48 protein-coding genes (2 of these 48 only partly in view) are annotated in these 56,524 nt (G+C 65.8%); 23 read left to right on the forward strand and 25 right to left on the reverse strand.

Going from position 1 to position 56,524, the window contains the following annotated elements; genetic code table 11:
• From tssC to tssA, 3 genes are all read right to left on the reverse strand, one after another.
• A protein-coding gene (tssC, locus tag PHA8399_RS02745) for a type VI secretion system contractile sheath large subunit (RefSeq protein WP_058284680.1) crosses the window boundary here: on the reverse strand, positions 1 to 1,427 show its 5' portion. 70 nt of this gene lie to the left of the window's left edge; the window shows 1,427 of its 1,497 coding nt (coding positions 1–1,427); it begins with the start codon at positions 1,425 to 1,427; the stop codon falls past the left edge of the window.
• Between the two features lie 15 nt (positions 1,428 to 1,442).
• A complete protein-coding gene (gene tssB / locus PHA8399_RS02750; RefSeq protein ID WP_058284681.1) occupies positions 1,443 to 1,958 on the reverse strand; it encodes a type VI secretion system contractile sheath small subunit in 516 nt (171 codons plus the stop codon).
• A 71-nt stretch (positions 1,959 to 2,029) separates the two neighbouring features.
• Positions 2,030 to 3,088: a type VI secretion system protein TssA gene (gene tssA, locus PHA8399_RS02755; protein WP_058284682.1), complete on the reverse strand. Its 1,059-nt coding sequence runs from the start codon at positions 3,086 to 3,088 to the stop codon at positions 2,030 to 2,032.
• A gap of 185 nt (positions 3,089 to 3,273) precedes the next feature.
• Between tssA and PHA8399_RS02760 the strand changes: the two genes are divergently transcribed.
• The 6 genes from PHA8399_RS02760 (at position 3,274) to PHA8399_RS02785 (ending at position 7,735) form a co-directional block, all read left to right on the forward strand.
• Positions 3,274 to 4,119 (forward strand): hypothetical protein, encoded by an 846-nt coding sequence (locus PHA8399_RS02760; protein ID WP_058284683.1) that lies wholly within the window; start codon positions 3,274 to 3,276, stop codon positions 4,117 to 4,119.
• Between the two features lie 65 nt (positions 4,120 to 4,184).
• Positions 4,185 to 4,604: a hypothetical protein gene (locus tag PHA8399_RS02765; RefSeq protein WP_058284684.1), complete on the forward strand. Its 420-nt coding sequence runs from the start codon at positions 4,185 to 4,187 to the stop codon at positions 4,602 to 4,604.
• A gap of 3 nt (positions 4,605 to 4,607) precedes the next feature.
• On the forward strand, positions 4,608 to 5,225 hold the full coding sequence (locus tag PHA8399_RS02770) for a MotA/TolQ/ExbB proton channel family protein (protein WP_058284685.1): 618 nt from the start codon (positions 4,608 to 4,610) through the stop codon (positions 5,223 to 5,225).
• Between the two features lie 145 nt (positions 5,226 to 5,370).
• Entirely contained in the window at positions 5,371 to 5,781 is a 411-nt protein-coding gene (locus PHA8399_RS02775; RefSeq protein WP_058284686.1) for an ExbD/TolR family protein, read from the forward strand.
• A complete protein-coding gene (locus PHA8399_RS02780) occupies positions 5,778 to 6,185 on the forward strand; it encodes an ExbD/TolR family protein (RefSeq protein ID WP_058284687.1) in 408 nt (135 codons plus the stop codon). Before PHA8399_RS02775 ends, PHA8399_RS02780 begins: the two co-directional genes overlap by 4 nt.
• Positions 6,185 to 7,735 (forward strand): DUF4384 domain-containing protein, encoded by a 1,551-nt coding sequence (locus PHA8399_RS02785; RefSeq protein WP_058284688.1) that lies wholly within the window; start codon positions 6,185 to 6,187, stop codon positions 7,733 to 7,735. The genes PHA8399_RS02780 and PHA8399_RS02785 overlap by 1 nt, the downstream gene beginning before the upstream one ends.
• Before the next feature lie 324 nt (positions 7,736 to 8,059).
• Here PHA8399_RS02785 and PHA8399_RS02790 read toward each other — a convergent pair whose 3' ends face one another.
• A complete protein-coding gene (locus tag PHA8399_RS02790; RefSeq protein ID WP_342027511.1) occupies positions 8,060 to 9,586 on the reverse strand; it encodes a caspase family protein in 1,527 nt (508 codons plus the stop codon).
• 188 nt (positions 9,587 to 9,774) lie between these two features.
• Here PHA8399_RS02790 and PHA8399_RS02795 point away from each other — a divergent pair, with 188 nt between their 5' ends.
• On the forward strand, positions 9,775 to 10,815 hold the full coding sequence (locus tag PHA8399_RS02795) for an OmpA family protein (RefSeq protein WP_058284690.1): 1,041 nt from the start codon (positions 9,775 to 9,777) through the stop codon (positions 10,813 to 10,815).
• A 593-nt stretch (positions 10,816 to 11,408) separates the two neighbouring features.
• Here the strand turns inward: PHA8399_RS02795 and PHA8399_RS02800 are convergent.
• On the reverse strand, positions 11,409 to 12,536 hold the full coding sequence (locus tag PHA8399_RS02800; protein WP_058284691.1) for a ParB/RepB/Spo0J family partition protein: 1,128 nt from the start codon (positions 12,534 to 12,536) through the stop codon (positions 11,409 to 11,411).
• A complete protein-coding gene (locus tag PHA8399_RS02805; RefSeq protein ID WP_058284692.1) occupies positions 12,533 to 13,837 on the reverse strand; it encodes an AAA family ATPase in 1,305 nt (434 codons plus the stop codon). The genes PHA8399_RS02800 and PHA8399_RS02805 overlap by 4 nt, the downstream gene beginning before the upstream one ends.
• 552 nt (positions 13,838 to 14,389) lie before the next feature.
• On the opposite strand from PHA8399_RS02805, the gene PHA8399_RS02810 reads away from it, so the two are divergent.
• The 3 genes from PHA8399_RS02810 (at position 14,390) to PHA8399_RS02820 (ending at position 16,955) form a co-directional block, all read left to right on the forward strand.
• Positions 14,390 to 15,073, forward strand: coding sequence for a DnaA N-terminal domain-containing protein (locus PHA8399_RS02810; protein ID WP_058284693.1), 684 nt, complete (start codon positions 14,390 to 14,392; stop codon positions 15,071 to 15,073).
• Between the two features lie 105 nt (positions 15,074 to 15,178).
• Positions 15,179 to 16,453 carry a nucleotide sugar dehydrogenase gene (locus PHA8399_RS02815; protein ID WP_058284694.1) on the forward strand — a complete coding sequence of 425 codons (1,275 nt, stop codon included), beginning with the start codon at positions 15,179 to 15,181 and terminating at the stop codon, positions 16,451 to 16,453.
• Between the two features lie 67 nt (positions 16,454 to 16,520).
• Positions 16,521 to 16,955 (forward strand): GFA family protein, encoded by a 435-nt coding sequence (locus PHA8399_RS02820; RefSeq protein WP_208856261.1) that lies wholly within the window; start codon positions 16,521 to 16,523, stop codon positions 16,953 to 16,955.
• A gap of 9 nt (positions 16,956 to 16,964) precedes the next feature.
• On the opposite strand, the gene PHA8399_RS02825 is transcribed toward PHA8399_RS02820, so the two are convergent.
• The 4 genes from PHA8399_RS02825 to PHA8399_RS02840 form a co-directional block, all read right to left on the reverse strand.
• Positions 16,965 to 17,876 carry a MurR/RpiR family transcriptional regulator gene (locus PHA8399_RS02825; protein ID WP_058284696.1) on the reverse strand — a complete coding sequence of 304 codons (912 nt, stop codon included), beginning with the start codon at positions 17,874 to 17,876 and terminating at the stop codon, positions 16,965 to 16,967.
• A 49-nt stretch (positions 17,877 to 17,925) separates the two neighbouring features.
• Positions 17,926 to 18,228, reverse strand: coding sequence for a type II toxin-antitoxin system RelE/ParE family toxin (locus tag PHA8399_RS02830; RefSeq protein WP_058284697.1), 303 nt, complete (start codon positions 18,226 to 18,228; stop codon positions 17,926 to 17,928).
• On the reverse strand, positions 18,221 to 18,457 hold the full coding sequence (locus PHA8399_RS02835) for a type II toxin-antitoxin system ParD family antitoxin (protein ID WP_058284698.1): 237 nt from the start codon (positions 18,455 to 18,457) through the stop codon (positions 18,221 to 18,223). The genes PHA8399_RS02830 and PHA8399_RS02835 overlap by 8 nt, the downstream gene beginning before the upstream one ends.
• 158 nt (positions 18,458 to 18,615) lie before the next feature.
• Positions 18,616 to 22,683 (reverse strand): PEP/pyruvate-binding domain-containing protein, encoded by a 4,068-nt coding sequence (locus PHA8399_RS02840; protein ID WP_439330515.1) that lies wholly within the window; start codon positions 22,681 to 22,683, stop codon positions 18,616 to 18,618.
• A gap of 200 nt (positions 22,684 to 22,883) precedes the next feature.
• Here PHA8399_RS02840 and PHA8399_RS02845 point away from each other — a divergent pair, with 200 nt between their 5' ends.
• Both PHA8399_RS02845 and PHA8399_RS02850 read left to right on the forward strand, forming a co-directional pair.
• On the forward strand, positions 22,884 to 23,780 hold the full coding sequence (locus tag PHA8399_RS02845) for a PhnD/SsuA/transferrin family substrate-binding protein (RefSeq protein ID WP_058284700.1): 897 nt from the start codon (positions 22,884 to 22,886) through the stop codon (positions 23,778 to 23,780).
• Between the two features lie 18 nt (positions 23,781 to 23,798).
• Positions 23,799 to 26,084, forward strand: coding sequence for a response regulator (locus tag PHA8399_RS02850; protein WP_058284701.1), 2,286 nt, complete (start codon positions 23,799 to 23,801; stop codon positions 26,082 to 26,084).
• Positions 26,085 to 26,136: 52 nt separating this feature from the next.
• Here the strand turns inward: PHA8399_RS02850 and PHA8399_RS02855 are convergent, their stop codons facing one another.
• The 3 genes from PHA8399_RS02855 to PHA8399_RS02865 are packed head-to-tail and all read right to left on the reverse strand — an operon-like array spanning position 26,137 to position 28,180.
• On the reverse strand, positions 26,137 to 26,943 hold the full coding sequence (locus PHA8399_RS02855; protein WP_058284702.1) for a metal ABC transporter permease: 807 nt from the start codon (positions 26,941 to 26,943) through the stop codon (positions 26,137 to 26,139).
• Complete coding sequence (locus PHA8399_RS02860) at positions 26,940 to 27,701, reverse strand: ATP-binding cassette domain-containing protein (RefSeq protein ID WP_058284703.1); 762 nt, start codon at positions 27,699 to 27,701, stop codon at positions 26,940 to 26,942. The genes PHA8399_RS02855 and PHA8399_RS02860 overlap by 4 nt, the downstream gene beginning before the upstream one ends.
• The gene (locus tag PHA8399_RS02865) at positions 27,698 to 28,180 is read right to left on the reverse strand and encodes a Fur family transcriptional regulator (protein WP_008558390.1); all 483 of its coding nucleotides are present in this window, start codon (positions 28,178 to 28,180) and stop codon (positions 27,698 to 27,700) included. Before PHA8399_RS02865 ends, PHA8399_RS02860 begins: the two co-directional genes overlap by 4 nt.
• A gap of 98 nt (positions 28,181 to 28,278) precedes the next feature.
• Between PHA8399_RS02865 and PHA8399_RS02870 the strand changes: the two genes are divergently transcribed.
• Positions 28,279 to 29,295, forward strand: coding sequence for a zinc ABC transporter substrate-binding protein (locus PHA8399_RS02870; protein ID WP_058284723.1), 1,017 nt, complete (start codon positions 28,279 to 28,281; stop codon positions 29,293 to 29,295).
• Positions 29,296 to 29,326: 31 nt separating this feature from the next.
• Here the strand turns inward: PHA8399_RS02870 and PHA8399_RS02875 are convergent, their stop codons facing one another.
• Together PHA8399_RS02875 and amaB are read right to left on the reverse strand one after the other, a co-directional pair.
• Positions 29,327 to 30,598, reverse strand: a complete 1,272-nt coding sequence (locus tag PHA8399_RS02875) for an NAD(P)/FAD-dependent oxidoreductase (protein ID WP_058284704.1) — start codon at positions 30,596 to 30,598, stop codon at positions 29,327 to 29,329.
• Positions 30,588 to 32,090 carry an L-piperidine-6-carboxylate dehydrogenase gene (amaB, locus tag PHA8399_RS02880; RefSeq protein WP_058284705.1) on the reverse strand — a complete coding sequence of 501 codons (1,503 nt, stop codon included), beginning with the start codon at positions 32,088 to 32,090 and terminating at the stop codon, positions 30,588 to 30,590. Before amaB ends, PHA8399_RS02875 begins: the two co-directional genes overlap by 11 nt.
• 153 nt (positions 32,091 to 32,243) lie before the next feature.
• On the opposite strand from amaB, the gene PHA8399_RS02885 reads away from it, so the two are divergent.
• The 3 genes from PHA8399_RS02885 to PHA8399_RS02895 all read left to right on the forward strand — a co-directional run bounded on the left by PHA8399_RS02885 (position 32,244) and on the right by PHA8399_RS02895 (position 35,464).
• The gene (locus tag PHA8399_RS02885) at positions 32,244 to 33,134 is read left to right on the forward strand and encodes a LysR substrate-binding domain-containing protein (RefSeq protein ID WP_058284706.1); all 891 of its coding nucleotides are present in this window, start codon (positions 32,244 to 32,246) and stop codon (positions 33,132 to 33,134) included.
• Position 33,135: 1 nt separating this feature from the next.
• Entirely contained in the window at positions 33,136 to 34,023 is an 888-nt protein-coding gene (locus PHA8399_RS02890) for a LysR substrate-binding domain-containing protein (RefSeq protein ID WP_058284707.1), read from the forward strand.
• Positions 34,024 to 34,255: 232 nt separating this feature from the next.
• Positions 34,256 to 35,464 (forward strand): pyridoxal phosphate-dependent aminotransferase, encoded by a 1,209-nt coding sequence (locus PHA8399_RS02895; RefSeq protein WP_058284708.1) that lies wholly within the window; start codon positions 34,256 to 34,258, stop codon positions 35,462 to 35,464.
• Here PHA8399_RS02895 and PHA8399_RS02900 read toward each other — a convergent pair.
• Together PHA8399_RS02900 and PHA8399_RS02905 are read right to left on the reverse strand one after the other, a co-directional pair.
• Entirely contained in the window at positions 35,461 to 38,001 is a 2,541-nt protein-coding gene (locus PHA8399_RS02900) for an AMP-binding protein (protein WP_058284709.1), read from the reverse strand. The two genes, PHA8399_RS02895 and PHA8399_RS02900, sit on opposite strands and share 4 nt — an antisense overlap.
• A gap of 235 nt (positions 38,002 to 38,236) precedes the next feature.
• Positions 38,237 to 39,352 (reverse strand): Do family serine endopeptidase, encoded by a 1,116-nt coding sequence (locus PHA8399_RS02905; RefSeq protein WP_058284710.1) that lies wholly within the window; start codon positions 39,350 to 39,352, stop codon positions 38,237 to 38,239.
• Positions 39,353 to 39,497: 145 nt separating this feature from the next.
• Here PHA8399_RS02905 and PHA8399_RS02910 point away from each other — a divergent pair, with 145 nt between their 5' ends.
• Together PHA8399_RS02910 and PHA8399_RS02915 are read left to right on the forward strand one after the other, a co-directional pair.
• Positions 39,498 to 40,169 carry a winged helix-turn-helix domain-containing protein gene (locus PHA8399_RS02910; protein ID WP_058284724.1) on the forward strand — a complete coding sequence of 224 codons (672 nt, stop codon included), beginning with the start codon at positions 39,498 to 39,500 and terminating at the stop codon, positions 40,167 to 40,169.
• A complete protein-coding gene (locus PHA8399_RS02915; RefSeq protein WP_208856263.1) occupies positions 40,159 to 41,523 on the forward strand; it encodes a sensor histidine kinase in 1,365 nt (454 codons plus the stop codon). The genes PHA8399_RS02910 and PHA8399_RS02915 overlap by 11 nt, the downstream gene beginning before the upstream one ends.
• Positions 41,524 to 41,666: 143 nt before the next feature.
• Here PHA8399_RS02915 and guaD read toward each other — a convergent pair whose 3' ends face one another.
• The 5 genes from guaD to xdhA all read right to left on the reverse strand — a co-directional run bounded on the left by guaD (position 41,667) and on the right by xdhA (position 49,481).
• Positions 41,667 to 42,971: a guanine deaminase gene (guaD, locus tag PHA8399_RS02920; protein ID WP_058284711.1), complete on the reverse strand. Its 1,305-nt coding sequence runs from the start codon at positions 42,969 to 42,971 to the stop codon at positions 41,667 to 41,669.
• 76 nt (positions 42,972 to 43,047) lie between these two features.
• Entirely contained in the window at positions 43,048 to 44,643 is a 1,596-nt protein-coding gene (locus tag PHA8399_RS02925; RefSeq protein WP_058284712.1) for a hypothetical protein, read from the reverse strand.
• A gap of 31 nt (positions 44,644 to 44,674) precedes the next feature.
• Positions 44,675 to 45,682: a xanthine dehydrogenase accessory protein XdhC gene (gene xdhC, locus PHA8399_RS02930; RefSeq protein WP_058284713.1), complete on the reverse strand. Its 1,008-nt coding sequence runs from the start codon at positions 45,680 to 45,682 to the stop codon at positions 44,675 to 44,677.
• Between the two features lie 3 nt (positions 45,683 to 45,685).
• Positions 45,686 to 48,004 (reverse strand): xanthine dehydrogenase molybdopterin binding subunit, encoded by a 2,319-nt coding sequence (xdhB, locus tag PHA8399_RS02935; RefSeq protein ID WP_058284726.1) that lies wholly within the window; start codon positions 48,002 to 48,004, stop codon positions 45,686 to 45,688.
• 13 nt (positions 48,005 to 48,017) lie between these two features.
• Entirely contained in the window at positions 48,018 to 49,481 is a 1,464-nt protein-coding gene (gene xdhA / locus PHA8399_RS02940) for a xanthine dehydrogenase small subunit (protein WP_058284714.1), read from the reverse strand.
• A gap of 207 nt (positions 49,482 to 49,688) precedes the next feature.
• On the opposite strand from xdhA, the gene PHA8399_RS02945 reads away from it, so the two are divergent.
• Complete coding sequence (locus tag PHA8399_RS02945; RefSeq protein ID WP_058284715.1) at positions 49,689 to 50,606, forward strand: LysR family transcriptional regulator; 918 nt, start codon at positions 49,689 to 49,691, stop codon at positions 50,604 to 50,606.
• A gap of 62 nt (positions 50,607 to 50,668) precedes the next feature.
• On the opposite strand, the gene PHA8399_RS02950 is transcribed toward PHA8399_RS02945, so the two are convergent.
• Positions 50,669 to 50,872, reverse strand: coding sequence for a hypothetical protein (locus PHA8399_RS02950; RefSeq protein WP_058284716.1), 204 nt, complete (start codon positions 50,870 to 50,872; stop codon positions 50,669 to 50,671).
• A gap of 313 nt (positions 50,873 to 51,185) precedes the next feature.
• Positions 51,186 to 52,445, reverse strand: coding sequence for a urate hydroxylase PuuD (locus PHA8399_RS02955; RefSeq protein WP_058284640.1), 1,260 nt, complete (start codon positions 52,443 to 52,445; stop codon positions 51,186 to 51,188).
• Positions 52,446 to 52,549: 104 nt separating this feature from the next.
• On the opposite strand from PHA8399_RS02955, the gene PHA8399_RS02960 reads away from it, so the two are divergent.
• Positions 52,550 to 53,458: a LysR family transcriptional regulator gene (locus tag PHA8399_RS02960; RefSeq protein ID WP_058284641.1), complete on the forward strand. Its 909-nt coding sequence runs from the start codon at positions 52,550 to 52,552 to the stop codon at positions 53,456 to 53,458.
• 79 nt (positions 53,459 to 53,537) lie between these two features.
• On the opposite strand, the gene uraH is transcribed toward PHA8399_RS02960, so the two are convergent.
• On the reverse strand, positions 53,538 to 53,894 hold the full coding sequence (gene uraH, locus PHA8399_RS02965; RefSeq protein ID WP_058284642.1) for a hydroxyisourate hydrolase: 357 nt from the start codon (positions 53,892 to 53,894) through the stop codon (positions 53,538 to 53,540).
• Between the two features lie 149 nt (positions 53,895 to 54,043).
• On the opposite strand from uraH, the gene puuE reads away from it, so the two are divergent.
• The 3 genes from puuE to PHA8399_RS02980 form a co-directional block, all read left to right on the forward strand.
• Entirely contained in the window at positions 54,044 to 55,459 is a 1,416-nt protein-coding gene (gene puuE / locus PHA8399_RS02970; RefSeq protein ID WP_058284643.1) for an allantoinase PuuE, read from the forward strand.
• Entirely contained in the window at positions 55,456 to 55,947 is a 492-nt protein-coding gene (locus tag PHA8399_RS02975) for an ureidoglycolate lyase (RefSeq protein WP_058284644.1), read from the forward strand. Before puuE ends, PHA8399_RS02975 begins: the two co-directional genes overlap by 4 nt.
• 69 nt (positions 55,948 to 56,016) lie before the next feature.
• A protein-coding gene (locus tag PHA8399_RS02980; RefSeq protein ID WP_058284645.1) for a uracil-xanthine permease family protein crosses the window boundary here: on the forward strand, positions 56,017 to 56,524 show its 5' end (the start). The gene runs 929 nt beyond the window's last position; 508 of the gene's 1,437 nt are visible here — the first part of the coding sequence; its start codon is at positions 56,017 to 56,019; its stop codon lies off the right edge, out of view.

Here is a 56,524-nt window from a genome sequence, read left to right on the forward strand (position 1 = left end):
TGCGGGCGCAGGAAGAATTTCGAGGTGTAATACCCCGGGTTGCCCTCTACCTCTTCCACAACCACTTCGGCTGCGGCCAGAGGCTTGCGCGCCTTCTCGTTCTCCGAGGAGATATCCGCGTTGAAATCAACGTAGTTGTTGATCCAGTCCTGCAGCCAGGATTCCATGTCCTGACGGCTTTTGAACGAGCCGACCTTGTCCCGCACCATGCACTTCAGATAGTGGGCGAAGCGGCAGGTGGCGAACAGATACGGCAGCCGCGCGCCCAGGTTGGCGTTGGCGGTCGCGTCCGGATCGTCGTACTCGGCCGGCTTGTGCAGCGACTGCGCGCCCATGAAGGTCGCAACGTCGGTGTTCTTGCGGTGGATCAGCGGCATCATGCCGTTCTTCGCCAGTTCCGCCTCGCGCCGGTCGTCGATGGCAATCTCGGTCGGGCATTTCTGATCGACGCCGCCATCGGTGGTCGGGAAGGTGTGGCTGGGCAGGTTTTCCAGCGTGCCGCCGCTTTCCACCCCGCGAATGCGCGAGCACCAGCCGTACATCTTGAACGACCGGGTGATGTTCACCGCCATGCCGTAGGCCGCATTGACCCAGCCGTATTTCTCGCTGGTTGCGCCTGCGGTGTCTTCCTCAAAGGCAAACTCCTCCACCGGGTCGGTCTTGGAGCCATAGGGCAGACGCCCCAGGAACCGCGGCATCGCCAGGCCGACGTATTTGGCATCCTCGCTGTCGCGCAGGCTGCGCCAGGCGGCATATTCCGGGGTCTGGAAGATCTTGGTCAGGTCGCGCGGGTTCGACAGTTCCGACCAGCTGTCCATCTGGAACAGCGTCGGCTTGGCGCCGGTGATCAGCGGCGCATGCGCGGCCGCAGCGATCTTGGACAGCTCGCCCAGCAGCTCGATGTCCGGCGGCGAATGGTCAAAGTGATAATCCACCACCAAAGAGCCATAGGGCTCGCCGCCTAGCTGGCTGAATTCCTCGGTGTAGATCTTCTTGAACAGCGGCGACTGATCCCAGGCCGTCCCCTTGAACTTCTTCAAGGTCTTGGACATTTCCTTCTTGGTGATCGGCATCACCCGGATCTTCAGCTGCTCGTCCGTCTCGGTGTTGTTGACCAGGTAATGCAGCCCGCGCCAGGCGCTTTCCAGCTGCTGGAAATCCTCATTGTGCAGGATCAGGTTCACCTGCTCGGTCAGCTTCTTGTCGATCTCCGCCACGATGCTCTCGATCGAGCGCAGCGCGTCGTCGGAAATCAGTGCGGAGTTTGCCAGCGCCTGCTCGGCCAGGGTCTTGACCGCGCTCTCCACCGCAGTCTTGGCCTGATCCGACTTGGGGCGGAATTCCTTCTGCAGCAGGTTGGCAAATTCGGCAGAGCCAAAGGCGGCTTCACCGGCAGCGGCTTCCGCCTGGAGTTCTTCTTCAGCCATCTTTGTCCTCCCCTTTTATTCTTCGCTCTCGGCGTCACCGCCGGGTTTCGGCTGCGCGGCCAGGGTTTTCAGCAGGCTCGGATCCTGAATGATCTTGGAGATCAGATCCTCGGCGCCCGTCTTGCCGTCCATGTAGGTCATCAGGTTCGACAGCTGGCTGCGCGCTTCCAGCAGCTCGCGCAGCGGCTCCACCTTGGCGGCGATGGCTGCGGGCTTGAAATCGTCCATGCTCTCAAACGTGATGTCGACCGCCAGGTTGCCCTCGCCGGTCAGCGTGTTGGGCACGGTAAAGGCGGCGCGCGGCGCCATCGACTTCATCCGGTCATCGAAGTTGTCCACGTCGATTTCCAGAAACTTGCGGTCCGCCACCGCGGGCTGCTCCACTTCGGATTTGCCCACCAGGTCGCTCATCACGCCCATCACAAACGGCAGCTGCACCTTCTTTTCGGCGCCATACAGCTCCACGTCATATTCGATCTGGACCCGTGGGGCCCGGTTGCGTGCAATGAATTTCTGTGAACTTCCGGCCATCTAGGTCTCCTTGCTCGTCTTGCTGTCACGGGTACCGCGGCGGGGTCCGCCGCGGCTGTCTGCCGTGTCCGTCAGTCATCGTCGTCTTCGATGCCGCCGATCAGGTGGACGTTATCCACCCCTTGCGGGGCCATGTCTTTCATAATGGTGAGGAAGTCGGCCCCCACCAGCCGCTTGCACCGTTCCAGCAGGATTGGCAGCGGGCTGGAAGGTTCCGCGCGCCGGTAATAGCTGATGATGCGGTCCAGCGTGTTGGACACATCCGCGGGCGAGTTGATCGCGCCCGCCGGCCGGCCCGCTGCAGCCGCAGCCGGGGCGGCTGCCCCGGCCTCCACGGCCTCATCCTCTTCGGCGCCATCCTCGGCAGCCTCATCCGCACCGGCACCGGTATAGCTGCGGATGCGCTTGGCGATCTGCTGCAGCAGCTTGATCAGCGCGCTCAGATCCGGCCCCTGCCCCGGCGTCTGCGCATCAAACACCGCCGAGATCGCCCGGACATTCTTCTCCGCCGTCTCGATGGCCGCCAGCCGCTCCGCGATGAGATCCTCATCGCTGTCCTGAAAGGCGGCGCCGATGGTGGCGGTGTCGGGGATATGCTCCATGTCCGCGGGCGCGGTCATCATGCCTTCGGCAATTTCGATGTCGCGCAGGGAGAACCGGCCGAAGCCGCGGCTTTCGGTCAGCGGCGCCCGCCGCAGCGAGCGGTAAAGCGGCGACGCTCCCGCCATCCCGTCCGGCTGGCCGCACATGTCCTGCACCGCGTTGATCCGCATCGTCGGGTCGCCGTCATCCTCATCCAGCTCCGGATGGCAAGTCTCCCAGAACTCTTCCAGGCAGCCGCGGATATAGGTGGTCACATCAGCAAAGCCGGGCAGACCCTCGGAATGCAGCAGCGCATCGCCCAGGAACACCGCCGCGCGCAGATCATGGCTGCGCTCCAGCACCTCCAGCGCTTTCTTCTGAACTTCGCGGTAATCCGGATCCGTGGCGGCGATCGTCTCATTGCCGACAACGGATTCTTCCCCGGGCTGAGCCGCCAGCTCCATCTCGGTGAAGGCCGGGTCGTATTCGAGGTTGTCGCCGCTGGGCGAATCGTCCCCTTTGGACTGCAGCAATACTGCCGGATCCATCTAATCGCCCCCCCGCTTTTTCTTCCGGTTTTGCGGCCTTGTTAACGTAACGTCAAGCAGCCCCCCACCCTTTTCAGAACTGGCGGTTAAGGATGCCCTAATCTCAAACAAAAACTTGACCCCAAGAGAGCCTTATCGGCATCCTAAAGTCAAATGTTTTCACACCTTTTTGAGGCGGGTGAATAATGAGTATTGAGCGCATTTCCGGCAAGGAAGTCAAAGCGATGGTCCGCGAGGGCGCCAAGAAAAGGATGAGCTTTGCCTTCTGTCTGGACCAGAGCAAAGAACCGCTTCTGATGATCCAGCCGGGCAAGAAACCGGAAACCCTGAAACCCCCGATGAAGAAGGAAGGCGGCGGGCCGCCAATGGCCTGGGGAACCTATGTGGTGCGCTCCGGCGCGATGGAGATGATCTGCGAAACCGCGCCGCAGCGCATGATCACTGAGCTGAAGAAATTCCTCAAGCGCGGCAAGCCCAAGGTCAACGTGCTGTTCTACGACGACGGCGGCAACCTGCTGGACAGTCTCAAGCCGGAGAAGCCCGAGGGCCAGGTGACAGAGGAGACCGCCGCCGGCATTTCCGCTCCCGGCATCGACAAGAAGGCCGTCGCGCCGCTGAAACGCCGCCTCAAGCGCATCCAGCCGCGGATCAGCCTCGCCCCCGGCCCGCTGGAACTGAAGCTCAAGCGCGCCTTGGCGAAATCCGTCAGCCTGATCAACCAGGGCCGCCTGCAGGAGGCTGAGACGATGATCGTGGTGATCGAACGCGCTGTCGCCCGCACCGGCAAGGACCGCGAGGATGAGGGCAAGGCGATGAAACGCGGCCAGCGCGAAATGGACCAGCGCAGCCTGGGCGCGCAGGTCAAGCGCGCCCAGTCGCTGCAGGCCAGCGTCGCCCGCGCCCCGGGCAAGGCCCGCAGCCGGCTGGCCCGCGCCCTGCACGTGGCCGCCCGGCACCTGAAACGCCGCGACCTCGACTCCGCCCGCGATGCCATGGACCGCATCGAAAAGGCGCTGACAGCCCTGGCCTGACCCGAACAACAGCCCGGCCCGCAGCGGTTGCGGGCTGGGCCTCCCACCGCACCCCGGAGACAGTGATGCCCCTGACCCGCCTGCTGACTGCCCTCGCCCTGATCTGCCTGCCGCTCGCCGCCGCGGCGGAAACCGGCCCGCTGCGGGTCGAGCTGAACAAGACCGAGGAGATCGAGGGCGGCGGCTGCCGCGCCTTTTTCCTGTTCCGCAACCAGACCGGCAAAAGCTTCGAAGGCTTCGAGATGTCGCTCGCCATTCTCGACGGCCAGGGGGTGATCGACCGGCTGCTGTCGATTGATGCCGCCCCGCTGCCGGTCCAGCGCACCACCCTGAAACTGTTCGAGATTCCGGAAATCGCCTGCGGCAACATCTCCGAGATCCTGCTGCATGACATCACCTCCTGCCAGCCCCAGAACGAGGAGCAGATCGACTGTTTCCCGATCCTCGACCTCGGCTCCCGCGCCGCCGCGCCGCTGGTGAAATAAGCCATGAGCGGCACCTGGGATATGCTCGGCACCGGCGGCCCGGTGATTGCGCTCCTGGCGCTGATGTCGCTGCTGTCGGTAACCGTGATCGCGGTGAAGCTGATCCAGCTCTGGCCGGTGCGTTCCGGCGCGGCGGCCCGCGAACAGGCCCTGAACCTGTGGCGGGACGGCGACCGCACACGTGCTCAGCAAAGCATCGGGACCGACCCATCCCCCGCCGGCCGGGTGATGGGTTATGCCATGCAGGCACTGCAGGACGGCCTGCGCGGCCCGCTGCTGCAGGATGAGCTGCAACGCCGCGGCAATGAGGAGGTGAGCCGGATGAACTCGCTGATCCGCCTCTTGGAGCTGATCGCCATGGTTGCCCCGCTGCTGGGGCTGCTCGGCACCGTTCTGGGCATGATCCAATCGTTTCAGGAACTGGAGCTGGCGCAAGGCGCCGCCAACGCCTCGGTGCTTGCCGGCGGCATCTGGCAGGCGCTGCTGACCACCGCCGCGGGCCTGCTGGTCGCCATCCCGGCCGCCGTCGCCGCCGGCCTGTTCGCCGCCCGCATCGACGCCGCCGCGCAAGCCATCGAAAGCGCCGCCGGCCGCCTGCTGCTGATCGACGGGTCGCGTTAAAGATGGCCTCTTGCTCTCAGTCAATTCTTCACCGGACCGCTTGCGGCCCGGTTCGCGCCCGGCCCCGCCCCCTAGGGCGGGCGCGAATGCGCCCCCCCTCGGAACCGGGCGCGAACCTCCGTAGGGGAATGGTTTCGAGGGCGGCATGACCCTCAACCGGCCCGCCCGCCCCCGCGCCCTGATCTCGCTGGTTCCGATGATCGACGTAATGCTGATCCTGCTGGTGTTCTTCATGGTGACGTCCACCTACCTGAACCTCGACATGATCCCGGCGGTGAAACCCTCCAAAGGCGCTGCGGGCACTCCCCAATCCCCGGCAGGCACCCTGATGATCCGCCTCGGCGCCGCCGGCGTGCCGGTACTGCGCGGCACCGCGCTGGACGCGGAAACCCTGCAAGCCGCCCTCGCCGCCGCCGTGGCCGGGGAACCGCTGACCCAGGTGGTGATCCTGCCCTCCGGTGCGGCGCAGACCCAGGCGCTGATCACGGTGATGGACAGCGCCGCCCTGGCCGGCGTCACCCGCCTGCGCGTGCTCCGGCTGGAGGCGGCGCCATGAAGCTCAACCGCCCGGCCCGCAACCCGCATTCGGAAACCATCATCGCGCTGATCGACGTGGTGTTCTTCCTGCTGGTCTTCTTCATGCTGATCGGCCGGATGGACGCAACCGCCCCGTTTGACGTCCGCCCCGCCACCGCCGTCACCGGCCGCGATATGCCCTCGGGCGGCGTCACCCTGGCCATCTCCGCCCAAGGCGCCCTGGCGCTCGACGGGGAGGCGATCGCCCGCAGCGCCCTCTCCCCTGCCCTCTCCGCCCTGCTGGCAGACGATCCGGAGCTGCGCCTGCGCATCAACGCCCACCGCGCGGCTGAACTGCGCAAAGTGCTGCCGCTGGTGGCTGAGGGCGAGGCGCTGGGATTCCGCGAGGTGGTGCTGGTCGTCACCCCGGAAACAGACGGGTGATGCGCACCCCGGCCATATGGGTGCTGGGGCTTGCGGCCTCCGCCCTGGTCCACGCTGGCGGCGCCGCCGCGCTGCTGATCTCGCTCTCTCCTGATCCGCTGCCGCAGCAGCCCGCACCGGAAAGCGCCCTCAACCTGCAGGCCCACCGCATCCCGCGGTCCGAGGCCGTGCCGCAGGCGGCGAAAGGCAAGCAAGCCCCTGAATCCCAAGCACAAAGCCAAGGCCTCAGCGCAGGCAGCATCCCGCTGTCCAAAGCGCATTCGAAGGCTCCCGCAGCCAGCCGCCTCGCCTCTGCCGCCCCGCCAGCAACCAGCCTTGCACCCGCTGCCGCTCAGGCCGCTGCGGCATTCCCTGCACAGGCTCTGCCGGACAAGCTCGTCAGCACCTCCGCGCCTGCCGCCAGCCTGCCTGACGTCCGCCCGTCTGTCCTGGCCGCCGTGGCAACTGAACCGCGATCCGCCCAGGCGGCCCCCGCCGCGGTAGCGGTGCAACCGGCCGCTGCCGCCGCCGCGGCCCCCGTCCTGCTGGCCGCCGCACCAGAAACCGCCATCGCGCTGGCTGACACGCCCGCGCCGCGGGCCGCCGCCGCAACGGTCCGGCCAAACGCGGCGGCCCTGCCGCAGGCGCCTCCAGCCAGCCAGCCCAGCCCCGAGGCGCAGCCCGCATCCGCGCCGCTGGCGCAGACTGCGCTGCCCGCCCGGCAAACGCCCGCGGCCCTCCCGGACCCGCCCCGCATCAAGGCCACACTGGCCTTCCAGGGCGGATCCGGCGGTATCGACCCGGTCTCCCTCGCCGCTTTTCAGTCCTTCATGCAGCCCGGCGATGCCGTGGCCGGTGGCGATCCCTTGCGCGACGGCATCTCCGGCATCCTCGCCGCTGTCCCCTGCTCCCGCCTGCAAGCCGCGTTTGTTCCTGAAACCGCCACGCTGGAGCTGCGCGGCCACTTGCCCGAGGACGGGCTGCGCAGCCCCATCCTGGCCGCGCTGCAAGCGCAGATGGGCGCCGATATCACCGTCTCCGACCAGATGCGCCTGCTGCCGCGCCCGCAATGCGGCGCGCTGGCGGGGATCTCCCGCGTCGGCCTGCCGCAAAGCACCGACCAGATCACCAACCCGCTGCTGGTCGGCGCGGACGCTCATGCCCGGGTGCTCGACTATTCCGGCGGCGAGCGGCTGTTCTTCGACCTCACCGCCCCGGACTATCCGGCTTATGTGTATGTCGACTATTTCGACGCCGGCGGCGCGGTGCTGCACCTCAGCCCCAACGATCTGGCGCCGCTGGCAAAAGCCGCCCCTGGAAGCGCCCTGCGCGTGGGCGCCAAGGGTCCGGGAGACGCCGGCCTGCACATCACCGTCGGCCCGCCCTACGGCCAGGAAATCGCCGTCGCCTTCGCCGCCTCGCACCCGCTGTATGAAGGCACCCGCCCGCTCAGCGAACCTGCCGCGCCCTACCTGGATTTCCTGCGCGCCCAGGTGGCAACGGCCCGCGTCCAACACCCTGATTTCAAAGGTGAATGGGTCTATTTCCTGATCACAACCCACGCCCCCTGACACCGTCCGGACGCGGGGACCTCCCGCGCCCGCAGGCCCGCGGCTGACGCCGCCAGGCCTTGGCGGCCTTGGGCCCGGCGCTGCGCTGACGCGCAGCGCGCCACCCCTCAAGGGCGGACGAAGGCGGCATAGACCTTAGCATCTGCCCAAAGCGCCACTCAGCAACGACGCCCTAAAAGCCATTCAGCGAATGCGCTGCCTTTCCGAAGGTTCGCCCCGCGCTGTGCGCAGCACAGCGCCACGCCCAACCGGGACGGTGCATTTTCAAATGCGCCTGCACGGGCGGGAGCCCTACCCTGCCCTGCTGGATCAAAGCCCGCAAACCTACTGGCAGCCGCCCGCCGCCCAGCTTTTCAGCGCCTGTTTCAGCGCGCCGCCAAAGGGGTGCTGCTTGCCAAGCGAGCGCTGCATGTTGAGGCTCAGGTACGTGTTTCCTTGCGTGCACAGCCGCTCCCGCGTCCATTGATGGCAGCTGCTGCAGGACTGGTCCTTCCAATAGCTTTCCGGCAGCCCGTCGACCGGCGGGAAGGACGGCGAGCGGGTCACCGCCTCGGCCAGTGTCAGGCCGGAGATCGCCGCCGCATCAGTATCCAGCGGGCTGGCAAAGGTGATCGGCCCGGTTTCCGCCAGCGCCACCGCTGCAGGCGCGTCCTCAGCCGCTGCTGGCGGGGCCTCCGTGCCTGCCTGCGGGTCCTGGCCTGCCCCGGCGGCCAGCGCCGCAACCTCGGCGGCGGCCATTTCGGCAAACCGGCCCTCAGGGTAGGCCATCAGATAGGCCTCATAGGCCGCCTTGCTGCCATCGCCCTGCGCCGCCTGGAACATCGCCGTCTCGGCATCCGCCGCCGCAGCAGCGGGCGCAGGCGCAGGCTCCGCCGGAGCGGCCGGTGCGGCCGCAACCGCAGCACCTGTGCCGCCGTGCAGCTCCTCTTCCATCAGGCTGGCCAGCAGCGCCCGCGCCTCATCCGCATATTTGCCGCTGCCGTAGCCGCGCAGGAACAGCATGATCTGCATCGCGTCGCGCGACGCCTTGACCGAACGCCAGATCTGCGCCTCCTCGACCTCCACGGCGCTCATCACCGCTTCCGGCTCTGCCGCGGCAAAGGTGAAGTCACTCACCAGCGAGGACGTGTCCCAGGGCGTCTGGCCGCCGCCGCTCTGCTCCAGCACCGCCCGGCGCACCTGTTTGAACACCTGCTCCACCGGCGCCCCGGGCACCAAGATCTCGCGCGCCAGCGCCTCGGTGAACGGGCTGTTCCCGCCCTCGCCGTCCAGCGCCACCTCCCCCGGTGCCGTGGCATAGGCCAAAAATGTCCCGGTCGGCGCCTTCATCTCCGCCAGGCCGCTTTCGTTCAGGTCCGCCACCGCCTTAAACGGGTTGTTGCGGCAGGCATCCAGGATCACGATATTTGTGCGGTTGCGGGCCGAGGCCATCTGCCGCAAGACCGACTGCGCCTCCACCGCCATCAGGTCCAGATCGGCGGCATCCGCCAGCGCCACATCGACAGGCAGCAGGTAGTTGCTGCCAAAGCTCTGCACCCCGTGGCCGGCATAGTAGAACAGGCCCGTCGCATCCTCCCCTGCCCCGCGCAGCTTGCGTCCGAACCGGGCGATGGCGCGCTTCATCTCAAGCTGCGGCGCATCCACCGCCAGGGTGACGTCAAAGCCCAGCCGCTCCAGCGTCTCAGCCATCAGCCGGGCGTCGCGCCCCGGGTTGTCCAGCGGCTGCACCGACCCGTAGGCCGAATTGCCGATCACCAGCGCCAGCCGTTCCTCCGCCCAGGCGGCCCTGGCAAGGCCCAGCACCGCGGCGGCCAGCACAGCCAGCCGGATCCACATCCCGAAAATTCGCACGCACCTGCTCCACTTCCATGCCCCGGCATCCGTCACCGGCAGCAGCTTCCCAATTATTAAGGGTATTTCGTTACCAAACTATCGCGTCCCTTGCACCCGGCAGCAACCCTGCTGTTAGACTGCAAGGACATCTTCCGACCCTGCCCGCGGGCCGGGACTCCACGTCCGCCAACCCGAATGGATCGCGCATGCTCCGCTTAACCCTTTCAATATTAACAGTTTTTCTCCTATTCCTCCGTCCAGCCCTGGCCTCCGGCCCGTTTGAGCACGGCTGGCAGCTCAACGCGGAATCCTCCGCCATCCGCTTCATATCCATTAAAAAAGGCAGTATTGCGGAATCGAGCCGCTTCGCCGCCTTCTCCGGCAGCATCTCCGAACAGGGCGACGCCGAAATCCGCATCGCGCTGGATTCCGTCGACACGTCCATCGACCTGCGCAACGTGCGGATGCGGTTCCTGTTCTTTGAAACCTTCACCTACCCCGAGGCCACCATTACCGCCCGCATCGGCCCGGACCAGATCGCCGACCTTTCTGCAGTGCAGCGGAAACAGATCGACCTGCCGGTCACCCTGTCGCTGCACGGGATCGAGGCGCAGCTGACGGTGCCGGTGGCGGTAACGCTGCTGGGCAATGACCGCGTTGCCGTGGCCACCGTGCAGCCGGTCATCCTCAAGCTGGAAGACTTCGCGCTGAACCCCGGACGCGAAAAGCTGGAGGAAGCCGCGGGCGTCACCATCACCCCCGTGGGCCTGGTCAGCCTGGACCTAATGTTTGACCGCACCGCGCCCGGCACCGCTTCTGTCCCCGCGGGGACAGTGACCGCAGGCGCCGCCGCCGCGCTGGAGGCCAGCGGCGATTTCAGCCGCGTGGCCTGCACCGGACGGTTCGAAATTCTGTCGCAGGGCCGCAGCGTCAACTTCGCCCCTTCTACGGCCCGGCTCGACGCCAGCTCCCGCGACTTCCTCTACAGCCTGTCGGACATCATCCGCCGCTGCCCGGGCATGATTGTCGAGGTCGGCGGCCACACCGACAGCCAGGGCAAAGCAGCCTGGAACATGCAGCTGAGCGAGAAACGCGCGGCGGCCGTCAACAGCTATCTGCTAACCACCGGCATCCCGGCAGAGCGCCTGGTGGCCGTCGGCTATGGCGAGACCACGCCGCTGGTGCCCAATAACACCGCGCAGAACCGGGCCAAGAACCGGCGGATCGAATTCAAGGTGCTGAACTGACCGGGCGCTGACCCGGGCCAGCGCCGCCCTGTCCCCGCGGGGACAGCCTCTGAAAACACCCACGGCCCGGCCCTCCTGCCGGGCCTTTTCTTTTGCCGCCCCGGTTCCGGCGGAAAAATCTGTGCCTGTTCCTGCGGGGACAGCTCCGGGTTCGGGCGTTACACAGCGGTCACCTGACCCGCCCGGAGGGTCCGCGCCAAAGCGCTGGAGGGGCTGTTCCGTCCGCTGCCGCCGCAAGCCGCGCCGCCTGTCCCCGCGGGGACAGGCGCACATTTTGGTGACGCGGCGCCTGGTTTCATCTTGCTGTCCCCGCGGGGACAGGTGGCGCCCGCGGCCCTGAAACGCATGAAAATCAGCGGGCCTTGGCGCCTGCGCGCCGGTTTGTCCCCGCGGGGACAGGGACGCAAAAGACGATCGTAATCCCCTGATCAGCCCCTGCTCTGCGGGCTGCGGCGGGCCGTGCCGCCGGCGCTGTCCCCGCGGGGACAGCGCGCGGAAACCTCCCGCAACTGCGCACGCGGATATAAAAAGGGCCCGGCATTTCTGCCGGGCCCCTGTTGTTTTCGGCACCTGTCCCCGCGGGGACAAACCGGTCAGGACGGGTCTTCCAGCGCCGCAAAGAAGGCTGCAATGGCATCTTCCAGCTTGTGCCGGTCGATTTCCGAGAAGTCGCGCTCCATTGCCATTTCGATCTTGCCGTCGCGCGCCTGACAGCGGACTGTCCCCGCGGGGACAGTGCAGCGCAGGGTGGTCTTGGCGACGCCGGCGCGCGGCGCAGCGGGGGTGCGGGGGGCGTTCTTGCGCTTGCCCTCGGCAAAGCTGCGCAGCACCTCCAGCTCTGCCTCTTCGTTCTGCGGCTTCACCCGCGCCAGCGCGTCGCGCAGCACCTGGGCGTTCATCGCATCGGCCTCCAGGCGTTTCTTCAGGTCCAGCCCCAGCGCCCGCGGGATGGCCTCCGGGTGTTTCAGTGCATCCCCCACGGCCTTCAGCACCTGGGCAAAATGGCGGATGTAGATCCGCTTCTGCCGGCCCGCAGAGGCGTAAAGGTCGTTCACCGCATCCTCGATGGTCTCCGCGCCGGTGCCGGTGTCCTCGGCATAGCGCAGCGCCAGCTGTGCCATTTCGGCAAAGGAGATGTCGCGGCGCACCAGGTTCTCATCCACCATCCGCCGGTAAAGGCTCTGCAGACTGTCGCCCTTGGCCACCAAACCCGCGGGGATATGGCTGTAGATGTCGTCGCCCGTTTCACTGAGCAGTTCCAGATAGGCCCGCATCCGGCGGTAGCCCTGGATCAGCTCATAGGTGCCGTCTTCGTTTTCCTCGACCCGGATCGGGTTCGACAGGCCAATGGATTTGATGGAGGCCTTCAGCTCATCCAGCTCCGGATCGCGCCCTTCCTTGCGGTCGCGGACCAGCTTCTGCATGCCGATCCGGCCAATCGGAATCCGGTCGACCACCAGGCCCAGCTTCTTCAGCCGCACGAACTCATGCGCCAGCCGGTCGTTCTCAGCGCGGATCTTCATTTCCGCCTCGGCACGGGTGCGCAACGCATCGGCGTTCTCGGAGATCGCGGTGGCCATCGGCCCGCGGCGCGATTCAGACGGTTTGCGCATCCGCTGGTCCGGCTTCTGGACGGCGGTCTCCGCGGGGACGGATTTTGGTTCAGAGGGGGTGTTCGGTTCAGTCGGGAAGTCGATGTCGAAGACTCTGCGTTTGCTCATGCCTCATCCTCCAGATTTTCCCAGGCTTCCAGCGCGTAGGCCTTGAATTCATCGTAGGCCTGATCAAACGACGCCCGCGCACGGCGCCAGGTTTCGCGTGTCATTTCCCGGTAATCGATTTCGTAGATGGAACTCAGGAAGCGGCCCGATTGCTCGACTGCGCGGGTCATCTCGATCGGGTGCTCGGTCATTCTGCCCTCGAACACCTTCATAAATGCCGAACGCATCGCACGGTGCAAATCGTTACCGCTTTCGTAACGGGTGAGGAGGAAGCGGACGTCCTGGAAAACCTTCGGCAGGGCAAATGTCCCCGCGGGGACAACGCCGTTAAACGCCGACAGATCCTCCAGCGCCTCGGACAGCTGGCCGATGAAGGAGGTGGTTGAGTCATACTCCCAGTAGCCGGGGCCGGAGGGGATATAGAGCATGTCGGCAGCAAAGACCGCGTTCATCGACTGGTAGCCGATGGCAGGCGGGCAGTCGAAGATCATCAGGTCGTAGTCTTCCGCGGGCAGCTGGTCGAGGTAGCGGGAGACCGCGGCGAAGAACGACCATTCCGGGTTCAGGTGGCGGTACTGGGCGGAGGCGAATTCCACAAAGGCCGCATTGGCGCAGGAGGGGATGATGTCGATGGTCGGCCAGCTGGTCGGCTTGACGAAATCGCTGACCCGCAGGTCCTGCAGCCCCATGCCGGTGATCGCGTCGGGCAGCTGGCGCTGGGGCAGGGCGGTGCCGGACTCGGCGCCCTGCGACACCGCGTTCATCCGTTCCGTCTCGCGCACCAGGTCGCGGGCCATGATGCCCCAGACGGTGTAATCCTCAGTGACGTCGCTGAGGCCCATGGAGTGCGACAGGGTGGCCTGCGGGTCGAAGTCGACGCACAGCACCCGGTAGCCGTCCAGCGCTGCGGCATGGGCGAAGTGCAGGGCGACGGTGGATTTGCCGGCGCCGCCCTTGAAGTTGGAGATCGCCACCCGCAGCGCCCGTTTGCCCGCGGGGCGCTTGGGCAGCAGGGATTTGCGGTTGATCTTGATGCGGCGGCGCAGCTCATTGATCTCCTCCAGCGAATACCAGCGCTGGCGGCCGTCCTCCTCGACATGGCCCTGGGGCAGCGAGGGGTCGGTGGCGAGCCGTCCCCGCAGGGTCGACTGGTTGACGCGGAAGATCAGCTCCGCCACCTCCCAGGAGGAGAACCGGCGCAGGGTCTTTTCCATTTCGGGGGAGAAGGTCTGCTGGCGGATCCAGCTTTGCATCTTGAGAGATTGGGCCTGCATCTTGGACAGGTCTTCGTGCGTAAACATCGCTGCTCCTTAGCCTCACACGGTGTTGTTTTTTACAGCGCCCATTTTTTGCGGACGCTAATTCAGCCTCAATATCCATTTACGCCGAATTTGCAAAAAACGCAAAAGCTAATATGGTTGCGAAGAGCGTCCTGTCCCCGCGGGGACACATTTGCAAAAGGCCCAGCAGCACAAGGGCCTGGGCGATTCGGAAGGCCCCGGCCAAACGATTCGTTTCATTGGGTTTTTCTGGGGTTCTGACGCCAGATTTAGGGGGACACCCCAGGCCGGAACACTGCAGATTGGGGGACATTTCTGCCAGAATAGGGGACACTCAAGATGTCCCCCCATACCATTGATACCAATTTTTCTTTCGAAAAAGGGATTGGGTCTGAATTCAATTCCCGCCGGCGCTTGACAGAATCGGAATTCCGGACGCAAATCGGGTACAACAAACGAATAGCGTTGAGTTCGGAGCCAAACCGGCCAGCGTAATTCCCGGCAAACCATCCGGGAGCACTTGAGGCAGCACATCCCGGCCCAGGAGGGCAGGGGGGAGAAACGGGGGCAGCAATGCTTGCCAAACGGCCTGCGGGGCGCAACGCCTCTGCGCTGAAATATGACATCCTCACGGCGATGGGGGCTTATGCGCTTGGCCAGGGCAAGGGGGCGCAGAAGCTGGTTCTGCGTTTCATGACACTGATGACCGCGCGCTACAACTGGCAGCGCGATGAGCTGGCCGTCGGGCAGCGGGAGATTGCCCGGCTGTGGGATGTCGATGAGCGCACGGTGAAGCGCGAGATGGCCAAGCTGCGGGGCTGGGGCTGGCTGGTGGTGAAACGCCAGGGCGCGCGCGGGCGGGTGACGGAATACGGGATTGATCTGGAGCGGCTGCTGGCCGACACCGAAGAGCGCTGGGGGGCGGTCGGACCGGACTTTGAGCACCGGATGCAAGGGGCGGACGAGCCGGCGCCGAATGTGGTGCCGCTGCGCCCCGGCGCGGTGCCGCCTGCGCCGGATGTGTCGGACGGCAGCGAATGGAGCCTGGCCAAGGCAGTGCTGCATGCGGAGGATCCGGCGAATTATGCCTCCTGGGTGCAGGGACTGGAGCGCGCGGGCCGGGCAGGCGGCAGGCTGGTGCTGAAGGCGCCGAGCCGGTTCCATGCGAATTACGTGATGTCGCATCTGATGCCGCGCTTGCTGGCCGCCTGCCGCGATGTGGATGGCGAAGTCTCCGCCATTGTTGTGGAGGCGTGAGGCCGAAACTTGGCCCATATGGTTGAACCCCTTGGGGGCAGGGGCTTATGTGGGCGGGCAGGGGGCCTGGCACGAACGGCCCCGCGGAACAAGGAGCAGCCCGGAATGAACGGCGCGCAGGACAGGATCTGTATCATCGGCCTTGGCTATGTGGGGCTGCCGCTGGCGGCGGCGTTCGGGCAGCACCGCGAGGTCATCGGGTTCGACATTGATCCGGGCCGCATCGCGGAGCTGCGCCGGGGCGAGGACCGCACCCGAGAGCTGGAGCCGCAGGACTTGGCTGCTGCGGAGTTTCTGAAATTCACGTCGGACCCGGCGGAGATTGCGGATTGCTCCATTTACATTGTCACCGTGCCGACGCCGGTGGACGCCAGCCACCGGCCCGATCTGCGCCCGCTGCTGGCGGCGTCGGCCATTGTTGGCGGGGTGCTCAGAGCCGGCGACCTGGTGATATATGAATCCACCGTCTATCCCGGCGCCACCGAGGAAGACTGCGTGCCGGTGCTGGAGGCGCGGTCGGGTTTGAAATTCAACGTGGATTTCTTTGCCGGCTACAGCCCGGAGCGGATCAACCCCGGCGACAAGCAGCGGCGGCTAAAGGATGTGGTGAAAGTCACCTCCGGCTCCACACCCGAGGTGGCGGAGCGGGTGGATGCGCTCTACCGCGAGGTGGTGGCGGCGGGCACCCACAAGGCCGCCAGCATACGTGTGGCAGAGGCCGCGAAGGTGATCGAGAACAGCCAGCGGGATATCAACATTGCGCTGGTGAATGAGCTGGCCAAGATCTTCAACAAGATGGGGATCGACACTCAGGCGGTTCTGGAAGCCGCTGGGACAAAATGGAACTTCCTGCCGTTCCGCCCCGGACTGGTGGGCGGTCACTGCATCGGGGTGGACCCCTATTACCTGACCCACAAGGCGGAGCAGCTGGGCTACCACCCGGAGATCCTTCTGGCGGGCCGCCGTCTGAACGATGGCATGGGCGCCTATGTGGCGGGCGAGATGGTGAAAGCGATGCTGAAACGCGGCCTGCCGGTGGCGGGCGCGCGGCTGCTGGTGATGGGGCTGACGTTCAAGGAGAACTGCCCGGACCTGCGCAACACGCGGGTGATCGACGTGGTGCGGGAGCTGCAGCAGTACGGGGCTGTGGTGGACGTGCATGATCCCCATGCCGACCCGGCAGAGGCGCAGGAGGAATATGGCATATCGCTGCTGGCCGAGCCGGGGCAGGGGGCCTATGCAGGGATTGTGCTGGCCGTCGCGCATTCGGAGTTCCGCGCGATGGGCGCGGGTGCGGTTCGTGCCCTGGGGGCCGAGGGCGCGCTGGTCTATGACCTGAAATACGTGCTGGCGCCGGAAGAGGCAGATTTGCGGCTCTAACCCGGGCGGAACCTCCCTTTGAGACCCGAATTGCTGTAGCCTTGGCGCATCGGCAAGGAGGTCTGTGATGAGTGACGTTCTGGAAGGCCGCTGCCTGTGCGGCGCGGTGAAGATCCAAGTGAAGGGGAGGTATGACCCGCGTGCAGGCGCTTGCCATTGCCGCATGTGCCAGCGCTGGACCGGCGGGCTTTTCCTGTGTTTCGAGGCGGCCGCGGAGGCGGTGACGGTCGAGGGGCCGGTGACCCGGTATCCCTCCACCGCCTTTGCCGAGCGGGCGTTTTGCAGTACCTGCGGATCACATCTGTGGATGCGGGACACGGACAGGGAAGACACTGGCTATGATTTGATGCCGGGGCTGTTTGATGAAGCGCTGGCGTGGCCGCTGCGGTCGGAGATCTACGCCGACCGTGCGATGGCGGCGGTGCGGCTGGAGGGCGATCACAAGCGGACCACACGGGACGAGTATGAGGCGCAGAACCCGTTTATTGACGGGGACGTTTGAGGGGAGTGATCAGCCCCCGACCCGCGGCAGTTTCGGGCCGCTCCAATAGGCGCCGCTGTCCTGGCGCAGGGCGTCGTAGGCTTCGATCCGGCGCCGGGCGTCTTCGCCGCCGGCTGCGATCAGATGGGTGAGCAGGCATTCCAGCACGGCCATTGCACCGCCGATAGCCCCGAAGGGATGCAGCGAGTTGGCAGCGACGGCCAGCACGTGATCGGTGCGGATGCCGGGGGCAATCACCTCGCTGTCGGAGATCAGGATCACCGATGCGCCGCGCTCCCCCGCCAGCCGCAGCGCCTGGATGGTGCCGGCGGAGTAGGGGGCGAAGGTGATGGCGATCAGGCAGTCCTCGGGGCCAATGTCGAGAAAGTCATCCAGCGCCGCCCCCATGTGGCGGGGGACGAGGTCCAGTGAGGGCAAGGCCATGCGGCCGACGTAGTGGAAATAGTAGGCCAGCGCGTAGGATGACCGGGTGGCGGTGACATAGCTGCGGCGGGCGGTGGTGAGGGTGCCGACGATGGCTTGCGTCCGCTCGGCCGTCATCAGCCGCAGCGAGCGGGAGGTGATGTTGAGCTGGTTGCGCGCCGCCGCCGCCTGCAGCGCGCCTGCGGGGCCTGCGCCGGCCATGCGCTCCAGCCAGTCCTGGCCAAGGTCTGCCTCATGCGCGGTGGTGAGGGCGGCGCGGAAGGGGGCGCGGAAGGCCTCGAACGTGTCATAGCCCAGGTGCTGGGCGAGGCGGACAAAGCCGTTGGCGCTGATGCCGGTCCTTTGGGCCGAGGTGCGCACGGTGTCGAGGCCGAAGTCGCCGGGGTTGTCGATCACGTATTTCGCCGCCGCCTTCAGCTTGGGCGGAAGCTGCTCCATCTGGTCCTTCAGATGCTGGATCAGCCGGGCGGTTTTCCGGGGGTCGAGATGCGGGTCCATGCGCCATATCAGAGCAGATGTGCGGAAAATGGCAAGGCCGGAACGGATGTTACTCCGAGAGGAACGCCATCAGGTCCTGACGGGCGTGCAGGATGCGGAGGATCTCGGGGCGGCCCTGCTCCAGCCGGTAGACCACCAGATGCGCGCCTGAGGGGTGGATGCGGACCGGCGGGGTGAACTCAGCCCGTTCGCGGGCCATTTCGGGGAAGTCCGCCAGCAGGTCGAACAGGGCAAACAGGCTGTCGGCATAGGCGTCGGCCTGCGCCGCGCCCCAGGTTTCCATGCCATAGCGCCAGATCGCGGCAAGGTCGTCGCGTGCGGCGGGGTGGATCCGCCAGCGCGGCTCAGCCATTGCGGCGCATGGCGGCCTTGAAATCTTCGGCGCTCAGCACCTCCGCCGGGCCGCTGGAAAGGCCCGCGTCGATGGCGGATTGCAGTTCAGCAATGGCCGCTGTGCGGGCCTGGTCGCGGCGGATCAGGTCGCGGACATAGTCGCTGGAATTGGCATAGGTGCCGGTGCGGGCCTGTTCCTCGACCCAGTCCTTCATCTGGTCCGGCAGAGATACATTCATGGTGGCCATGGGCGGGTTCCTTTCGCTGCAACAGAATATGGCAATCTTTGCCAAGCTTGCAAGAGGTGAGGCGGAAAGGGCAGCGCCCGGGCCTGGGAGGGCAATAAGATTAAAAAAGCCCCCGCTGCCGTGTGGTGCGGGGGCTTTTGCTTTCGTTGCTGCCGTCGTCAGGCGGAGGCGGCCTTCAGGCCCTTTTCCTCCAGCGGCTGGATGGAGCCGTCTTCGCTGACGGTCACCTGTTCGCCGTGGCTCAGGCTGTCGAGACCCTTGCAGGCGACCAGCATCAGGACGTCCTTTTCGCGGGCGACGATGGCCATATGGCTGAGCCAGCCGCCGACCTCGGACAGCACCGCGCCGGAGCGCTGGACGTATGGCAGCCAGGCCGGGTTGACCATCCGGCAGACCAGGATGTCGCCGTCCTGGAAGTCTGCAAAGGCCGCGGGGTCGATGCAGCTGTCGTCTTCCATCCAGAACACCCGGGCGGTGGCGCTGCCGCTGCCCGCCACGCAGGTGCCGCCCATGGTGCCGTCACCGGCCTGGGCCTGGGCACCGAGCGACAAAAGCTCGCAGTCGCGCAGGGTGAGGGAGACCGCGGTGGGAGCGGATTTCTTGCGCAGCTCCTCCCTGGCGGCGCGCGCCTCTGCCAGTTCGCGCAGCTGTGCGGGGTCGGTCCAGTTGCCGGACAGCACCTCGTCGAAGGTGAGGCTGAACACCAGATCCCCCAGCCCGCTGATCTGCCCCAGCGCCAAGAGGGCGCGGCGCAGTTCGGCGACGACGCGCAGGGCCTCGTGCTTGGCCTGCTCCTTCAGGTCCTGATAGGCGATGGCGATGCCGATGGTATCGTCCAGCTCATCCGGCAGGTTGGCCGGAACCGGGACGGACCCGATCGGCTCCACCGTGTTGCTGAGCAGCGATTCCAGCAGCGCCGGCGCCTCTCTGTAGCGGGGCGAGGACAGCTCATAGTCGAAGATCGAGCGGTGCCCCATCAGCTGCGTGGCGCGGGCCTGGGCATCCCTGCCGGTGCAGGAGGCCAGCAGGCTGGAAGGCGCGTTGGGCAGTTCCGCGTGCATCAGGTGCGCACGCAGGGCCGGATCGCCAGCCGCTGCCGTGCCGGCCTCGCCCATGGTGAAGCCTGCCAGGATGTTGATCTTTTCGGCCTCCAAATAGACCTCGCGGATGAACATGTCCTTGAGGGTGGAGATCGCCTCCAAGAGCTTGTCCTGGGGCAGGGCGGCGTAATCCACCGCCTGCCAGATCGCCAGCTTGTTCTTCAGCTCCGGCATCACCTTGCCGCGGAAGCGGGTGATCATCGGATGCGCCTGCTTGCGCAGCTGCTTGGCCTTGGCGGCGGTGAGCTTGAGCGTCATGCCCTGTTTCAGCGCCACATCGACGTAGGTCTTGCCGAACAGGTTGACCAGATGGCCGTCGCGCCCCTCAGGCAGGCCATAGGGCACGCCCAGTTCGCGGCAGGCGAGGTCAACGCTGCCGCCCGGCGCCCACAGCTCGCTCATCAGCGAGAAGGAGAGCGGGGTGGGGCGGGGCAGGACCTCTGACATCTCGTCCTGTTCCAGGATGGTCTGGTCCGGGTCGGCAGCGGCATAGCGGTCCAGCAGATCGCGCCATTCGGCCAGGCGGGTCTGTTCCTGCTCGGTGCCCAAGGACAGCGTGGTGATGTCGCGGCTTTGGACGATCTGGAACTGGCCGTTTGCATAGGCCCATTCCACGTCCTGCGGGCAGCCGAAGGTCTCCTCGATCTGACGCCCAAGGGCCAGCAGCGGTGCCATGTCCAGGGTCTGGTCCTGATCGGCATCCGCCGGCAGGCCGGTGTAGCGGCCAAAGCGCAGGCTGGTGGGGGTGACGCGGCCGGACACCAGATCCTCGCCGCAGCCCTCGACCCATTCGATCATGCACATGCCGGGGGCCATCGGGTCCTGGGTGAAAAGGACGCCGGCGTATTCGGCCTGCACCATTTCCTGCACCACGATGTTGCCCTGATCGGTGCTGTCGCCCTCGCCGGAGTAGCTGGCGGCACGCTCGGACGAGAAGCTGGTCACCACTTCGTCCAGTGCGGTGCGCATGGTGTCAGCGGTCACGTCGAGCACGGATTCAAAGACGCCTGCGAAGCTTTGATCGTGGCCGTCCTCGTTGCTGGCGGAGGAGCGCACGGCGACCGGCTTGCCGCCTGCAAGGGCAAAGACCCTGGCGGCAAAGGCGTCTTTTTTCGCGTCCGTCATTTCGCGGTAGTCGTGGATTGCATCGGAGCGCACGATCACGCCGCCGGGCACCGGCAGGCCGGCGTTGCGCAGGATCGACAGGCGCAGGGCCTTGTTGCCGGCATGCTCCAGCTCTTCGGTGTAGCCCATCGGGATCACGCCGCGCGGCAGCTTGGCAAGGCGGCGCTTGTGGGCGCGCAGCGACAGCGCTTCAGCCAGCGTGCGGTGCATGCCGGTGACATAGGCGCGCTGCACCAGCAGGAGCGTCAGGCTGAAGCAGAGATAGGCATTGGCGGCCGCGGTCAGGCTGAACACCATGGCGAACAGCGCAGGCATGCCCAGAACCATCCACAGCAGTTTCTGGCGCGGGGTCTTGGCCACGGCCCACAGCAGGTAGACGGCGGCGAGCGCACAGAACAGCACCGGCAGGATGAACAGCGGATCGGGCGCACCAAGGTCAGCCATCCACAGGAACGGGGTCTGCAGCGAGGCGCTGGCCTCTTGCGCGGCGGAGACGCCCAGCATCATCACCGGCAGGAACAGCAGCGCGGTGAGGTTCTTCATCGGGGTCAGGCCCTTGTCCTTATAGAACGCCTGCACCGCGCGCGCCTTGCGCACCGGGTCATGGGCCAATTTCGCCTTCAGCGCCTTCATCTCATCCGCGGTCTCGTTGGTGATGATCTGATCGCGTTCGGATTTCAGCGCCACCGGCAGCACCAGGATGCGGGTCACGATCGACAACGCCAAAAGGCCCAGCAGGATATGGCTGCGCTCATGCACCCACAGCAGCGCGGCGGCCAGCGCCGAGATCGCCTTGTCCCAGAGGCCGGTCTGCTGGTCGGCCAGCCACGCCTGCACATGCGGCTTCGGCTTGGGTGCGACAAAATATTCCCACGGCAGGGTATAGCGGCCGCGGAAGTCGATGCCCTGCTGCGACAGCTCCAGCCCCAGCACCTGGCTCATGAAGCAGCTGCGGCGGTCATAGCAGGCGGCGATGGTGGGTTTGCCGGGGTCCAGTTCCGCGATGCGGTCCATCAGGTCGGCGGTCGTCATCTTGCGGATCGGGATGTTGACGGCACCCGGCAGGTGGCCGGATTCAAAGTCGCCGGGATAGCGGGTGTCGACGATCTGCAGATCCTCGGTGGTCAGCAGGTTGGTGAAATCATCAGTGCTGAGCAGCACGTCCTTGCCCGGGTAGTCCGGGATTGCCCGCAGGTCGGAGAGGGTTTTCACGTCCTTGTCGGAGAACGCGCGCCCCTCGACGATCCATTTCTCGATGCCGCCGGCGATGAAGCTGCAGTCGATGCCCATCGCCGCCAGCTTGGCGCAGGTTTCCGAGGAGCGGTTGCCGTTGTGGCAGAACAGAACGACCTTCTGGCCCGGCTTGACCGGCTGGCTCTGGACGAAGTCCGGGAAGCGGATGTGGGTGGCGCCGGGCAGGGTGCCCATGGCGTTCTCGCCGGTTTCGCGGATGTCGTAGAACAGGGTGGAGCCGTCTTCCAGCGCCGCCGCGGCATCGGCGGTGCTCATCGCCAGCGGATGGTCCTCCTGCTTGGTGAAGCTGGTCTCCTTGAGCGCGGCATCCTTGATGGTGGTGCCGTCAAACTGCGCCGGCCGGGTCAGGGTGGCCTGCAGTCTTGCCAGTTCTTGCTGCGCATGCGAGGAATACTGCCAATAGTTACCAGCCGCCAGCGCAATGGCCGCGAGAACGAGCACAGAAATCAGCTTGACCGGGTACCGCCGCGGAGATCCGCCCGGTTTGGGGGTAAAACCAAGTTTTGCCGCAACGACAGCGCCGAGGCCGGAAATCATGGCAATTCCAACCGCCAGCACCTGCGACAGCGAAGACACCGAGCCGATCACCAGCTCCGGCGAAGGGATGGCCAGGGCCGCGACCGGGACTGCTGAAAAAAGTGCCGTCAGCACAGTGATTTGCACTGAGCGGTGGCGGGACCCTGAGGTTCTTTGGGGCAAGGTGGTATTCTTCACGGCGTTTCCTGTTGAGCCAGTTCTAGCGGGCATTCTGAATTGTGGCGAATTTGCCTAAAAGATTACGAAAATCTTACTGAACCGTTAATATAGAGGGCGGAGAATAAAAGAACCGCAAAATTTTTCCAAGAATTGGAGGCGCGTTAACATTGTATTCTTAACCATGTGGCATGTAACGAGGGTGGAAAGGCCCGCCCGCTGTGCCAGCCGATGTCAGTCAGGAGGCTAAAGCCGTGAAGTTGTTTGAGTGGACTATTGGTATCATTAAGCTTTTCCTGAGGCCGCTGCGGGCGGCGGCACCGGCCGCTGTCCTGTCCGCGTGCCTTGCAGCGTTTGTTCCGGCGCCAGGCCAGGCCGGGATTGAGCTGGTTTTTGGTACCTATGCGGCGGATAAACCTACTGCAACGGTTAAAAAGTACCAGCCGTTTCTCTCCTTCCTGGCCGGACGCATGAGCGAAGAGCTGGGCGAGCCGGTGTCGATCCGCCTGAAGGTCGCCAAGGAGTACGGCGAGGGGATCCGCCAGCTGGCCAGCGGCGAGGTGGATTTCGCCCGCTTCGGCCCGGCGTCTTACGTCCATGTGATGAAGGAAAACCCGGGTATCCGGATTGTCGCGATGGAATCCAAGAACGGCCGCAAGCGGTTCAAGGGGGTGATCGTGGTGCACAAGGACAGCAGCGTGCAGGTGATGGAGGATCTGGCCGGTCTCAGCTTTGCCTTCGGGGATGAACTGTCGACCATCGGCCGCTATCTGGCGCAGGAATACCTCCTGAACGCCGGTATCAGCAGCGCCGATCTCTATGAGTTTGCCTATCTCGGGCGCCATGACCTGGTCGGGGAGGCGGTAGGCGCGGGCCGGTATTCCGCAGGCGCGCTGAAAGAGAGCACTTATAAGAAGCTGGTCGCCAAGGGCGTGCCGATCCGGGTGCTGGCCTCGTTTGACAATGTCACCAAGCCCTGGCTGGCGTCGTCGCAGATGCCGGAAAACGTGCTGGAGGCCATGCGCAAGGTCATGTTGTCCTCGGAGAACGAGGAGATCGTGCGCCGGATTTCGAAGAACGGGTTCCTGCTGGGGGCCGATCAGGATTATGACATTATCCGCCGGGCAATGGAGCGCAGCCTGGCATTTTAAAGGCGCCGCATTGAAGTCATGAAACGAACGGGCATCCTCTTTCAGATCGTACTGTCGCTGCTGCTGGCCGCCTCCGCGGTCGGCTTTGCGGTTGGCAATCTGGCGCAGCGCCAGGAGGTGCAGCGGCTGGAGCAGCAGCTGACCGAGCAGGCGGACCTGACGGTCTCGCTGCTGAGCGGGCTGATGCTGGAAGCGATCATCGTGGAGGATGTGCCGGTGCTGGAAACCGGCCTGTACGAGGCGGTGGCGCGCAAGCCGCAGATTGTGTCGATCCAGATCCGCAACCCGTCGGGCAAGCTGCTGGCCTCGGCACAGGCGCCCGAAGCGCTGCAGGACGACGGCCATGTGATCTACGAACGGCCGATCGAGCTGGAGGGGGCCTCCTTCGGCACCATGCTGGTGAAATGGTCGACGCGCGACGGCCAGGCGCTGGTGCGCGAGAAGGTGCGCCAGATCATCATCTGGACGGTGGTGCCGGTGCTGGCGCTGTCGCTGCTGGTTTTGCTGCTGGTGCATGTGCTGGCGCTGCGCCCGCTGCAGATGATTCACAAGCGGATGTCGGATGCGATTGCCGGCCTGCGCAGCCCGCTGCGGCCGCTGCCCTGGTACGCCTCGCGGGAGTTCCGGGCGCTGGACTTCTCGGTCGGGGTGCTGGAGGAAACCTTTGCCGAACGCGATGAGCGCGAGTTTGCGATGGAGCAGGCCCGCGAGGCCGCGGATATCGCCAACCGCGCCAAGTCGGAATTCCTCGCCAACATGAGCCACGAGATCCGCACCCCGATGAACGGGGTGATTGGCATGGCGGAGCTGTTGCAGGAAACCCGGCTGGACGACGACCAGCGGATGTATGCGGAGACCATCGGCAAATCCGGCTCGGCGCTGCTGACGATCATCAACGACATCCTCAACTTCTCCAAGATCGAGGCCGGCAAGCTGGAGCTCAGCTGCGCCCCGTTCAATCTGCAGACGGCGGTCGAGGATGTGGTGACCCTGCTGTCGCCCAAGGCGGCGGAAAAGGGGGTGGAGGTCACCATGCGCTATGACCCCGCCCTGCCGGAACTGTTCGAGGGCGATGCCGGGCGGATCCGCCAGGTGATCACCAATATCGCAGGCAATGCCGTCAAGTTCACCAGCCAGGGCTATGTCTTTATCGAAGTAACCGGCCGCGCGCAGCCCGGCGGCGGCCTGCTGGTCAGGCTGCAGGTGACCGATACCGGGATCGGCATCGCGCAGGACCGGATCGGCCGGATCTTCCGTGCCTTTGAGCAGGCCGACAATGCGGCCACCCGCAATTTCGAAGGCACCGGCCTGGGGCTGGCGATCTCGGCGCGGCTGCTGGAGCTGATGGGCGGCTCGGTGGAGGTGCAGTCGCAGACGGGCAAAGGCTCTGTGTTCACGATCCAGATCCCGCTGCGGGCCTCTGACAAGACCGTGCCGGGACAGGGCAGCGGCGGGCGCAGCTTTGCCGGGCTCAGCGCGCTGCTGGTCGATGACCTGGAACTGAACCGGGTGATCCTGTCGGAACGGCTCAGCACTTGGGGCGTGGCCTGCACGCAGGCGGCTTCGGCGCATGAGGGGCTGGAAATCCTGTCGGATGCGCAGCTGGACGGGCGGCGGTTCGATGTTATTCTGCTGGATTACCAGATGCCTGCGATGGACGGGCATGAGCTGGCGGCCAGGATCCGGGCGATGCCCGGCTTTGAAACCGTGCCGCTGATCATCCTGTCCTCGGTCGACAATGCCCTGTGCCGGGCCGATTGCGATGCCCTTGGCGCCTGCGAGTTTGCGCTGAAGCCGGTGCGGGCGGTGCAACTGCGCCAGGTGATGAGCCGGCTGCTGAGCAGGCCGGTGCAGAAACCGGCGGACGCCGCCGGGGCGCCGGCCGGGCTGCAGCCGGAGGGGCGGCTGCTGAAAGTGCTGCTGGCAGAGGACAACCGCACCAACCAGATGGTGGTGACCAAGATGCTGAAGGACGCGCCGCTGGTGATCAGCATCGCCGGCAACGGCGCCGAGGCGGTTGCCCGCTTCCGGGCCGAACGTCCCGATATCGTGCTGATGGACATGATGATGCCGGAAATGGACGGGATCGAAGCCACCGCCGAAATGCGCCGGATCGAGGCCGAGACCGGCCGCGGCAAATGCCCGATCGTGGCGCTCACCGCCAATGCGCTGCAGACCCACCGGGAAAAATGCCTGCAGGCGGGGATGGATGACTTCCTGAGCAAGCCGATCAACAAGAAGGCGCTGACCGAGGCGATCGGCAAATGGGCGGGCAGCCCGGATCTGCAGAAAACCGGCAGCTGAGTCTGCCGCGGCGGGCCGCCAGGCCAGGCTGACGGCGCTGGCTGCGGCAGGCTCAGCCGCGGCGGCGGTGCAGCAGCAGCCCGGTCAGGCTGGAGGCGGCAAACAGCGCCGCGGCCAGGCAGACAATGCTGGGTCCGGCCGGGGTATCCAGCGCGAAGGCCAGCTGCAAACCGCCGGTGGCCGACAGCATTCCCAGCAGCGCGGCAATGGCGGCCATCCGCTCCGGCGTGGCGGCAAAGGGGCGGGCGGCGGCAGCCGGGATCAGCAGCATCGCCGCGATCAGCAGCACGCCCACCACCTTGATCGCCACGGCAACCACCAGCGCCAGCGCAATGGTCAGCACCATCTGCTCGCGCCGCGGATCAATGCCGGCGGCATGGGCCAGGTCCGGGTTCAGCGTTGCGGTCAGCAAGGCAGACCAGCGCCACCACAACAGCGCCAGCACCAGCGCCTCGCCGCCCCAGATCACCGCCAGATCGGCGCGGCCCACGGCGAGGATGTCGCCGAACAGATAGGCCATCAGGTCGATCCGCACCCCCTGCAGGAAAGAAACGGCAACCAGGCCGAAGGCGAGCGAGGAATGCGCCAGCACCCCCAGGAGCGTGTCCATCGCATAGCCGCGCCCGGCCAGCGCCGACACGGTGGTGGCCATCGCCAGCGCGGTGGCCAGAACGCCGGCAAAGACCGAGACGTCAAAGCTGAGCGCCAGCGCCACCCCCAGGATCGAGGCATGGGCGGTGGCATCGCCGAAATAGGCCATCCGGCGCCAGACCACGAAACAGCCCAGGGGCGCGGCGGCCAGCGCCACGCCGATGCCGGCCAGCGCGGCGCGGATCAGGAAATCGTCGAGAAAGGTCATTCTGCGGCCTCGTGAGGGTGGTCGTGCCCGTTCCCGTGGGCGCAGTCGTGGTCGTGGCTGTGGTTGTGCTCATGCCGGTAGAGCGCCAGCGCGCCTTGGGTGCCGGTGCCGAACAGCGCCCGGTATTCCGGGGCGGAGGCGACATGCTCCGGCGCGCCTTCGCAGCAGACATGGCCGTTCAGGCAGATCACCCGGTCGGAGGCCGCCATCACCACATGCAGCTCGTGGCTGACCATCAGCACCGCGCAACCCAGCTCCTGGCGGACCTTCTCGATGCGCTGGTAAAAGGCGGCGGAGCCGGGCTGGTCGAGGCCCTGGGTGGCTTCATCCAGGATCAGCAGTTGCGGGTTGCACAGAAGCGCGCGGGCCAGCAGCACCCGCTGGAACTGGCCGCCGGAGAGGCCCGACATCTGCCGCGCCGCCAGATCGCCGGCCCCGGCCTGCTCCAGTGCCTCGGCGGCGCGGGCGTCGGACACCCGCTGCGGCAGGCTGAGGAAGCGGCGCACCGTCAGCGGCAGGGTGGGGTCGATGTGCAGTTTCTGCGGCACATAGCCGATGCGCAGCCCCGGCGCCCGGGTGACGGTCCCGCGCGCAGGTTTTTGCGCACCGATCACGCTGCGCAGCAGGGTGGACTTGCCGGAACCATTGGGGCCGACCACGGTGACGATTTCCCCCGGCTCAATGGTCAGGCTGACGCCGGACAGGACCGTATTGCCGCCGTGCCGGACCGACAGGTTGTTCAGGGCGATCAGGCTCATGCGGCGGCGGCTTTCTGGCATTTGGGGCATAGGCCCTCGGCCTCGATCACCGCGCGTTCGATCACGAAACCGGCGTCGCGGGCGGCCTGGCCCAGCTGGCCCTGGGTGGGTTCACGCTGTGCCTCCGCCACGGCGTCGCAGGCGCGGCAGATCAGGAAAACCGGAGCGTGGGTCTCGCCCGGATGGGAGCAGGCGATGAAGGCGTTGAGCCGCTCGATCTTGTGGGCGAAACCGTTTTTCACCAGGAAATCCAAGGCGCGGTAGGCCACCGGCGGCTGCGAGCCGAGGCCCTCTTCGCGCAGGCGGTCGAGAATTTCATAGGCCCCCAGCGCGCGGTGCTCTTGCAGCAGAATTTCCAGCACCCGGCGGCGCACGGGGGTGAATTGCAGCCCCTCTGCCCGGCAGTGGGCGTCCACTGCCGCGATGCAGTCCTGAATGCAGCTGCTGTGGTCGTGCGGCTCAAAACCGATGGAGTCCATTTGGCGGGTCCTTTGAGGGGCGGGTGATTTGTCTCTTGATATGTTATGTTATGACGTTTATCAACTGCGTGATGTTATAAGATTACATGGGGCTTGATATGCGGAACTCTAGCGTGTGGAAAAGCGGTGCGGCGGCGCTGGCCGTGCTGGCCGGGGCAGGCGGGGCCTGGGCCGGGGTGCCGAAGGTGGCGGCGGATATCACCCCTGTGCACGGGCTGGTGGCGCGGGTGATGCAGGGGCTGGGCGCGCCGGCCCTGGTGGTGCCGCCGGGGGCGTCGCCGCATGGCTATGCGATGCGTCCGTCCGAGGCGCAGGCGCTGGACCAGGCGGATCTGGTGTTCTGGATGGGCGAGGCGCTGACCCCCTGGCTGGAAGGCCCGCTGGAGGAGCTGGCGGGCGATGCGCGCCGGGTGGAGCTGCTGGCGGCGGAAGGCACCGAAGTGCTGGCGTTCCGCGAAGGGGCCCGGTTTGAGGCGCATGGGCATGACGAGGATCATGGCGATCATGAGGATCACGAGGATCACGCAGGCCATGAGGATCATGCAGACCATGACAGCCGCGAGGACGATGGCGATCACGCGGATGCGCACGGGCACAGCCATGCGGGCGCCGATCCGCACGCCTGGCTGCTGCCGGCCAATGCACAGGCTTGGCTGGACGTGATCGCAGCAGAGCTGGCAGAGCACGACCCGGACAATGCCGCAGCTTACAAAGCCAATGCAGAGGCCGGAAAGCAAGAGATTGCGGACGCTGCCGCCAGTATCTCGGCGTCGCTGGAACCGTTCCGGGCCAAGCAGTTCATCGTCTTCCACGACGCCTATCAGTATTTCGAGCGCGGTTTCGGCCTGAACGCGGCTGGTGCGATTTCACTGGGGGATGCGGTCAAGCCGAGCCCGGCGCGGATTGCCGAAGTGCGCGGCGTTGTGGCGGATCTCGAAGTGTCCTGCGTGTTCTCGGAGCCGCAGTTCAATCCGGGGGTGGTTGCCACCGTTCTGGACGGCACCGGAGCAGGCACCGCGCTGCTGGATCCGCTGGGCGCCAAACTGGAGCCGGGGCCGCAGTTTTACCCCGCGCTTCTGCGGGATATCGGCAGCGCGATTGCCGGTTGCGAATGAGTGAAGGGCGGGCCGGGGCGGCCCGTCTTTTTCATCTGTCGCTGACCAGATGGGTGAGTGTAGCGCCGGCTTCATAGTAGGCGCTGCGCAGGCCCGCGAAGGGAATCGCGTGATCCTTGGCAGGCGGGACGGGCAGGCGGGCGCTGTCGCCGGTCAGCAGCGCCTCGGCCATGGCGGCGCCGAACAGGGTGCCGGGGCCGATGCCGCGGCCTGAATAGCCGAAACAGGCATAGCCGCCCTGCAGGTCCAGGATCTTGGGCAGATGCTCGGTGGTCATGGCGATGCGGCCGTGCCAGTGGCTGCGGAGCCGCGCGTCCTTCAGCTCCGGATACAGCGCCGCCAGCTTGCGGGGCAGCCAGCTGCGGTGCAGGGCGCTGCCGGCATGGTTGAGCGCGCCCATGCCGCCGATCACCAGCCGCCCGGCTTGGTCGAGCCGCCACGACGACATCACCAGTGCGGTGTCCCAGCAGCCTTCCTTGTTTGGCAGGATTTTCTCCAGCAGCGCGGCGGGCAGCGGATCGGTGGCGGCCTGGAAGTAATGGACCGGAATCACCGAAGGCGCCTCGTAGCCGGAAATGCCGCGCGCATAGGCGTTGGTCGCCATGATCAGGTGGCGCGCGCGCAGGCTGCCCTTGGGCGTCGCCACTTGCCAGCTGCTGCCGTCGCGGCGGATGGCGGTGGCCGGAGAGCGGGTGTGCAGCTGCGCGCCCGCCGCGGCGGCGGCGCGGGCGAGGCCGCGGGCGTAGGCCAGCGGCTGGATGGTGCCTGCGCGCGGGTCGAACAACGCGCCGTGCACGGCGTTGGACCCGGTGCGCTGCACGGTTTCCTCGCGGGATAGCAGCTCCACCGGCGCGCCGATGGCCGTAAGCTGGGCATGGCGGCGCTGCAGGTCTTTCAGCCCGGACGGCGCATGGGCGCAATGCAGGGTGCCTTTGCGCTCCGGCTCGCATTGGATGGCGTGTTTTGCGATCAGTTGGAACACAATCTGCGGCGCGCCGGCCAGCAGGGCCGACAGGCGGCTGCCGGCCTCTGTACCCAGTGCGGCGTTGATGTCCTCCGGCGGCAGCCAGAGGCCGGCATTGGCCAGCCCCACGTTGCGGCCGGAGCCGCCGCTGCCGGTGTCCTCCGCCTCGATCAGGCGGACAGAGGCGCCCAGTTCGGCGGCCTTCAAAGCGGCGGAGCAGCCGGTGTAGCCGCCGCCGATCACCACGAGGTCGGCCTCCGCCTCCCCGGAGAATTCCGGGAAGGCTGGGGTTTCCTGGCAGGTTTGATGCCAGAGGCCGGACGCCAGATCAGATGTCAAACTTGATCCCCTGAGCAAGCGGCAGCGCGCGTGAGTAGTTCACGGTGTTGGTCTGCCGGCGCATGTATCCTTTCCAGGCGTCTGAACCGCTTTCGCGGCCGCCGCCCGTCTCCTTCTCACCCCCGAAAGCTCCGCCGATTTCCGCGCCGGAGGGGCCGATGTTCACATTGGCAATACCGCAGTCGGAGCCCGCTGCCGAGAGGAAATATTCGGTTTCGCGCACGTCGGTGGAGAAGATGCAGGAGGACAAACCTTGCGGCACTTCGTTCTGCATTTCAATGGCTTGGTCCAGATCGGAATACTTCACCACATAGAGGATCGGGGCGAAGGTTTCGGTGTGCATAATGGCGGTCTGGGCAGGCATCTCGACAATCGCGGGGTGGACATAGGCGGCGTCCGCGTGGCTGTCCGCCAGCGCGCGGGCGCCGCCATGCACGGTGCCGCCCTCGGATTTCGCCCGTTCCAGTGCGCTGCTCATCGCATCCAGCGCGGCGGCGTCGATCAGCGGGCCGACCAGGGTGCCATTGGCCAGCGGGTCGCCGATCGGCAGGCCCTCATAGGCCTTGATGAGGCGCGGGATCAGCGCGTCATAGATGTCTTCATGAACGATCAGGCGGCGCAGGCTGGTGCAGCGCTGGCCGGCGGTGCCGACGGCGGAGAACACGATGGCGCGCAGGGCCATTTCCAGATCGGCGGAGGGTGCGACGATCATCGCGTTGTTGCCGCCCAGCTCCAGAATGGTGCGGCCGAGGCGTTTCGACATATCGGCGGATACCGCCTTGCCCATCGGCACCGATCCGGTGGCGGAGATGATGGCGACGTCCTTGGAGGCGGTCAGCACCTCGCCCAGGTCGCGCTCGCCGATCAGCACCTGAATGAGGCCCCCGGGGGCGTCCCCGCCGAACGCCGCCATGGCGCGGTCGCAGATTTTCTGCACGGCGAGGGCGGTGAGCGGGGTTTTTTCCGACGGTTTCCAGATCACCGGATCGCCGCAGACCAGCGCCAGGGCTGCGTTCCAGCACCAGGGGGCGACGGGGAAGTTGAAGGCGGTGATGATGCCGCAGGTGCCCATCGGGTGCCAGGTTTCGCGCATCGCATGGCCAGGGCGTTCGGACGCGATGGTGAGCCCGTAGAGCTGGCGCGAGAGGCCAACGGCGAAGTCGCAGATGTCGATCATCTCCTGCACTTCACCCAAGCCCTCCTGGTAGATCTTGCCGCATTCCAGGGTGACGAGGCGGCCGAGGTTTTCCTTTTCACGGCGCAGTTCCTCGCCCAAGAGGCGCACCAGCTCGCCGCGGCGCGGGGCCGGCACCAGGCGCCAGGATTTGAAGGCGGATTTGGCAGCGGCGATCTGCGCTTCGGCCTCCGCCATGCTGTGGGTCTTCAGCCGGGCGATTTCGCTGCCGTCCACCGGCGTGGTGACGGAAAGGCTGCCGCCGGTCAGTTCGGCTTGCGTGAGGCCGGCAGCGGCGAGAATGTCGGAATGGGGCATATCGGAATCCTTTGGATGCGAGGGCAGGGCATGAGCAAAACTTTAGCCTGCTTTGCGCTAATGTCCCGCCGGGCGTCGGTCTGATATAGAAATTGCACCGCCGGGCGCGGATTGCTATTGAAACTAAATCGTGAAGCTATGAGCTAAGATCATATGATTGCCCCGCGCCGCTTTTTGCCCTCGATCCCGTCTCTCTTGGCGCTGGAGGCGGTTGACCGGCTGGGCAGCGCCTCGGCGGCGGCGGAGGATCTGTCGCTGACGCAAAGCGCCGTCAGCCGCCAGCTGAAACAGCTGGAAGAGCAGATGGGGGTCGATCTGATCGCCCGTGACCAAATGCGGATGCAGCTGACGCCGGCAGGCGCAGGCTTTGCCAAGGAGGCGCGTGCGATCCTGACCCGGCTGGCGCAGGCCTCGGTTAAGCTGCGCGCGAACCCGGATGGCGGCAGTTTCACCCTGTCGATCCTGCCGTCCTTTGGCCTCCATTGGCTGGCGCCGCGGCTGAAAGGGTTTGCCGCCAGCCATCCCGGCATCACCGTGAACCTGCACACCCACAATCTGCCGTTTAGTTTTGATACGGGCAGTGCGCAGGCGGCGATCCATTACGGCACCCGGGACTGGCCGGGGGTGGAGTATCTGCCTCTGATGCCGAAACATGTGCTGCCGGTCTGCGCGCCCGGGCTGATGGAGGGGCCGGTGGCCCGCCCGGCGGAGCTGCTGGACTATCCGCTGCTGCATCTGGAGACGCATCCCGATTGCTGGGAGCAGTGGTTTCACCTGCATGATGTGCCGGCGGCCAAGCTTCGGGGGATGCTGTTTGACCAGTCGTCGGCGATGACACAGGGGGCGGTGCACGGGCTGGGGGTTGCGCTGCTGCCGGATTTTCTGGCGGAGAATGAGATTGCGCAAGGCCGGCTGGCGCTGGCGATGGAAGGCGAAGCTGTGAGTCTGGGCGAATACTTCCTGGTCTGGCCTGCGGATCAGGCGGAGGAGTATCCGCTGATCAAGTTTCGCGAGTGGCTGCTGGCGCAGCTGGAGGAGAAATGACATGCGGCTGCCGAGCCTGACCCATCTGCGCTGTTTCGAAAGTGCCGCGCGGCACCAGAGCTTCACCGCTGCGGGGGAGGAGCTGGGGCTGACCCAGAGCGCGGTCAGCAAGAAGGTGAAGGAACTGGAGGCGGATCTCGGCTTCGACCTGTTCCAGCGGGCGGGCCGGGGCGTGGTGCTGACGCCGGCGGGGCAGGGGCTGGCGGCGGGTCTGGAACTGGATCTGGCAGGCTTGCGTGCCACCCTGCAGAAGGCCGCCGCTGCCGGGGCCGGGCGGTCGGCCCTGCGGATTGCGGTGCTGCCGGGTTTTGCCAACCTCTGGCTGATCCCGCGGCTGCCGGATTTCTTTGCCCGCCACCCGGAGGTGGAACTGAGCTTCTCCACCCGGCTGGAGCCGTTTGATTTTGCGCGGGAAAACTTCGACTTGGCGGTGCATTACGGGCTGGATAACTGGCCCGGCACCCATATGGCCCCCTTGTTCGGGGAGGAGATGGTGCCGGTCTGCGCGCCAGGGTTTCATGCCGCGCATCAGCTGGAGCGGACGGACAATCTGGCGCAGGCGCCGCTGTTGCATCTGGAAAGCCGAGCGGGCACCTGGGCGGAGTGGTTCGAGCGCGCAGGATTGCCGGGCGCACCGCGGCAGGACGGGCGCTATTTCGATCAGCATTCGATGGTGATTGCCGCCGCCACGGCGGGGCTGGGGGCGGCCATTGTGCCCTATGACATGGTGGCGCGGGAGATCGCGGCAGGGGATCTGCTGCGGATACCCGGTCCGGCGCTGGTTTCGCGCAAGCGCTATTACCTGGCCCGCCCGCACGGGGTGGTGCCGGAGGCGGTGCAGAAACTGGAACGATGGCTGAAGAAGCAGTTGCATTCGAAGTCAAATTGAGACCTTTTGCCCGGCCGGCAGGCCGGGCTGTACCTGCCTGCCCGTCAAAGCCGAGGTTTGCCTCCGGCAAAACGGACAGGTGCATTCGCACCTACCCAGGCAGGCGCAGCCCTGCGCGGCAGAAACGGGACCAATGCCGAACCGGAATGGGTTGTGTCGTAAAGCGACGGTTTTCCGAAGTGCAGTTTTCGTTTCAAGCTGGCTTTGCCAATACCAGCAGGGAGCCTTTGCCATGGCCCAATTCCGCCGCGCCGCCCGTCTTGACCCGATCGAGGTCTCGGAGATCCTGACCATCGGCGCCAAGGCGGCAGAGATGAAGCGCGAAGGCGCGCCGGTGATCATCCTGGGCGCGGGCGAGCCGGATTTCGACACGCCAGAGCACATCAAGGAGGCCGCCGCCGCCGCGATGCGGGCGGGGGAGACCAAATACACCGCGCTTGGCGGCACGCTGGCGCTGCGACAGGCCATCCAGGCCAAGTTCCAGCGCGACAATGGGCTGGACTACACGCTGGACGAGATCGTCGCGGGCACTGGCGCAAAGGAAATCCTGTTTGACGCTTTCATGGCCAGCCTTAACCCCGGCGATGAGGTGATCGTGCCCACACCTTACTGGACCTCTTATTCCGATATCATCCGCATTTCCGGCGGCGAACCGGTGCTGGTGCCTTGCGGGGATGACACCGGGTTCCGGCTGACGGCGGACAGGCTGGAAGCGGCGATCACCCCGCGCACCCGCTGGCTGCTGCTGAATTCGCCCTCGAACCCGGCAGGCGCTGCGTACGGCGCCGCGGATTACCAGCCGCTGCTGGAGGTGCTGCTGCGGCATCCGGATGTCTGGCTGATGGCCGATGACATGTATGAGCACATCACCTATGGCAGCTTTGAATTCGCAACACCTGCACAGGTGGAGCCGCGGCTGAAGGACCGGGTGCTGACGGTCAACGGCGTCTCCAAGGCTTATGCGATGACCGGCTGGCGGCTGGGCTATGCGGGCGGGCCGAAGGCGCTGATCGACGCGATGAAGGTGGTGCAGTCGCAATCGACCTCCCATCCGTCCTCGATCTCGCAGGCGGCGGCGGTGGCGGCGCTGAACGGCCCGCAGGATGTGCTGGCCGGGCGGCGGGCCAGTTTCCAGGCGCGGCGCGACCTGGTGGTGAAGGCACTGAACGCCATGGAGGGGATCACCTGCCCGGTGCCGGAGGGGGCGTTTTACACATTCGCCAATTGCGCTGGCGTGCTGGGCAAGCGCACGCCTGAGGGCAGCGTTCTGGAGACGGATGCGGATTTCTGCGCCTATCTGCTGGACCAGCACCATGTGGCGGTGGTGCCGGGCCGTGCCTTTGGCATCTCGCCCTATTTCCGGATTTCTTATGCCACCTCCGAGGCAGAGCTGCGGGAAGCGCTGAGCCGGATCGGCGGGGCGGTGGCGGCGCTCAGCTAGGCTTCGGCCATGGCCTGTTCCGGGCGGTTGCGCGCGTTGGACCAGGCCTGCACCAGCTGGCGCTGAAGCGCGGCGGCGGCAAGGCCCAGGGCGATGCCGCCGAAGATGGCCAGTGCATCGTTCAGCGGGCTGCGGCCCTCCAGCCCGATCATCGGCATCAAGAGCTCCGGCACGAAGCGGTGCAGCAGGTAGATCGGGAAGGCCGCCTGCGCCAGCCGCATCAGCGGGCGGGCGGCAAAGCGCGGCACCGGCAGGCGGCTGATGAACAGCAGCCCGGCAACCATCGCCAGGAGCCACATGTATTTGATCCAGCCGCCGTACCAGTTGCCGCCGAGATAGGCGGCGGCGGGCATGATCACGCAGGCCGCCCCCAGCACCAGCAGCCGCTGCCCCAGTGTATTGGCCGCGGTGATGCACCAGCCGAGGGCAAACAGGTAGAAAACCCACGGCACGGTGAACTGCGCGCGGCCGCCGATCTGCCAGATTTCCGGCGCGATCAGCCGGATGGCGACGGCAAACCCCAGGAAGCAGAGGCCGGTGCGGAACGCGCCCTGCTGCACCAGCCAGCGCCGCACCGGCGGCAGGGCAAACGGCAGCGCCGCCAGCAGGGACATCTGCAGATAAGCCTCGATGAACCAGTAGAGATAGGGCAGCATCAGGTGGGTTTCGGGGGTGGTCACGGCGAAGTTGCCGGCCAGGAAGACCGAGGCCCAGGGCACCTGCTCCCAGGCCACGGCATAGCCGGCCAGGATCAGGTAATAGGGGATCAGCACCGCTGCCACCGGTTTGAAGAAGCTGCGCATGCTGCCGGATTTCAGCGCGTCCCAGCGGAAGCCTGCAACGCTCATCCCCATCAGGATCACCATTGCGGCCGCACCGCCGTAGACCGGCCAGAAGGTCTGGTGCGCAGTGACCACCGCGAGGATGGCAACCACCCGGGCCACAAGGTCAAAGGGCAGGCTGGCAGAGGGTGCCGGGGCCGCCTGCTCCAGATCCTTGACCGGCATGTCTTCCCAGCCGGCCGGGGCGCCGCCCAGGGCCTCGTCCAGCGCCAGTGACAGCTCCACATGGCGCAGCGAGTCGCCGCCCAGCGAGGCGAAACTGTCGTTGCGGCCCACGGTCTGCGGTGCAAAGGCGGCCTGATAGGCGGCCAGAACGCCCTTGGCCGGTTTCGGCTTGGCGCACTGCGCCTTAAGCGCCGGATAGTCGATCTTGCCATTGGCGCGGCGCGGCAGGGAGGTGCGCGGGATCACGGTGAAATGCTGCTGGCCGACGCCGGTCAGCCGGGCCGCCAGCGCGGCGATGCCGTCCTGCGGCCCGCAGACGACGATGGAGATGCGGGCGTCGTCGCCCCAGACCGCGGCCTCGTGCCCCTGGGCGGCCAGGGCGCGCTCGATGGCGTCATGGCCGATGCGCAGGCCCGCGATCTTGGACATCCGCGACAGCCGCCCGGTGATGTGGTAGAGCCCGTTTGCATCGCGCCGGGCCAGGTCGCCGGTGGCCAGTTCGCTGAGCTCCGCGCCCCTGGCCAGACCGGCGCTGTCTTCGGCATAGCCCATCATCACGTTCGGGCCTTGGTAGGTCAGCTCGCCCTCGCCTTCGGGCGCGGTGATTTCCCGGCCGCCGGCATCGCGCAGCAGCAGGCGGCCGCCGGGGATCGCCCGGCCTGCGGCACCGGGGTTTGCCAGGGCCTCTTCCGGCGGCAGATAGCTGATCCGGGCGGTGGCCTCTGTCTGGCCGTACATGACAAAGAACCGCCCGGCGCGGGCCTGCATCCGGCCGGCCCAGGCGCTGACCTGATCCGGCTCCATGGCCCCTCCCGCCACGGTGAGGGTCTTGAGGCTTTCGGGCAGGGCGTGGGACAGGCCTGCGCTCTCCAGCAGCCGGAAGTGGTGCGGCACACCGGCCAGGCTGGTGGCGCCGGAGGCCTCCAGCGCGGTGGCGAAACCGGCCTCCAGCACCGAGCCGGGCGCGAGCCAGAGACTGGCGCCGGCCGCCAGATGCGAGTGCAGCACTGAGAGACCGTAGGAATAATGCAGCGGCAGGATCAGCGCGGCACGGTCTTTGGGCTGGATCTGGAGGTATTCCGCGATGGCGCGGGCATTGGCGTCCACGGCGGCGCGGGACAGCCGCACGCCGCGGCCATGGCCGGTGCTGCCGGAGGTTTGCAGGAGCAGCGCCAGCTCCGGATGGATGGCGGCTGGTTCATGCGCATGGCCCAGCAGCTGCCAGCTGCCGCCAATCCGGCGGAAACTGGCGGCGGGGCGGAAGCGTTCCTCCAGCCGGGCGGCGGTTGCTTCCTCCCCGGCGGGCAGCGGCATCACGGCGTGGCCCGCCGCCAGAACGCCGAGATAGGCGGTAATGGCCTCGGGATCGGCGGCGGCCTCTACCGCAATCAGCTGCCGGTCCTGCGGCAGCAGGGCGGCAAACTGCGCTGCGGCATCGGCCAGTGCGGCGTAGGACAGCCGGGCTCCTTCCGCCGTTATAAGGCAGGGTCGGGGGCCGAAAGCGCGCAAATTCTCGAGGTCAAAAAACATCCGCAACTCCTTCGAGGGGGGCGGGTAAGATAATTTACTAATTTTGTCAATTATTGATGCGGGGCGGCCGCGCTGTACTTTTTCACGCCCTGGTGCGGAGCCCGTATGAAGTGTGTAATCAACATTATGGTAAGAATGGATTGACCCGTGACAGCAGTGGTTGGCGCCGCCTGGCTGAATCCATGCGGACACCCCCGCCGGCAGCCCGGCAGGGGTGCGAAGGCGGCGCAGGGGATCAAGTTTCCTGACCGGAGCGGTCGCCCAGGGTCACGTCCAGCGTCAGCGCCTTGCCCTGGCGCAGCACCTCGATCTGTGCGGACTCACCGGGGGCATTCATCGCCACTGCCGCGGTCAGATCGCGCAGCTCGTCAATTTCGGCACCGTCAAAGCGCAGCACCACATCGCCGGGCTTCAGGCCCGCCTTGGCAGCCGGGCTGCCGGCCTGCACGCTTTCGATCACCACGCCCTTGCCGGCCTCGCGGCCCAGCACGCTGGCGGCGTCCTCCGACAGCGGCTTGATCTGCACGCCCAGCCAGCCGCGGGTGATTTCGCCGTCATCTTCCAGATCGGCAACGATTTTCTGCACCATGTCCGAGGGCACCGCAAAGCCGATGCCGACGGAGCCGCCGCCCGGCGAATAGATCGCGGTGTTCACCCCCACGACCTCGCCTTCGGCGTTGAACAGCGGCCCGCCGGAGTTGCCCCGGTTGATCGCCGCGTCGGTCTGGATGAAATCGTCGAACGGGCCGGAGTTGATGTTGCGCGAGGTGGCCGAGACGATGCCGGAGGTCACCGTTCCCGACAGACCGAACGGGCTGCCCATGGCGATGACCTCATCGCCCACCCGCAGCTCCCCGGATGAGCCGAATTCCACCACCGGCAGCGGCGCGTCCGCCGCCACCTTCAGCAGCGCGATGTCGGTCAGCGGGTCTGTGCCGACAACGGCGGCGTCATGCTTGCTGCCGTCGGCCAGGGTCACGGTCACCGTCTGGGCGTTTTCGATCACGTGGTTATTGGTGACGATCAGCCCCTCCTCGGCAATCACAAAGCCGGAGCCTGCACCTTTCATCTGGCGGCTGTCCGGCTGCTGCGGCAGGCGGCCCCCGAAGCGGCGCATGAATTCCTCCATCAGCGGGTCATTGGGCATCGCCTGGTGGTCCGACACGGGCTGTGCCTTGCCAGTCACCTCGACATAGACAACCGCGGGCGCGACGGTTTCGACCAGATCGGCATAGCCGCCGGCAGGCACCGCCAGCGCAGGGGCCGGGGTCATTGCAAACAAGGCGGCGGCCGATGCGGCGGCGGTCAGGCCAAAGGCAAATCTCTTGGGGGCGGTGGCAGGATTGGACATCTTCGTTTCCTTGCGTTGAAGTGATGAAAGCCAGATGGAGGGCCCGGATTTCAACCGCCTGACGCCTTCTATACAGATCTGTAATGTGCGCCGCGCCGCGCCGGGGTGTATCACCGGCGCGGTTGAAACACGGGAGGGGCAGGCCTTGAAAATCCTGGTGATCGAAGATGACGCCACCACTGGCCCCTATGTTCAGGCGGGGCTGCGCGAGGAAGGGCATACCGCCGACCTCGTCACCGACGGGCGCGAGGGGCTGCTGCAGGCCACCGCGGCGGAGTATGATGTGCTGATCATCGACCGGATGCTGCCCGGTCTCGACGGGCTGAGCCTGATAAAGACCCTGCGCGGCGCCGGCGTGCGCACGCCCGCCATCATGCTGACGGCGCTGAGCGGGGTGAACGACCGGATCGACGGGCTGGAAGCCGGGGCGGATGACTATCTGGTCAAACCCTTTGCCTTTGGCGAGCTGGCCGCCCGGGTGGCCGCGCTGGCCCGCCGCCCGGGCCTGCAGGAGCAGGAGACGGTGCTGCGGGCGGGGGATCTGGAGATGGACCTGATCCGCCGCAGGGTGACGCGCGCGGGCCAGGAGATCGACCTCCTGCCCCGCGAGTTCCGCCTGCTGGAGCATCTGCTGCGCCGCAAGGGCCGGGTGCAGACCCGCACCATGCTGCTGGAAGCGGTCTGGGACATCAGTTTCGACCCGCAGACCAATGTGGTGGAGACCCATATCTCGCGGCTGCGGGCCAAGGTCGACAAGCCGTTCGGCACCGAACTGATCGAAACCGTGCGCGGTGCGGGGTACCGGATTGCCGGCTGACCTGCTCCGCCGGGCGCGGGTGCTGCTGCGCTCCTCGCCGATGCAGCAGTCGCTGTGGCTGTCGCTGCTGTTTGTCGCGGCCAGCTCGCTCAGCCTTGGCATCACCTATTACGTGGCGCACGGCGCCCAGCGGCAGGCGATCGAGCAGAGCCTGACACAGGATATGGCGGGCTTTCGCGCCGCGCCCTCCGCCGCGGCGCTGGCGGCGCTGGTCAATGCCGAAACGCGCGAGACCGACCCGCAGCGCCGCCTGCTCAGCTACCGCCGCCCCGGCGGGCGGGTGGTGGCCGGCAATGCCGCGATCATGCAGCAGCAGGCGGGGTTCCGGGTGGTGGCTCTGGGGCCGGAACCGGTGGAGATCTCGGGCCGGTTCATCTCGCTCAGCGAATACATCCACGGCGGGTTGCTGACCGTGGCGCAAAGCGCCAAGCCGCTGGATGACCTGCGCCAGACGTTCCTGTGGGTGTTCCTGTTCAGCCTGCTGCCCGCGACGGCCCTGGCGATGCTGGGCGGCGTGCTGCTGGCGCGGCGCTCAGCCCGCTCTCTCAGGGGGATCGAGCGCACGCTGTCGGCGCTCACCTCCGGAGACCTTGGCGCGCGGGTGCCGCAGGCCGGGCAGGCGCAGGGCGATATCACCCGCATCGGCCGCAGCGTGAACCGCATGGCGCAGGCCCAGCAGCAGGCCACCGAGGCGCTGCGGCAGGTCTCGGCGGACATTGCGCATGATCTGAAAACGCCGATCCAGCGGGTGGCGGTGCAGCTGTCGCGGCTGCAGGAGATGCCCGACCTGCCGCAAGAGGCGCAGGCGCTGGCGGACAAGGCGCTGGAGGAGACCCGCGGCATCACCAGCACCTTCCAGGCGCTGCTGCAAATCGCCCAGCTGGAGGACGGCACGCCGCGGTCGCGGTTCGAAGCCGTCGACCTGCGCGAGGTCGCCGCCACCTTTGCCGAAATCTATGAACCGGCGGCGGAGGAGCAGAACCGCACCCTCAGCCTCAGCCTGCCGGAGGCGCCGGTCAGCGTCACCGGCGACCGCGCCCTGCTGGGCCAGCTGCTGGCGAACCTCATCGAAAACGCGCTGCGCCATACTCCCGAAGGCACCGGCATCAGCCTGTCGCTGCGCCGCGACGGGGCGGTCGCGGTCCTGTCTGTGCGAGACCATGGCCCCGGCATCCCAGAGGCGGAACACCAGAAGGTTCTGCGCCGCCTCTACCGGCTGGAGCGGAGCCGGACCACGCCGGGCAGCGGCCTGGGGCTGAGCCTGGTGGCGGCGATTGCCGGCCTGCACGGGGCCGAGCTGCGCCTGTCCGATGCAAAACCCGGCCTGCGGGTGGAAGTGCGATTCGCAACGTAGCCTGCCGCGGCCAGCCCCTTCGGCCCTTCCAGACGTCCCGCCCGGCCCGGTCCTGACCGTTTTCCGCTGCCGGAAAACGGCACCGGGATCCGCCGCAGCCTGGACGCCTCAGCCCGGCGCGGCGGAGCCTGACGGTTCCGGCCCTATGCCGCCGGTTTCATCGGCTTGCCGGCCGCATAGGTCTGCGCGATGGAGCGGTCGTCGCCCAGGGTCTGCAGGATGAACAGCTCCTCCGACAGGGTCTCCGCCCGCTGCATCCGCAGGTCCATTGCCGGGGTGGCGCGGGAATCGAGCACCACGATATCGGCCTCGGTGCCCGCCTCCAGCGTGCCGATCTTGTCCTCCAGCCCCAGCGCCACCGCATTGCCGCGGGTGATCCAGTGGAAGGCGCGCAAGGGGTGCAGCTTCTGGTTCTGCAATTGCAGGACCTTGTAGCCTTCGTTCAGGGTCTGCAGCATCGAATAGCTGGTGCCGGCGCCGATGTCGGTGGCAATCGCATTGGTGATGCCGCGGCTGCGCAGGCCTGCGTCGTCAAACAGCCCGCTGCCCAGGAACAGGTTGGAGGTCGGGCAGAACACCGGCTTGGCCTTGGTCTCCGCCAGCGCGTCGATCTCGCGCGGCTGCAGGTGGATCGAATGGCCCAGCAGCATCTTTTCCGTCAGCAGCCCGTAGGACTGATAGACGTCCAGATAGTCGCGCGCCTGCGGGTAAAGCTCGGCGGTGAAGGCGATCTCGTCGTGGTTTTCCGACAGGTGGGTCTGCACGTAGCACTCCGGGTGTTCCTGCACCAGCGCGCCGGCCATTTCCATCTGGCCGGGGGTGGAGGTGATGGCAAAGCGCGGGGTGATCGCATACAGCCCGCGGCCCTTGCCGTGGTATTTCGCGATCAGCTCCTTGGTGTCGTCATAGCCGCTGACCGGCGTGTCCAGCAGGCCCTCGGGCGCGTTGCGGTCCATCAGCACCTTGCCGCCGATCATCCGCATGTTGCGGCGGGCGGCCTCGGTGAAATAAGCCTCGGCGGAGGTCTTGTGGGCCGAGCAGTAGGCGACGGCGGTGGTGGTGCCGTGGCTGGTCAGCAGGTCAAAGAAATGCCCGGCCATCTCGGCACTGTGGCCAGCGTCGGCAAAACGGACCTCCTCGGGGAAGGTATAGTTGTTCAGCCACTCCAAGAGCTGTGAGCCCCAGGAGGCGATCACCTGCACCTGCGGGAAATGCAGGTGGGTGTCGATGAAGCCTGCCATCAGGATATGCGGGCGGTGGTCGATCACCTCGGCGCCTGCGGCCTGCGGGGCCAGCGCCTCATAGCTGCCTTTAGCCTGGATCATGCCGTCCGCGACCAGCAGCGCGCCGTCCTCGATGAACTCATAGGCGCTGGTGTCTTCGGGGCCTTGCGGTTCGGCGGTGAAGGAAAGAACCCGCCCGCGCAGCAGCGTCTGTTTCGATGTCATGTCTTTTGGTGTCCTTGGTTCGCAGGCAGGGGACGCGCTGGCCCCCTGCCCATTATTATTTGGGTGTCATTTGGGATTATTCGCCCGCCGGCAGATGCGGCACGTGGGGTTTCACACCGTCCTCTGCCGCTTCCTCATGCTCCTCCGCCTTGTGGAAGATCGGGTAGATGTAAAGGAAGGCCGCAGCGATCAGGTAGCCCATGGCGACACCGCTGAACTCCGGCCAATGCAGGCTGGCAGAGTGGATGATGCCGACCAGCGACATCAGTGCCGCCGCCAGGGCAAAGCCGCCCGCGTTGCGGAAGTCGCCGTCGATCACGCTGGCCACGATGGCGCCCCAGATCAGGCCGGTCAGGATCGCACCCTGGCTGAGCGCCAGATGGCCTTCGTAATGCGCGCCCTGCTGCAGCAGCGCCGCTGTCAGTTCCGGATCGCCCAGCTGCGCCATGCCGGTGGCACCCAGTGCGCCCAATGCGCCGGCCAGTGCCCCCCATTTGATCACCAGGAAGGCCGACACATGCGGCATCATCGCGATGGTCACCGCGGCGATGTGGTCGGTCTTCACCGAATGCGCAGTGTTCGTGACCAGGCTCAGTGCCACGAACACCAGAACCGGCGCGGCAGCCGCCACGGGGATCAGGTTGTTGAGGAAAGCCAGGAGGCCAAAGAAGGCGGCAAAGGGGATCACCAGCCCGACGCCGATGATGTAGCCGGAGCGCGCGCCCATCCGCTTATACGCCGGGTGGCCGATATAGGCGGTGGTCGGGAACGGCGAGCCGAAGACCGCGCCGATCATGGTGCCAACGCCATCGGTCACCTGGCAAACGGCAACCGGGTAGTGGTCGCCCGCGGCTTCGGCGCTTTCGACGTTGTTCATGGTTTCGATGAAGTTGTAGATCTGCACTGGCACCAGCACCAGGAACAGCTCCGGGTTGGCGAACAGATGCTGGATGCCCGCGATCAGGTCGCCGAAGTACGGGACCGGCAGGTAGACGCCGACGCCCTCGAAGGAGACCGAGGCCTCGCCCATGCCGAGCGCCACAACGGTGCCCACGATCAGCGCCAAGAGACCGGCGGGGATGTTGAACGGCAGCCGGTGGCGGCCCACCAGACCCCACAGGATGATGATCATCGAGGCAAAGCCGATGAACGGATTTTCAAAGATCGTCGCCAGCGGCACGGTGCCGATGAACACCAGCGCAATGCCGCAGAGCGTGCCCAGCATCCCGGCGCGCGGGGTCACGCGCTTGAGCCAGGGGCCGACGATCGCGCCAAGGCCGGCGACGATGCCGCCCATGAAGCCCGCGCCGATGCCCACCTGCCAGGCCAGCATGGCGTCATTGGTGGACCAGTAGATCGGTCCGATCACCCCGAACAGATAGACGAACATCACCGGGGTCGAGATGCCATAGGGCAGCGCGGTCACGTCGCGCCCTTCCTTCTCGGCAATGTGCTTGGCCAGCCAGGTGTAGACCGCGATACCGGCCAGGATCGCCACCGCGGCGCCCGGCACGATGCGGCCGAACACGATCTCGGCCGGCATGTTGAAGACAAACTGACAGATGCCCGAAAGCACGATCAGGTTGATCAGGTTGTCGGTGAACAGCGCCCAGAATGCACTGAAGTCATTCCGCGCGAACAGTTTGTACGTATAGCTCCGCCCTGTGGTCATGGCGGCCTCCTCCTATCAGAGGACGCAGTCCTTAACGGCTGAATGCTCCAGCCGTGTCTCCCTCTGCGTCCGGTTGCTTGCCCGTTTGGGGCAATTCCTTGCTCCGTGCTGGAGCGGACGCGGCAGTTTCAGAGGTCAAATCAGCGATCACTTCCGCTGCCACGAAGGCTGCGATGACGCTGGGCCGCTTGTCGCGGCTGCCGCCTGCCCCGATGGGGCAGATGAGACGGTCGGTTCCCAGACCGTCGCAATGGTCCCGGCACCAGCGGCGGAACTTCTCCCGCTTGGTGGCCGATCCGATCAGCCCGACATAGCCCGCGTCGCCGCGCTGCAGGGCAGCGGAGGCAAGCAGGAAGTCGAGCGCGTGATCGTGGGTGAGAATGATAAAGGCGCTGCCCGCAGGGGCGGCGGCAATGTCGATCTCAGGGATAGCGCTTTGGCGAATTTCCACATCCGCGTTGCAAAGGGCCAGCTCTTCGGCGCGCTGGTCGATCAGGATGCAGCGCACCGGCATGTGCTGGAAGAGATCCGCCAGGGCCCGGCCCACGTGGCCTGCGCCCATCACATAGACATGCGGCAGCGCCTGCTCTCCGGCCTGTTCGCGTGCGATGGCGTCGTCACGGCCGGCCTGAAACATCCACTTTAGCGTCATTTCGACCCGTCCGCCGCAGCACTGACCGATCTCCGGGCCCAAAGGCACGTCGAGCGTTTCACACAGTGCTGAGGGCAGTGCCTGACCCTGGGTGGGTGCGTTAGCGCCCTCCCGTGGGGAGGGTCGGGCGCTGCCCGGCCTATCGGCCGGGCGATTCAGGCTCTCGACGGAACGCAAAGCGCGATCCTGCTTCAGCATCCGCCGCGCGTGGTCGATGGCGATATATTCCAGCTGGCCGCCGCCGATGGTCCCCCAGAGGCCCTCTGCCGCCACAAACATGCAGGTGCCGGCTTCGCGCGGGGAGGACCCGCGGACGCGGGTCAGCGCGACCTGCACCACATGTTCGTGGCGGGACAGAAAGTCCTGGAGGGAAAGGCGGCGGGCCATGGCTCAGCCCTGCCCCTTGAGGGTTTCGATCGCCATCAGCACGCGCTCCGGCGTGGCCGGCGCATCCAGGCGCGGGCAGACCTTGTAATCCGCGGTGCTGGCAACCGCCATCGACAGCGCCTCGAACACCGAGATGCCCAGCATGAACGGCGGCTCGCCTACAGCTTTGGAACGCTTGATGGTACGCTTCTTGTTCACCGACCATTCGGCCAGCTGCGTGTTGAAGATGCGCGGCCGGTCAGAGGCCAGCGGGATCTTGTAGGTCGAGGGCGCATGGGTGCGCAGGCGGCCCTCGCCGTCCCACCACAGCTCCTCGGTGGTGAGCCAGCCCATGCCCTGAATGAACGCACCCTCCACCTGTCCCTTGTCCAGGACCGGGTTCAGCGAACGGCCCACGTCATGCAGGATGTCGGTGCGCTCGACCCGGTATTCGCCGGTCAGCGTGTCGACGGACACTTCCGAGCAGGACGCGCCATAGGCGTAGTAGAAGAACGGCTGCCCCTTGCCCGCCGCGCGGTCCCAGTGGATTTCCGGTGTCTTGTAGCAGCCGGCCGCCGACAGGTGGACCCGGGCCATGTAGGCCTCCTTCACCAGCCTGTCGAAGGGGATCTCCTCGCTGCCGACGCGCAAGCGGTTGGGCAGGAATTCGACCTCCGCCTCGGACACTTCATACTTCTCGGCGGCAAACTTGGTCAGCCGGGCAATGATCTGCTCCGCCGCATCCAGCGCCGCCATACCGTTGAGGTCCGAGCCCGAAGAGGCCGCGGTGGCGGAGGTGTTCGGCACCTTCTCGGTGGTGGTCTTGGTGATCTTGATGCGCTCGAAATCCACCTGGAAGGCATCGGCCACAACCTGCGCCACCTTGGTGTTGAGGCCCTGCCCCATCTCGGTGCCGCCGTGGTTCAGGTGGATCGAGCCGTCGTTGTAGACATGGATCAGCGAACCCGCCTGATTGTACCAGGTCGCGGTGAAGGAGATGCCGAATTTCACCGGGGTGAGCGCAATGCCCTTCTTGATGATCTTCGAGTCCTTGTTGAAGGCGATGATCTCTTCCCGGCGCTTGCGGTACTCGGCGCTCTCTTCCAGCTCCTCGATCAGCCGGTCGAGGATATTGTCCTCCACCTTCTGATGGTAGGGCGTCAGGTCGCGGCCTTCCTCGCCATAGAAGTTGGCCTTGCGCACATCCAGCGGATCCTTGCCCAGGGCATAGGCGATCTCTTCGATCATCCGCTCCGCCGCAACCACACCCTGCGGGCCGCCAAAGCCGCGGAATGCGGTGTTGGAGACGGTGTTGGTCTTCATCGGGCGGCTTTTCAGCAGCACGTTCGGATAGAAATAGGCGTTATCCGCGTGGAACAGCGCCCGGTCGGTGACCGGCCCCGACAGGTCCGAGGAATAGCCGCAGCGCGCGGCAAAGCCGCCCTCGACCGCCTGAATGCGGCCCGCATCGTCAAAGGCTACGTCATAGTCGATCACGAAGTCATGGCGTTTGCCGGTGGCGGTCATGTCCTGATCGCGGTCCGGGCGGATCTTCACCGGGCGGTTATGCTTCTTCGCGGCAATGGCAGCCACCGCGCAGAACAGGTTCATCTGGCTTTCCTTACCGCCAAAACCGCCGCCCATGCGGCGCACGTTGACGGTGACGGCGTTGTTCGCAACGCCCAGAACATGCGCCACCATATGCTGCGCCTCGCTCGGGTGCTGGGTGGAACAATGCACGGTCACATCTTCATCTTCGCCGGGAATGGCAAAGGCGATGTGGCCCTCCAGATACATGTGGTCCTGGCCGCCGACGGTCATCTGCGCCTGGATGCGGTGGGGGGCGCCCTTGCGGCCTTGCTCCACATCGCCGCGCTCCAGCTTCAGCGGGTCGGTGATCATCGGATAGCCGGCTTCCTGCGCCTGGACCGGGTCCAGCGCGTGCGGCAGCACCTGGTAATCCACCTGTGCCAGTTCGGCGGCCCGGCGGGCAGCGCCGCGGGTCTCGGCGATCACCGCAAACATTGGCTGGCCGTGGAATTCGACCTTCTCCGTCGGGAACACCGGCTCGTCATGCTTGCCGGTGGGGCTGATGTCGTTGACGCCGGGGATGTCCTCGGCGGTCAGCACATCCACCACACCGGGCGCGGCGCGCACGGCACTGAGGTTGATGCCCTTGATATTGGCGTGGGCGACGGTGGAGACACCCAAGTAAGCGTGCAGCGTGCCATAGGGCTCGGCGATATCGTCAGTGTATTCGGCGCGGCCCGTCACATGTTTGATCGCGCTGTCGTGCTGGCGGTCATGGTGCACGGCGCCGCTGATGGTCTGATGGTCTTTCATCTCAAAATCCTCCTCAGGCGACGGCCAGCCGGACAGCACCGGCGGTTCCCGCGTCATGTTCCAGGTAGAAGCGGCGCAGCAGGTTGCAGGCCGTCAGCGCGCGGTACTCCGCAGAGGCGCGCCAGTCGCTGAGCGGAGTGAAGTCCTGCTTCACCGCTTCCGCTGCCGCGTCAAACGCGGCCTCGCTCCAGGGCTGGCCCACCAGCGCGGCCTCGGCACCAGCAGCGCGCTTGGGCGTCGCCGCCATGCCGCCGAATGCGATCCGGGCAGAGGTGATCACGCCGTCCTTCACGGTGACGCTGACCCCAGCTGCAACCGAGGAAATATCCTCATCCCGGCGCTTGGAAATCTTGTAGGCGGCGTCGATCTGGCCCTGCGCCGGGCGCGGAATACGGATCGAGGCGACGAAATCGCCCGGCTCTCGGTCCTGCTTGCCGTAGTCGATAAAGAACTCCTCCAGTGGCAGCGTGCGCGAACCGCCCTTCTTCTGCAGAGTCACCTCAGCCCCCAGCGAGATCAGCACCGGCGGGGTGTCCCCGATGGGGGAGCCGTTGGCGATATTGCCGCCGATGGTGCCCATGTTGCGCACCTGCCATCCGGCGATGCGGTTCCAGTAGGCGCTCAGATGCGGGAAAGCATCGCGGATCGCCGCTTCGCTTTCGGTATAGGTGACGCCGGCACCGATGGTCAGCGCCTCGTCGGTCAGTTCAACCGCCTTCAGCTCCTCCAGGTGGGCGACAAACACCACCGGAGAGATCGGTTTCATGAACTTGGTCACCCACAGGCCCACATCGGTGGAGCCTGCGACGATGGTCGCCTTGGGGTTCTCAGCCAGAACCTCTGCCAGATCCGCCGCATCCAGCGGCAGGATGGCGCGGTCATCTTCGGGGCCGGTCACAACACGGGCTTGCGGCTGGATCGCCTTCAGCTTGGCGGTCAGGCTCTCACGCTCGGTGGTCAGATAGTCATTGGCCGGGGTGCCGTACTGGTTCACCGCAAGTGCTGCCTTCACAATCGGCTCATAGCCGGTGCAGCGGCAGAGGTTGCCCTGCACGGCAGTTTCCACCTGCGTCTCGGTCGGCTGCGGGTTCTCCATCCACAGCGCATAGAGCGACATCACGAAACCCGGGGTGCAGAAGCCGCACTGGCTGCCGTGGTATTCGACCATGGCCTGCTGCACCGGGTGCAGACGGCCTTTGGGGCCGGACAGATGCTCAACCGTCACTACGTGGCAGCCATTGAGCGACGCCAGGAAACGGATGCAGGCGTTCACCGCCTCATAGCGCAGCGCGCCATTGTGCAAACGGCCCACCAGCACGGTGCAGGCACCGCAGTCGCCCTCGGCGCAGCCTTCCTTGGTGCCGGTCAGGCGCTGCTCCAGCCGGAGGAAATCCAACAGGGTCGTGGTCGCCTTCACGTCCTTGACCGAAAGCTCCCGCCCGTTCAGCAGAAAGCGAATGTCGTTTTGATGTTCCATCTGGCCTCCAAGTAGTCGCTGGACAGCTTCTAATTCTGTTGCGTCATTTTTACCTTGTCCGACTGCCTCGGTTAACGGCTGCAATCGCGAAAGGCTTTCAACACCCTGTTGAAAATGGTTAGGCTAATAGGTGCCGGAACCGGCGTGTCTGCCGCCTGCCGAGGGAAAGGGCAAGCGGCAGATGCGCCCCGTAAAGGTCTGTGAACCATGTCTTATCTGGAATCCCTGCGGGTCTTTACCCGAGTCGTCGAACTGGGCAGCATCACCTCTGGCGGGCGGGACCTGCGGCTGACTCCCGCCGTGGCCAGCAAACGGATCAAGGAGCTTGAAAAGCACCTTGGCGTCCGCCTGTTCAACCGTACCACGAGATCGCTGACCCCGACCGAGGTCGGACAGCTGTTTTATACCGAGGCCAAGAAGGTGCTCGAATCGATTGAGGACGCCGAGGCGGTGGTCTCTCAGTTCTCTGAGGCGCCGCGCGGGGTCATCCGGGTGACCGCACCGCTGGGTGTCGGCCGCCGCATCATCGCACCGCTGGTGCCGGGATTTGTCGAGGACTACCCCGCCACCGAAATCCGGATGCGGATGTCCGACCGCAAGGTCGACATTCTGGCCGACGGGCTGGATGTCGCGTTCTTTATCGGCACGCCGCACGATTCCACCCTGAAGATGCGCAAGATCGCCGATTGCACCCGGGTGCTGTGTGCCGCGCCGGACTATCTGGAGCGGCACGGAACGCCGCAGGTGCCGGAGGATCTTTTGACCGGCCACAATTGCCTGCTGCTGCGCTACCCGCGCTCGCCCGAATATTACTGGACGCTGTCCACACCGGAGGGACCGCGCAAGCTGGAGGTTTCAGGCAAGTATGATGCCGATGACAGCGACGTGCTGACCGGCTGGGCGCTGGACGGGCGCGGCATCGTCAACAAGCCGCGTTTCGACGTGGCCGCGCATCTGCGCAGCGGCGCGCTGGTCGAGGTGCTGCCGGACACTCCGCCGGAGCCGACGATCTTCGGCTGCCTTTACCCGCACCGGAAATTGCAGGACCCCAAGATCCGCCTGTTTGTCGACTACGCGGTGAAACAGGGTCTGGCCGCCTTCCGGCACAGCGAGACCGGCAAATAGACTTTACGCCAAAGAAAAGGCGGGCACCGGTGGCCCGCCTGATGTGGAATATGAAACCTGCCTTAGCAGCGGTGCGGGTTTTCCTGGCAGTAAAGCAGGTTTGCTGCGGCCCCCACTGCGGCGCCCGCGGCCACATTGCCGTCCAGAACCGCCGCGCCGGCGGCCCCGGCGCCCGCGCCGTAGACCAGCCGCTCGCCAGTGGTGTCACCGCAGGCGGCCAAGGTGGTGCAGAGTGCAAATCCTATAGCGAAAGTCTTCTTAAACATCACATTTCCTCCTTCACGCCCAAACCCCGCAGTGTTGCCGCGGTCCCAAACGGCCAGCTCCCGGCGTTTTCCGCCGGGAAAAAGGGTGCCCGAAAGGGATTGGCGCTGTGGCAGAACAGGCCGGAAAGCCCCGGGTTTCCGGCACAATTGGGCAAACCCCGTGGCAGTATAACACACGGCGGCGCAGTTTGGTTCCAGCGTCTTGCAGCATCGGGGGTGCACAGGCGGTGCACGGATGGTGCACGCCGGGTGCCCGAAAAAAAGGGCCCCGCCACAGGGGGCGGGGCCATTGGGCTTGTCAGGCGGGTCTGCTTCAGTTCGCGGCCAGCGCGAAGGGCAGATCTTTGGAGGCGCTGCCGTACCAGCGGCGGATCAGGGCGCGCTCCTCGTTCTCCATGAAGGTGACGTTTGCGGGCGGCATCGCATGGGTGGCACCGGCCTGGAGGTAGATCTCCTTGGCGTATTTCGCCACATCCGCCGGGGTTTCCAGCAGCACGTTCTTGGGCGCGCGGCGGATGCCGTCATAGTAGGGCTCCCGCGCGTGGCACATGGCGCAGCGGCCCGGTACCACATTCATCACCTCCTCGAAGTGCTGGTTGCTGGCAAACACCTGTTCGGATTTGGTCAGTTCCCGCGCCTCGGACTCCTCAACGGTGTCCTGTTGCAGCGGCGCCTGGCTGAGGATCATGATGCCGATGAACAGGATGGCGGTCACCGGCCAGGTCCAGGTCGGGTTGCTGGTGCCTGCGTGGTTGCTGTTGAAGTAATGGCGGATGGTCACGCCCATCAGGAACACCAGCGCCGCGATCAGCCAGTTGTACTCGGTGGCGAAGGCCAGCGGGTAGTGGTTGGACAGCATCAGGAACACAACCGGCAGCGTCAGGTAGTTGTTGTGGGTCGAGCGCAGCTTGGCGATCTTGCCGTATTTTGCGTCCGGCGTGCGGCCTTCCTGCAGGTCTTTCACCACGATGCGCTGGTTCGGCATGATGATGAAAAACACGTTTGCCGTCATGATGGTCGCGGTGAAGGCGCCCAGATGCAGCATCACGGCGCGGCCGGTGAAGATCTGGTTGTAGCCCCAGCCCATGATGACCAGCAGGATGAACAGCAGCACCATCAGGAAGGTCGGCTTTTCCCCCAGCGGCGATTTGCACAAGGCATCATAGACCAGCCAGCCGATGCTGAGTGATGCGCCGGAGATCAGGATACCCTGCCACAGGGCCAGGTCAGCCTTGCTGGAGTCGATCAGGTACAGCTCTCCGCCCGCCCAGTAGACGATCATCAGCAGCCCCGCGCCTGACAGCCAGGTGGCGTAGCTCTCCCATTTGAACCAGATCAGATGATCCGGCATGTTCTCCGGCGCCACCAGGTATTTCTGGATGTGATAAAAACCGCCGCCGTGGACCTGCCATTCCTCGCCATGCGCGCCGACCGGCAGATGCGGAACCTTCCGCAGGCCAAGGTCCAGCGCGACGAAGTAGAAGGACGATCCGATCCAGGCAATGGCGGTGATGACGTGAAGCCAGCGGACCGCAAAGCCCAGCCAGTCCCACATGATCACAAGCTCTTCCATTGTTCTCTCCTCATAAGCTTTGACCCGAGACTAGAGCATGGTGTTATTTTCATGTATTAGGTAAAAAATCCAAGCTGTTTCAAAATAACACAAAGAATACGTGAATGGCCTATCTCGACAACATCCGCACCTTTGTCCGTGTCTATGAACTTGGCAACATGTCTGCCGCGGCGCGGGACATGCGGATCTCGGCCGCGGTGGCGTCGTCGCGGATTTCGCAGCTGGAGGATCACCTGAACGTGCGGCTGTTCCAGCGCACCACCCGGCTGCTCAATCCGACCGAACAGGGCAATCTGTTCTATCACGGGGCGGTCAAGATTTTGGAAGCGGTTGACGAGGCGGAGGCCGATATCAGCAGCGTCACCCAAACCCCGCGCGGAACGCTTTATGTGGCGGCGCCCTTGGGTCTGGGGCAGCACCTGATTGCGCCGGCGGTGCCGAAATTCAAGGAAGCCTATCCGCTGATCTCGATCCGGCTACGGCTGTCGGACCGCAAGCTGGACCTGGCGGCGGAGGGGCTGGATGCGGCGTTTTTCCTCGGCGTGCCGGAGGATTCAAACCTGCGCATCCGCAAGATCGCCGATTGCCCGCGGGTGCTGTGCGCGGCGCCGGAGTACATCAAGCGGCGCGGCCAGCCGAACAACAGCGAGGAGCTGAAGACGGACGCGCATGACTGCCTGAACCTGCGCTATCCCGGCGCGCCGGAGTTCCAATGGCCGCTGCGCAGCCAGGATGGGGTTAAGCGGGTGACGGTCACGGGGCCGTTTGAATCGGACCACGGCGACGTGCTGACCAGCTGGGCGCTGGACGGGCATGGGATCATCCTGAAGCCGGTGTTCGAAATATCGGAACACCTCGCCTCCGGCCGGCTGGTGCCGGTGCTGGCGGAGGAGCCGCCGATCCCGATCCAGATGGCGTGCCTTTATGTCCACCGCCGCCACCAGGACCCCAAGGTGCGGCTGTTCATGGATTTCATGGTGGATCACATTCAGGCGTCCCTCCCCCCAGAATGAAAAAGCCCGCCCCAGTTTCCTGAGGCGGGAACCGCCGGCAGATGCCAAGCGGGAGGAGAGGTTTCTTGGGGTGTGCGGCTCAGCTGCCGCGGTAGGTGGAATAGCCATAGGGCGACAGCAGCAGCGGCACGTGGTAGTGGCTGTCTGCCTCGCTCATGCCGAAACGCAGCGGCACCTCGTCCAGGAACAGCGGGTCCGCCCCAGCCTGGCCGGTGGCGCGCAGATAGCCGCCTGCGTGGAACACCAGCTCATAGGTGCCGGTGGCGAATTCGCCTTCGGGCAGGATCTGTTCGTCAGTGCGCCCGTCGTCATTGGTGGTCAGGCTGCGCAGATGGATGCGCTCTTTGCCTTCGATCCGGTACAGGTCGATCTTCAGCCCTTCCGCCGGGCAGCCGCGGGCGGTGTCCAGCACGTGGGTGGTCAGAAATCCGGCCATGACAGCCTCCTTTCAATTCCGTTTCCCTAGGTATGCTTGGTTCAGCCCGCCCCATACAGCGGGAAGAGTCAAAAAGTTCTTTCAAAAATATACTGAAAGCCGAAGCAGATTATCTGTTCTATACATAATAAAAAGACAGGAGACCTGACATGACGCGCTATCCTCGTGACCTGCGCGGATACGGTGCTGCCGCACCCGACCCGCAGTGGCCCAATGGGGCCAAAGCCGCCGTGCAATTTGTTCTGAACTATGAAGAAGGCGGCGAGAACTGCATCCTGCATGGGGATGCGGCCTCGGAAGCTTTCTTGTCCGACATTCCCGGTGCCGCGCAATGGCCGGGCCAGCGCCATTGGAACATGGAGTCGATCTATGAATACGGGAGCCGCGCCGGGTTCTGGCGGCTGCACCGGCTGTTCACCGGCGCGGGCATCCCGCTGACCATCTATGGCGTGGCGACCGCGCTGGCCCGCAGCCCTGAACAGGTGCAGGCGATGAAGGACGCGGGTTGGGAGATCGCCAGCCACGGCCTGAAGTGGGTCGAGCATAAGGACATGGCCGAGGAGGAGGAGCGCGCCGCAATTGCCGAAGCCGTGCGGCTGCATACCGAAGTGACCGGCACCCGCCCGCGCGGCTGGTACACCGGCCGCTGCAGCGCCAACACCGTGCGGCTGGTGGCCGAGGAAGGCGGGTTCGATTACATCTCCGACACCTATGACGACGACCTGCCCTATTGGCTGGAAACCGGCGGGCGCGATCAGCTGATCATCCCCTACACGCTGGAAGCCAACGACATGCGGTTCGCCAATTCGCCGGGCTGGATCACGGGCGAGCATTTCTTCCAGTATCTGAAGGATGCCTTCGACGTGATCTATGCCGAGGGCGAGGCAGGTGCTGCGAAGATGATGACCATCGGCCTGCATTGCCGTCTGGTCGGGCGTCCGGGCAAGATCGCCGGCCTTAAGCGCTTTATCGATTACATCCAGGGGTTCGAGGGCGTCTGGTGCCCGCGCCGGATCGACATTGCCGAGCATTGGGCCGAAACCCACCCGCCGGTGAAGCGCGAGCGCCCCAGCCAAATGCACCGCGAGGCGTTTGTCGCCAAGTTCGGCTCGATCTTCGAGCATTCGCCGTGGATCGCCGACCGCGCCTTTGATCTGGAGCTGGGCCCGGCGCATGACTGCGCTGCGGGCGTCCACAATGCACTGTGCCGGATCTTCCGCACCGCCAGCGAGGATGAGCGTCTGGGCGTTCTGACCGCGCACCCGGATCTGGCGGGCAAACTGGCCGCTGCGGGGCGGCTGACCGCCGAGAGCACCTCGGAACAGTCCAGTGCCGGCCTTGATATGCTGACCGATGAGGAGCGCGAGACCTTCACCCGGCTCAATACCGAGTACGTGGAGAAGCACGGCTTCCCCTTCATCATTGCGGTGCGCGACCATAACAAGGCGTCAATCATGGAGGCGTTCCACCGCCGCATCCACAACGACCGGGCGACCGAGTTCGATGAGGCCTGCCGCCAGGTTGAGCGCATTGCCCAGTTCCGCCTGCAGGACATGCTGCCGTGAGCGGCCGGCTGACAGCGAAGCCGCTGACCGCAGCGGCTTTTGCGCCCTATGGCGACGTGATCGAGGTTGCGGGCGCTCCGGACAAGATGATCAATCAGGGCATGTGCGGCCGTCACCACGACCGCGCGGTCCTGGATTTCGGCCCGGACGGCCGGGCCGGCATCAGCCTGTTTGACGCCAAGGCCCGCCACCTGCCGCATAAGGTGGACATGGTGGAGCGCCACCCCGAGGGCAGCCAGGCCTTTGTGCCAGTGAGCGGCGTGCCGATGCTGGTGGTGGTGGCGGATGACGACGGCGGTGTGCCGGTCAACCCGCAGGCTTTCATCAGCCAGCCGGGCCAGTCCATCAACCTGCACCGCGGCATCTGGCACGGGGTGCTCGCGCCCCTTGGCGCGCCCGGCCAATACATCGTTGTTGACCGGATCGGCACCTCACCCAATCTCGAAGAACACTGGTTCAAGGAGCCTTTTACCGTGGTCGCGGACTGACCACAGCCCGAAGCCGCCAGCAAAAACAAGAAGCGGCAAGATCCCCATGACCGACAGGAGATACCTTTCATGGCTGACACTTCCATCGGGACGCCGGCGCAGCTGCGCGACCCCAATTACACGCCGCCCCTGCATAAGGCGGTGCCGCTCGGCATCCAGCATGTGCTGGCGATGTTCGTCTCAAACGTGACGCCCGCCATCATCGTGGCCGGGGCCGCCGGTTTCGGTTTCGGCTCCAACTCGCCCGATTTCCCGGAACTGCTCTATCTCATTCAGATGTCGATGCTGTTTGCCGGCATCGCCACCCTGCTGCAGACCATCACCCTGGGTCCGGTTGGCGCCGCGCTGCCGATTGTGCAGGGCACCTCCTTTGCCTTTCTGCCGATCATGATCCCGCTGGTTGCGGGCAAGGGCGTGGACGGGCTGGCTGCGCTGTTCACCGGCGTCATTATTGGCGGTATCTTCCACGGGCTGCTGGGCACGGTGATCGGCAGGATCCGCTTTGCCCTGCCGCCGCTGGTGACGGGCCTGGTGGTGACGATGATCGGCCTCGCGCTGGTCAAGGTGGGCATCCAGT

Origin of the sequence: Leisingera aquaemixtae, from assembly GCF_001458395.1 — a bacterium.
GTDB lineage: Bacteria > Pseudomonadota > Alphaproteobacteria > Rhodobacterales > Rhodobacteraceae > Leisingera > Leisingera aquaemixtae.

Excerpts from the sequence above, each read along its gene's own strand:
- tssB (WP_058284681.1), bottom strand. The coding sequence starts at position 1,958 with ATGGCCGGAAGTTCACAGAAATTCATTGCACGCAACCGGGCCCCACGG.
- tssA (WP_058284682.1), bottom strand. The coding sequence starts at position 3,088 with ATGGATCCGGCAGTATTGCTGCAGTCCAAAGGGGACGATTCGCCCAGC.
- PHA8399_RS02760 (WP_058284683.1), top strand. The coding sequence starts at position 3,274 with ATGAGTATTGAGCGCATTTCCGGCAAGGAAGTCAAAGCGATGGTCCGC.
- PHA8399_RS02765 (WP_058284684.1), top strand. The coding sequence starts at position 4,185 with ATGCCCCTGACCCGCCTGCTGACTGCCCTCGCCCTGATCTGCCTGCCG.
- PHA8399_RS02770 (WP_058284685.1), top strand. The coding sequence starts at position 4,608 with ATGAGCGGCACCTGGGATATGCTCGGCACCGGCGGCCCGGTGATTGCG.
- PHA8399_RS02775 (WP_058284686.1), top strand. The coding sequence starts at position 5,371 with ATGACCCTCAACCGGCCCGCCCGCCCCCGCGCCCTGATCTCGCTGGTT.
- PHA8399_RS02780 (WP_058284687.1), top strand. The coding sequence starts at position 5,778 with ATGAAGCTCAACCGCCCGGCCCGCAACCCGCATTCGGAAACCATCATC.
- PHA8399_RS02785 (WP_058284688.1), top strand. The coding sequence starts at position 6,185 with ATGCGCACCCCGGCCATATGGGTGCTGGGGCTTGCGGCCTCCGCCCTG.
- PHA8399_RS02795 (WP_058284690.1), top strand. The coding sequence starts at position 9,775 with ATGCTCCGCTTAACCCTTTCAATATTAACAGTTTTTCTCCTATTCCTC.
- PHA8399_RS02800 (WP_058284691.1), bottom strand. The coding sequence starts at position 12,536 with ATGAGCAAACGCAGAGTCTTCGACATCGACTTCCCGACTGAACCGAAC.
- PHA8399_RS02805 (WP_058284692.1), bottom strand. The coding sequence starts at position 13,837 with ATGTTTACGCACGAAGACCTGTCCAAGATGCAGGCCCAATCTCTCAAG.
- PHA8399_RS02810 (WP_058284693.1), top strand. The coding sequence starts at position 14,390 with ATGCTTGCCAAACGGCCTGCGGGGCGCAACGCCTCTGCGCTGAAATAT.
- PHA8399_RS02815 (WP_058284694.1), top strand. The coding sequence starts at position 15,179 with ATGAACGGCGCGCAGGACAGGATCTGTATCATCGGCCTTGGCTATGTG.
- PHA8399_RS02820 (WP_208856261.1), top strand. The coding sequence starts at position 16,521 with ATGAGTGACGTTCTGGAAGGCCGCTGCCTGTGCGGCGCGGTGAAGATC.
- PHA8399_RS02825 (WP_058284696.1), bottom strand. The coding sequence starts at position 17,876 with ATGGACCCGCATCTCGACCCCCGGAAAACCGCCCGGCTGATCCAGCAT.
- PHA8399_RS02830 (WP_058284697.1), bottom strand. The coding sequence starts at position 18,228 with ATGGCTGAGCCGCGCTGGCGGATCCACCCCGCCGCACGCGACGACCTT.
- PHA8399_RS02835 (WP_058284698.1), bottom strand. The coding sequence starts at position 18,457 with ATGGCCACCATGAATGTATCTCTGCCGGACCAGATGAAGGACTGGGTC.
- PHA8399_RS02840 (WP_439330515.1), bottom strand. The coding sequence starts at position 22,683 with ATGCCCGCTAGAACTGGCTCAACAGGAAACGCCGTGAAGAATACCACC.
- PHA8399_RS02850 (WP_058284701.1), top strand. The coding sequence starts at position 23,799 with ATGAAACGAACGGGCATCCTCTTTCAGATCGTACTGTCGCTGCTGCTG.
- PHA8399_RS02855 (WP_058284702.1), bottom strand. The coding sequence starts at position 26,943 with ATGACCTTTCTCGACGATTTCCTGATCCGCGCCGCGCTGGCCGGCATC.
- PHA8399_RS02860 (WP_058284703.1), bottom strand. The coding sequence starts at position 27,701 with ATGAGCCTGATCGCCCTGAACAACCTGTCGGTCCGGCACGGCGGCAAT.
- PHA8399_RS02865 (WP_008558390.1), bottom strand. The coding sequence starts at position 28,180 with ATGGACTCCATCGGTTTTGAGCCGCACGACCACAGCAGCTGCATTCAG.
- PHA8399_RS02870 (WP_058284723.1), top strand. The coding sequence starts at position 28,279 with ATGCGGAACTCTAGCGTGTGGAAAAGCGGTGCGGCGGCGCTGGCCGTG.
- amaB (WP_058284705.1), bottom strand. The coding sequence starts at position 32,090 with ATGCCCCATTCCGACATTCTCGCCGCTGCCGGCCTCACGCAAGCCGAA.
- PHA8399_RS02885 (WP_058284706.1), top strand. The coding sequence starts at position 32,244 with ATGATTGCCCCGCGCCGCTTTTTGCCCTCGATCCCGTCTCTCTTGGCG.
- PHA8399_RS02890 (WP_058284707.1), top strand. The coding sequence starts at position 33,136 with ATGCGGCTGCCGAGCCTGACCCATCTGCGCTGTTTCGAAAGTGCCGCG.
- PHA8399_RS02895 (WP_058284708.1), top strand. The coding sequence starts at position 34,256 with ATGGCCCAATTCCGCCGCGCCGCCCGTCTTGACCCGATCGAGGTCTCG.
- PHA8399_RS02900 (WP_058284709.1), bottom strand. The coding sequence starts at position 38,001 with ATGTTTTTTGACCTCGAGAATTTGCGCGCTTTCGGCCCCCGACCCTGC.
- PHA8399_RS02905 (WP_058284710.1), bottom strand. The coding sequence starts at position 39,352 with ATGTCCAATCCTGCCACCGCCCCCAAGAGATTTGCCTTTGGCCTGACC.
- guaD (WP_058284711.1), bottom strand. The coding sequence starts at position 42,971 with ATGACATCGAAACAGACGCTGCTGCGCGGGCGGGTTCTTTCCTTCACC.
- PHA8399_RS02925 (WP_058284712.1), bottom strand. The coding sequence starts at position 44,643 with ATGACCACAGGGCGGAGCTATACGTACAAACTGTTCGCGCGGAATGAC.
- xdhC (WP_058284713.1), bottom strand. The coding sequence starts at position 45,682 with ATGGCCCGCCGCCTTTCCCTCCAGGACTTTCTGTCCCGCCACGAACAT.
- xdhB (WP_058284726.1), bottom strand. The coding sequence starts at position 48,004 with ATGAAAGACCATCAGACCATCAGCGGCGCCGTGCACCATGACCGCCAG.
- xdhA (WP_058284714.1), bottom strand. The coding sequence starts at position 49,481 with ATGGAACATCAAAACGACATTCGCTTTCTGCTGAACGGGCGGGAGCTT.
- PHA8399_RS02945 (WP_058284715.1), top strand. The coding sequence starts at position 49,689 with ATGTCTTATCTGGAATCCCTGCGGGTCTTTACCCGAGTCGTCGAACTG.
- PHA8399_RS02950 (WP_058284716.1), bottom strand. The coding sequence starts at position 50,872 with ATGTTTAAGAAGACTTTCGCTATAGGATTTGCACTCTGCACCACCTTG.
- PHA8399_RS02955 (WP_058284640.1), bottom strand. The coding sequence starts at position 52,445 with ATGGAAGAGCTTGTGATCATGTGGGACTGGCTGGGCTTTGCGGTCCGC.
- PHA8399_RS02960 (WP_058284641.1), top strand. The coding sequence starts at position 52,550 with ATGGCCTATCTCGACAACATCCGCACCTTTGTCCGTGTCTATGAACTT.
- uraH (WP_058284642.1), bottom strand. The coding sequence starts at position 53,894 with ATGGCCGGATTTCTGACCACCCACGTGCTGGACACCGCCCGCGGCTGC.
- puuE (WP_058284643.1), top strand. The coding sequence starts at position 54,044 with ATGACGCGCTATCCTCGTGACCTGCGCGGATACGGTGCTGCCGCACCC.